At 57.0% G+C, this 57351-nt stretch carries 56 protein-coding genes (1 of these 56 only partly in view); 18 read left to right on the plus strand and 38 right to left on the minus strand.

Going from position 1 to position 57351, the window contains the following annotated elements:
- Window positions 1-199: 199 nt before the first annotated feature.
- Together EXR70_05365 and plsY are read left to right on the plus strand one after the other, a co-directional pair.
- Entirely contained in the window at window positions 200-820 is a 621-nt protein-coding gene (locus tag EXR70_05365) for an SH3 domain-containing protein (GenBank protein ID MSP37900.1), read from the plus strand.
- A gap of 9 nt (window positions 821-829) precedes the next feature.
- Window positions 830-1426, plus strand: a complete 597-nt coding sequence (gene plsY / locus EXR70_05370; protein MSP37901.1) for a glycerol-3-phosphate 1-O-acyltransferase — start codon at window positions 830-832, stop codon at window positions 1424-1426.
- Here plsY and EXR70_05375 read toward each other — a convergent pair.
- Window positions 1423-2130, minus strand: coding sequence for an OmpA family protein (locus EXR70_05375; GenBank protein MSP37902.1), 708 nt, complete (start codon window positions 2128-2130; stop codon window positions 1423-1425). The genes plsY and EXR70_05375 overlap by 4 nt on opposite strands.
- Before the next feature lie 129 nt (window positions 2131-2259).
- Window positions 2260-2598: a hypothetical protein gene (locus EXR70_05380; GenBank protein MSP37903.1), complete on the minus strand. Its 339-nt coding sequence runs from the start codon at window positions 2596-2598 to the stop codon at window positions 2260-2262.
- Between the two features lie 219 nt (window positions 2599-2817).
- Between EXR70_05380 and EXR70_05385 the strand changes: the two genes are divergently transcribed.
- From EXR70_05385 to amrB, 3 genes are read left to right on the plus strand one after another with little or no spacing between them, the layout of a single operon-like run.
- Window positions 2818-3918: an iron-sulfur cluster carrier protein ApbC gene (locus EXR70_05385; GenBank protein ID MSP37904.1), complete on the plus strand. Its 1101-nt coding sequence runs from the start codon at window positions 2818-2820 to the stop codon at window positions 3916-3918.
- A gap of 33 nt (window positions 3919-3951) precedes the next feature.
- The gene (locus tag EXR70_05390) at window positions 3952-4251 is read left to right on the plus strand and encodes a DUF59 domain-containing protein (protein MSP37905.1); all 300 of its coding nucleotides are present in this window, start codon (window positions 3952-3954) and stop codon (window positions 4249-4251) included.
- Complete coding sequence (gene amrB, locus EXR70_05395; protein ID MSP37906.1) at window positions 4238-5524, plus strand: AmmeMemoRadiSam system protein B; 1287 nt, start codon at window positions 4238-4240, stop codon at window positions 5522-5524. The genes EXR70_05390 and amrB overlap by 14 nt, the downstream gene beginning before the upstream one ends.
- 181 nt (window positions 5525-5705) lie before the next feature.
- Here amrB and EXR70_05400 read toward each other — a convergent pair whose 3' ends face one another.
- The 9 genes from EXR70_05400 to EXR70_05440 all read right to left on the minus strand — a co-directional run bounded on the left by EXR70_05400 (window position 5706) and on the right by EXR70_05440 (window position 19590).
- Entirely contained in the window at window positions 5706-6467 is a 762-nt protein-coding gene (locus EXR70_05400) for a glucose 1-dehydrogenase (GenBank protein MSP37907.1), read from the minus strand.
- Between the two features lie 130 nt (window positions 6468-6597).
- A complete protein-coding gene (locus tag EXR70_05405) occupies window positions 6598-7638 on the minus strand; it encodes an amidohydrolase (GenBank protein ID MSP37908.1) in 1041 nt (346 codons plus the stop codon).
- A gap of 113 nt (window positions 7639-7751) precedes the next feature.
- Window positions 7752-8534: an SDR family oxidoreductase gene (locus EXR70_05410; protein MSP37909.1), complete on the minus strand. Its 783-nt coding sequence runs from the start codon at window positions 8532-8534 to the stop codon at window positions 7752-7754.
- Window positions 8535-8634: 100 nt separating this feature from the next.
- On the minus strand, window positions 8635-9729 hold the full coding sequence (locus tag EXR70_05415) for an alcohol dehydrogenase (GenBank protein MSP37910.1): 1095 nt from the start codon (window positions 9727-9729) through the stop codon (window positions 8635-8637).
- Window positions 9730-9825: 96 nt separating this feature from the next.
- Window positions 9826-10812, minus strand: a complete 987-nt coding sequence (locus EXR70_05420; GenBank protein ID MSP37911.1) for a hypothetical protein — start codon at window positions 10810-10812, stop codon at window positions 9826-9828.
- A gap of 574 nt (window positions 10813-11386) precedes the next feature.
- Window positions 11387-12232, minus strand: coding sequence for a hypothetical protein (locus tag EXR70_05425; GenBank protein ID MSP37912.1), 846 nt, complete (start codon window positions 12230-12232; stop codon window positions 11387-11389).
- A gap of 89 nt (window positions 12233-12321) precedes the next feature.
- Entirely contained in the window at window positions 12322-12912 is a 591-nt protein-coding gene (locus EXR70_05430) for a hypothetical protein (protein ID MSP37913.1), read from the minus strand.
- A gap of 28 nt (window positions 12913-12940) precedes the next feature.
- The gene (locus tag EXR70_05435; GenBank protein ID MSP37914.1) at window positions 12941-16426 is read right to left on the minus strand and encodes a hypothetical protein; all 3486 of its coding nucleotides are present in this window, start codon (window positions 16424-16426) and stop codon (window positions 12941-12943) included.
- Entirely contained in the window at window positions 16354-19590 is a 3237-nt protein-coding gene (locus EXR70_05440; protein ID MSP37915.1) for a hypothetical protein, read from the minus strand. The genes EXR70_05435 and EXR70_05440 overlap by 73 nt, the downstream gene beginning before the upstream one ends.
- 147 nt (window positions 19591-19737) lie before the next feature.
- On the opposite strand from EXR70_05440, the gene ggt reads away from it, so the two are divergent.
- Window positions 19738-21417 (plus strand): gamma-glutamyltransferase, encoded by a 1680-nt coding sequence (gene ggt, locus EXR70_05445; protein MSP37916.1) that lies wholly within the window; start codon window positions 19738-19740, stop codon window positions 21415-21417.
- Window positions 21418-21477: 60 nt separating this feature from the next.
- Here ggt and EXR70_05450 read toward each other — a convergent pair whose 3' ends face one another.
- From EXR70_05450 to EXR70_05460, 3 genes are read right to left on the minus strand one after another with little or no spacing between them, the layout of a single operon-like run.
- Window positions 21478-21777 (minus strand): hypothetical protein, encoded by a 300-nt coding sequence (locus EXR70_05450; protein ID MSP37917.1) that lies wholly within the window; start codon window positions 21775-21777, stop codon window positions 21478-21480.
- On the minus strand, window positions 21770-22180 hold the full coding sequence (locus EXR70_05455) for a phage holin family protein (protein ID MSP37918.1): 411 nt from the start codon (window positions 22178-22180) through the stop codon (window positions 21770-21772). Before EXR70_05455 ends, EXR70_05450 begins: the two co-directional genes overlap by 8 nt.
- Window positions 22181-22189: 9 nt before the next feature.
- Window positions 22190-22498: a DUF883 domain-containing protein gene (locus EXR70_05460; protein MSP37919.1), complete on the minus strand. Its 309-nt coding sequence runs from the start codon at window positions 22496-22498 to the stop codon at window positions 22190-22192.
- 174 nt (window positions 22499-22672) lie between these two features.
- Between EXR70_05460 and EXR70_05465 the strand changes: the two genes are divergently transcribed.
- Both EXR70_05465 and EXR70_05470 read left to right on the plus strand, forming a co-directional pair.
- A complete protein-coding gene (locus EXR70_05465) occupies window positions 22673-23446 on the plus strand; it encodes an extracellular solute-binding protein (protein ID MSP37920.1) in 774 nt (257 codons plus the stop codon).
- Between the two features lie 12 nt (window positions 23447-23458).
- Window positions 23459-23662 carry a hypothetical protein gene (locus EXR70_05470; protein ID MSP37921.1) on the plus strand — a complete coding sequence of 68 codons (204 nt, stop codon included), beginning with the start codon at window positions 23459-23461 and terminating at the stop codon, window positions 23660-23662.
- 146 nt (window positions 23663-23808) lie between these two features.
- Here EXR70_05470 and EXR70_05475 read toward each other — a convergent pair whose 3' ends face one another.
- From EXR70_05475 to EXR70_05485, 3 genes are all read right to left on the minus strand, one after another.
- The gene (locus tag EXR70_05475) at window positions 23809-25104 is read right to left on the minus strand and encodes an adenylosuccinate synthase (protein MSP37922.1); all 1296 of its coding nucleotides are present in this window, start codon (window positions 25102-25104) and stop codon (window positions 23809-23811) included.
- Between the two features lie 91 nt (window positions 25105-25195).
- A complete protein-coding gene (locus tag EXR70_05480) occupies window positions 25196-26779 on the minus strand; it encodes a phosphoglycerate dehydrogenase (GenBank protein ID MSP37923.1) in 1584 nt (527 codons plus the stop codon).
- A 2-nt stretch (window positions 26780-26781) separates the two neighbouring features.
- Window positions 26782-27924: an alanine--glyoxylate aminotransferase family protein gene (locus EXR70_05485; protein ID MSP37924.1), complete on the minus strand. Its 1143-nt coding sequence runs from the start codon at window positions 27922-27924 to the stop codon at window positions 26782-26784.
- A 378-nt stretch (window positions 27925-28302) separates the two neighbouring features.
- Here EXR70_05485 and EXR70_05490 point away from each other — a divergent pair, with 378 nt between their 5' ends.
- The 5 genes from EXR70_05490 (at window position 28303) to EXR70_05510 (ending at window position 33464) form a co-directional block, all read left to right on the plus strand.
- The gene (locus tag EXR70_05490; GenBank protein MSP37925.1) at window positions 28303-28995 is read left to right on the plus strand and encodes an HAD family hydrolase; all 693 of its coding nucleotides are present in this window, start codon (window positions 28303-28305) and stop codon (window positions 28993-28995) included.
- Between the two features lie 158 nt (window positions 28996-29153).
- Window positions 29154-30146 (plus strand): aldo/keto reductase, encoded by a 993-nt coding sequence (locus EXR70_05495; GenBank protein MSP37926.1) that lies wholly within the window; start codon window positions 29154-29156, stop codon window positions 30144-30146.
- A 27-nt stretch (window positions 30147-30173) separates the two neighbouring features.
- Window positions 30174-31289 carry an ornithine cyclodeaminase family protein gene (locus EXR70_05500; GenBank protein ID MSP37927.1) on the plus strand — a complete coding sequence of 372 codons (1116 nt, stop codon included), beginning with the start codon at window positions 30174-30176 and terminating at the stop codon, window positions 31287-31289.
- Window positions 31290-31340: 51 nt separating this feature from the next.
- Window positions 31341-32390 carry a hypothetical protein gene (locus EXR70_05505; GenBank protein MSP37928.1) on the plus strand — a complete coding sequence of 350 codons (1050 nt, stop codon included), beginning with the start codon at window positions 31341-31343 and terminating at the stop codon, window positions 32388-32390.
- Between the two features lie 24 nt (window positions 32391-32414).
- The gene (locus tag EXR70_05510) at window positions 32415-33464 is read left to right on the plus strand and encodes a hypothetical protein (protein ID MSP37929.1); all 1050 of its coding nucleotides are present in this window, start codon (window positions 32415-32417) and stop codon (window positions 33462-33464) included.
- Between the two features lie 17 nt (window positions 33465-33481).
- Here the strand turns inward: EXR70_05510 and EXR70_05515 are convergent, their stop codons facing one another.
- Window positions 33482-34543, minus strand: a complete 1062-nt coding sequence (locus EXR70_05515) for an ornithine cyclodeaminase family protein (protein MSP37930.1) — start codon at window positions 34541-34543, stop codon at window positions 33482-33484.
- Window positions 34544-34881: 338 nt separating this feature from the next.
- On the opposite strand from EXR70_05515, the gene EXR70_05520 reads away from it, so the two are divergent.
- The 4 genes from EXR70_05520 (at window position 34882) to EXR70_05535 (ending at window position 38199) form a co-directional block, all read left to right on the plus strand.
- Window positions 34882-35355: a CBS domain-containing protein gene (locus EXR70_05520; GenBank protein ID MSP37931.1), complete on the plus strand. Its 474-nt coding sequence runs from the start codon at window positions 34882-34884 to the stop codon at window positions 35353-35355.
- Window positions 35356-35415: 60 nt separating this feature from the next.
- Entirely contained in the window at window positions 35416-35640 is a 225-nt protein-coding gene (locus EXR70_05525) for a DUF167 domain-containing protein (protein MSP37932.1), read from the plus strand.
- A 263-nt stretch (window positions 35641-35903) separates the two neighbouring features.
- Window positions 35904-37103, plus strand: coding sequence for an MFS transporter (locus EXR70_05530; protein MSP37933.1), 1200 nt, complete (start codon window positions 35904-35906; stop codon window positions 37101-37103).
- Between the two features lie 10 nt (window positions 37104-37113).
- Entirely contained in the window at window positions 37114-38199 is a 1086-nt protein-coding gene (locus tag EXR70_05535; GenBank protein MSP37934.1) for an ornithine cyclodeaminase family protein, read from the plus strand.
- A gap of 80 nt (window positions 38200-38279) precedes the next feature.
- Here EXR70_05535 and EXR70_05540 read toward each other — a convergent pair whose 3' ends face one another.
- The 8 genes from EXR70_05540 to moaC form a co-directional block, all read right to left on the minus strand.
- The gene (locus EXR70_05540; GenBank protein ID MSP37935.1) at window positions 38280-38900 is read right to left on the minus strand and encodes a hypothetical protein; all 621 of its coding nucleotides are present in this window, start codon (window positions 38898-38900) and stop codon (window positions 38280-38282) included.
- Between the two features lie 108 nt (window positions 38901-39008).
- Window positions 39009-39998 carry a quinone oxidoreductase gene (locus EXR70_05545; protein ID MSP37936.1) on the minus strand — a complete coding sequence of 330 codons (990 nt, stop codon included), beginning with the start codon at window positions 39996-39998 and terminating at the stop codon, window positions 39009-39011.
- 123 nt (window positions 39999-40121) lie between these two features.
- Window positions 40122-40826 (minus strand): cyclase family protein, encoded by a 705-nt coding sequence (locus EXR70_05550; GenBank protein ID MSP37937.1) that lies wholly within the window; start codon window positions 40824-40826, stop codon window positions 40122-40124.
- A gap of 55 nt (window positions 40827-40881) precedes the next feature.
- Window positions 40882-42291, minus strand: a complete 1410-nt coding sequence (locus tag EXR70_05555; GenBank protein ID MSP37938.1) for an MmgE/PrpD family protein — start codon at window positions 42289-42291, stop codon at window positions 40882-40884.
- Between the two features lie 46 nt (window positions 42292-42337).
- On the minus strand, window positions 42338-43762 hold the full coding sequence (locus tag EXR70_05560; protein MSP37939.1) for a M23 family metallopeptidase: 1425 nt from the start codon (window positions 43760-43762) through the stop codon (window positions 42338-42340).
- A 120-nt stretch (window positions 43763-43882) separates the two neighbouring features.
- A complete protein-coding gene (locus EXR70_05565; protein MSP37940.1) occupies window positions 43883-44575 on the minus strand; it encodes a JAB domain-containing protein in 693 nt (230 codons plus the stop codon).
- A gap of 70 nt (window positions 44576-44645) precedes the next feature.
- Window positions 44646-45821, minus strand: coding sequence for a class I SAM-dependent rRNA methyltransferase (locus EXR70_05570; GenBank protein MSP37941.1), 1176 nt, complete (start codon window positions 45819-45821; stop codon window positions 44646-44648).
- Between the two features lie 93 nt (window positions 45822-45914).
- Window positions 45915-46394, minus strand: a complete 480-nt coding sequence (moaC, locus tag EXR70_05575; protein MSP37942.1) for a cyclic pyranopterin monophosphate synthase MoaC — start codon at window positions 46392-46394, stop codon at window positions 45915-45917.
- 43 nt (window positions 46395-46437) lie between these two features.
- Between moaC and trxB the strand changes: the two genes are divergently transcribed.
- Window positions 46438-47379: a thioredoxin-disulfide reductase gene (gene trxB / locus EXR70_05580; protein MSP37943.1), complete on the plus strand. Its 942-nt coding sequence runs from the start codon at window positions 46438-46440 to the stop codon at window positions 47377-47379.
- 342 nt (window positions 47380-47721) lie between these two features.
- Here trxB and EXR70_05585 read toward each other — a convergent pair whose 3' ends face one another.
- From EXR70_05585 to EXR70_05640, 12 genes are all read right to left on the minus strand, one after another.
- Complete coding sequence (locus tag EXR70_05585) at window positions 47722-48039, minus strand: DUF2442 domain-containing protein (protein ID MSP37944.1); 318 nt, start codon at window positions 48037-48039, stop codon at window positions 47722-47724.
- A gap of 77 nt (window positions 48040-48116) precedes the next feature.
- Window positions 48117-48416 carry a hypothetical protein gene (locus tag EXR70_05590; protein ID MSP37945.1) on the minus strand — a complete coding sequence of 100 codons (300 nt, stop codon included), beginning with the start codon at window positions 48414-48416 and terminating at the stop codon, window positions 48117-48119.
- Window positions 48413-48664 carry a hypothetical protein gene (locus EXR70_05595; protein MSP37946.1) on the minus strand — a complete coding sequence of 84 codons (252 nt, stop codon included), beginning with the start codon at window positions 48662-48664 and terminating at the stop codon, window positions 48413-48415. The genes EXR70_05590 and EXR70_05595 overlap by 4 nt, the downstream gene beginning before the upstream one ends.
- A 123-nt stretch (window positions 48665-48787) precedes the next feature.
- On the minus strand, window positions 48788-49339 hold the full coding sequence (locus EXR70_05600) for a hypothetical protein (protein ID MSP37947.1): 552 nt from the start codon (window positions 49337-49339) through the stop codon (window positions 48788-48790).
- Between the two features lie 111 nt (window positions 49340-49450).
- Window positions 49451-50008: a hypothetical protein gene (locus tag EXR70_05605; GenBank protein ID MSP37948.1), complete on the minus strand. Its 558-nt coding sequence runs from the start codon at window positions 50006-50008 to the stop codon at window positions 49451-49453.
- 53 nt (window positions 50009-50061) lie between these two features.
- Window positions 50062-50697, minus strand: coding sequence for a cysteine hydrolase (locus EXR70_05610; protein MSP37949.1), 636 nt, complete (start codon window positions 50695-50697; stop codon window positions 50062-50064).
- Window positions 50698-50721: 24 nt separating this feature from the next.
- Complete coding sequence (locus EXR70_05615; GenBank protein MSP37950.1) at window positions 50722-51621, minus strand: VOC family protein; 900 nt, start codon at window positions 51619-51621, stop codon at window positions 50722-50724.
- 15 nt (window positions 51622-51636) lie between these two features.
- Window positions 51637-52638 (minus strand): ABC transporter substrate-binding protein, encoded by a 1002-nt coding sequence (locus EXR70_05620; protein ID MSP37951.1) that lies wholly within the window; start codon window positions 52636-52638, stop codon window positions 51637-51639.
- Between the two features lie 16 nt (window positions 52639-52654).
- Entirely contained in the window at window positions 52655-53602 is a 948-nt protein-coding gene (locus EXR70_05625; GenBank protein ID MSP37952.1) for an FAA hydrolase family protein, read from the minus strand.
- Window positions 53599-54582, minus strand: a complete 984-nt coding sequence (locus EXR70_05630; protein MSP37953.1) for a fumarylacetoacetate hydrolase family protein — start codon at window positions 54580-54582, stop codon at window positions 53599-53601. Before EXR70_05630 ends, EXR70_05625 begins: the two co-directional genes overlap by 4 nt.
- Window positions 54583-54660: 78 nt before the next feature.
- Window positions 54661-56493, minus strand: a complete 1833-nt coding sequence (locus tag EXR70_05635) for an NAD(P)/FAD-dependent oxidoreductase (GenBank protein MSP37954.1) — start codon at window positions 56491-56493, stop codon at window positions 54661-54663.
- Window positions 56259-57351, minus strand: the 3' portion of a protein-coding gene (locus EXR70_05640) for an NAD(P)/FAD-dependent oxidoreductase (protein MSP37955.1). It continues 500 nt past the right edge of the window; the window shows 1093 of its 1593 coding nt (coding positions 501-1593); the start codon falls outside the window, past its right edge — the gene reads right to left on this strand; its stop codon occupies window positions 56259-56261. The genes EXR70_05635 and EXR70_05640 overlap by 235 nt, the downstream gene beginning before the upstream one ends.

The following is a 57351-nucleotide window of genomic DNA, read 5'->3' on the forward strand; positions in this document are numbered from 1 at the left end:
GCGGCCTCAACCACGGTGATCTCGCTGCGATATACTCGTTGAATTACGTCTAGTCGTTTCTCGTCTTTCATTGTCAGGGTTGTCATCCTTCCACCCTGACATAATTACGTTGCCGTTAACCCCTGACATAATCACTTTGCTACAACACGGCGGCGAATTTTAATTGAGAGTTTGCGCCGCCTTGTGCTAGATTGAGCCGATGTTGAGCGCGTCGCGGAAGTGCACACCGTTTGTCTGTCTATTATTCTTATTAAATATTTCCGGCTCTGCTGACGCCGCGCCACAAAAGGCCGCCGTCTTTGGCACTCCGACTGCGAATTTGCGCGCCGGTGCCGGGGTTGAACATGCGCTTAAAACCACTCTGAAAGAGGGCGATCCAGTGATCGTCGAAAAGTTGGAAGGCGATTGGTATCTGGTGAACGCGGCGGATGGGCAGAAGGGTTACGTTCACAAAAATCTCTTGAAGCTGGTCGCTGAGACCGCTGTGCCACCGGTTCCTGCCTCAGTTCCAACGCCAACGGTGGTGACGAAATCCGAGCCACCGCCAGCCAGGGAGCCGTTAGCGGTTAAGAACGAAGCGCCCAGTGCGCCTGCGCCCGCACCGGTTCCGGTAGCTCTCGCGGCGCAGAAAACTCCAGCGCCACCAGCGAAGTCTGCCGAAGCTAAGTCGCAGTCGATCCTGCAAATGCTCGAAGGCCACGAAGCGGAAGTGAAGATCGGTCTATTTATCGCCGGCGTTGCCTTTGTCCTCGGCTGGTTTTGCGGCGGCAGCTATTACCAACGGCGTGAGCGCAAGTCGCGCTACAAGCTGCGCTTCTAAAGCTGCCTCATATCGCAGATAATGGCGATCCTGATATTAATCGTTTTCGCTTATGTGATCGGGTCGGTGCCGAGCGGTTACTTACTGGGCAAGCTTGCCGGCGTGGATGTCCGAAGCGTCGGCAGCGGCAACATCGGCGCCACCAACGTCGCCCGCGCCCTCGGCAAAGGGCGCGGCGTTGTGACCCTTCTAGCCGACGCCGCCAAAGGATATCTTCCAGTTTTTCTTGCGCTGCGCTTGGAATTCAGTGCCACAGCGATCGCGCTGATCGCTATCGCCGCGTTTCTCGGTCATCTCTATCCGCTGTTCTTAAATTTTCACGGCGGCAAAGGCGTCGCCACGGCGCTGGGCGGGTTGTTGGCTTTGGCGCCGACGGCGACTTTGGTTTTGATTGCGGTTTTTGCTGTGGCGGTGCTAGCGAGCCGAATCGTTTCGCTGGGCGCCATCGCCGCCGCGTTGGCGGCGCCGGTGGTGCTTTGGTTCTTTTCTCAGTCGGCGGTGATTGTCGCCATGGGGGTTTTTCTCGGCGCCATGGTCATCCTGCGTCATCGCGGCAACATTCAGCGCTTACTGGCCGGCACCGAGCCGCGCCTTGGCGCGCACTAATTTTCGATAATCACTTCGACCCGGCGATTTTGCTGGCGGCCGCTTTCGTTATCGTTGCTCGCCACCGGCGCGCGGGTGCCGAGTCCCGCCGACGAGATGTTTCGACCGTTCACACCATCACGTTGCAGCGCATCGGCGACGGTGCTCGCGCGCCGTTCCGAGAGGCGCTGGTTGTAGGCTTCCGCGGCGGCGCTTTCGCGGCTAGCATGGCCTTCGACGACGATGCGCCGGTTGGGCGCGTCGCGTTTGATGATGTTGGCGATCTGATCGACTTTGCTCCGGCCATCCGGTGTCAGGTCGGCGCTGTCGAATTGGAAGTTTACGTTGGGCAGATTGACCATGACGCCGCGGCTGGTTTCGCGGGCGTCGATGTTTCTCTTCTTGAGCTCGTCGATCAAAGCGCGATTCTTGTCGATTTCGGCGCGCTGTTGGTCGATTGATTTTTGCTGTTCGTTTTGACGATTCTGCTGGCCTTGGAGCTGATCGCCGATCAACGCGCCAGTGCCGAGTCCCAAAGCACCGCCGATCGCCGCGCCCACTCCGGGACGGCCCACCGCCGCGCCGATCAAGCCGCCGGCGGCCGCGCCACCCAAAGCGCCAATGCCGGCGCCCTTTTCACGGGTGGTGATGTCGCCGCCGGCGCAACCGGCGATGAGCAACATAATCAATAGGGACCGCGCTGAAAATTGTTTAGCCAAGTTCATACATCCTCCTGCCCTGTAGAGCCCGAACGAACTGTCGGGTTCGTCACTTGGTTAGACGTTCGATAACCCAATGTGTTCTAACGCGCGGAGAAATTTTTCTCGGCGACCCAATCAGTGTGAAATTCGCGATCAATATTCCTTCTGTTTCTTCAGGCGCTCGAGTTCGCGCTTTTGGCGGTCCAGCTCGGCTTGGTTGGCATCGATCTGTTTTTGCTGGTCGGCTTGGCGATTCTGTTGGCCCTGGAGTTGATCGCCGATCAAAGCGCCGGTGCCGAGGCCCAAGGCTCCGCCGATGGCGGCGCCCGCTCCTGGATGGCCGACCGCCGCGCCGATGATGCCGCCGATGGCGGCGCCGCCCAAGGCGCCGATGCCCGCGCCCTTTTCTCGCGTCGACAAGTCGCCGCCGGCGCAACCCATTAAGCCGCTGAGCATGAGGATGACCGCGAGCGTCGCAAACAAATGTTTCATAACTACCTCCTGATGGGACGAATTCGGACCGTTTCGCAGATGAGCGATTTTAGCAAAACGGCGCTATCCCGGCAAGGAGGATTGCGCGATCAAGTGCACCACGAGCGCGGCGGCTCAGTGGAGTTAGACTTCAGTGTGCCGCGAATGTTAGCAGAAGCACCTCTGTTGACATGATAGACCTTATAAGTCTAATGTTTTTCTGCCGATTGAAAGGAAAAAATGGACACAGTTTCTCAGGAAAATATTCTCGCCGCGTTGAGCAAAGTTGAGGATCCCGAGCTGCACCGCGATATCGTCAGCTTGGGCATGGTCAAGAATCTCGGCGTCAAGGACGGCAAGGTGAGCTTCACCGTCGAGCTGACGACCCCGGCTTGTCCGTTACGCGAAACCATTGAAACCGATTGCAAAAAAGCGTTGGCGGCGGTGGCCGGCATCACCAGTTTAGAAATCAACTTCGGCGCCCAGGTGCGCGGTAGCAAAGCCGGCGCTGGCCAGACTGATCTTTTACCGTCGGTCAAGAATGTTGTATTGGTAGCGGCCGGCAAAGGTGGCGTCGGTAAATCGACGGTGGCCGCGAATTTAGCCGTGGCGCTGAAAATGCTCGGCGCCAAGACCGGCCTGCTCGACGCTGACATCTACGGCCCGTCGGTGCCGATCCTCATGGGCGTCAAAGGCGAGCCGACCAAGATCGATGTCGAAGGCGGACAAAAAATCGCGCCGACGATAGCCCACGGCATCCCGGTGATGTCCATCGGGTTTTTTCTCGATCCCGACCAAGCGGTGATTTGGCGCGGCCCGATGTTGGGCAAGGCGCTGCATCAACTGATGGCCGATGTGCATTGGGGCGAACTCGACTATCTCGTCGTCGACATGCCGCCAGGCACCGGTGACGTGCAGATTACGTTTTCACAGCAGTTGAAAGTCAGCGGCGCATTGTTAGTGGCTACCCCGCAACTGGTCGCGCTTGCCGATGTGGTGCGGGCGAAATCAATGTTCGACAAAGTGATGATTCCAATCGTCGGTTTGGTCGAGAACATGAGCTACTTCATCTGCGATGGTTGCAACAAAGAGCATGATATTTTTTCCCGCGGCGGCGCGAAAAAAGCGGCGGAGCGCTTTCAGATTCCTTTTCTCGGCGAGATTCCGATCACGCCGGCGCTGCGTCAAGGCGGCGACGAAGGAGTGCCCATATTGATTCAAGATCCCAATTCGCCGGTGAGCAAAAGTTTTCTCGAAATCGCCGGCAAGCTGGCGGGGCAATTGTCGATCGCCTCGGAGCGCGCGCAAAAGGCCCAGGGGATCAAGATCGTGACGACTTAGCTCGTTCAATTCAGTCGAAAGCAGGAGCAAAAAATGGTTACCAGAGAACAAGTCTACGAAGCGTTGCACGAATGTTACGATCCGGAGATTCCGGTCAACATCGTCGATCTCGGATTGGTTTACGGCGTCGAAGTGACCGACGATAAAGTCGCGGTGATCATGACGTTGACCGCGCCGGGTTGCGGCATGGGCGGCATGATCGCCGCCGACGCCAAGGCGAAAATCATGGCTCTCGAAGGCGTCATCGACGCCACAGTGGATCTGGTCTGGGAACCGGCGTGGAATCCGAGCATGATCGCCGAAGAGGCGAAGCAGCGGCTTGGCATCGTCTGATTCGTCGCTGGCGATTTTTTCCATGGCCGACAAACCGAGAGTTCGCGGCATCGAAGCTTTTCCCGTTCAGCAGGACGGGAAGACGATTATCTATCTTAAAGACCCGCTCAATTTCGCCACGCCGCTGGGCATTTCGCCGGTCGGTTATTTTCTTTTGGTCCATTTCGACGGGCGCCACGCTTACAACGATCTGCGCGAAGTGTTCGAACAACGGTTTCGCTCGCCGCTGGCGCGCGCCGAGTTCGATCAATTCGTCGCCATGCTCGATCAACATTATTATTTAAAGAGCGAGCGCTTCGAGAAGTACCAGCAAGTGGTGATCGACGAGTTTCGCGCGCGTCCGAGCCGCGCGCCGGCCCATGTCGGCGGCGGTTACAAGAATGATCCGGTGGAGTTGACGGCGCAGCTCGATAGTTATTTCGTCGAGGCCAAAGGTCCGGGACTTCCCGCCGCGACTAATAACACCGCCACGCCGAAGGCGATCGTCGCGCCGCACATCGATTTTCACCGCGGCGGTCCGGCCTACGCTTGGGCATACAAACCGTTGGCGGAAAGCGCCGGCGCCGATCTTTATATTATTCTCGGCACATCCCACTGCGGCGGCCAGACGCCGTACATTCTCACCCGCAAGAATTTCGAAACGCCGCTGGGCTTGGTCGAAACCGACAGCGAGTTCGTCGAGCAGTTACAAGCGCAGAGTAGCGAGGACTGTTTTGTCGACGAGTATCTCCATCGCGGCGAACACTCCATCGAGTTTCAGGTATTGTTCTTGAAATACATCGCGCAGAAACGCGCCGCGCTCAACGGCGAACCGGAAAGGCCGTTTAAAATCGTTCCGATCTTGGTGTCGTCATTCCATTCAATGATGGTCAGTCAGACCTTGCCGGAAGCAACCGCGCCGGTGGGCAATTTCTTACGAACGCTGCGCCAGTTGGCGCAACAAGACACGCGGCGGATTTGTTTCGTCGCCGGCGTCGATCTCGCCCATGTCGGCAAACAGTTTGGCGACGAAGAACCTGTTGACGAGCAGTTTCTCAAATGGGTCGAAGCGGAAGATCGTCAGTTGGTTGATCGCTTAGTCGATTTGGACGCGCCGGGCTTTTTCAACGAGATTTCCAAGGACGAAGACAAGCGCAAGATCTGCGGCTTCGCGCCGCTCTATTCACTGATTCATCTTCTCGACGGCGCGCGCGGTAATCATCTCCATTACGGTCAAGCGTTCACGCCGGAGACCGGCTCGGCGGTGACGTTTACCAGTTTGGTATTCGACTAGCTTTCGAATTCGAAATTTAGGCGGGCCGGTTTTCTAACCGGCCAATAGTCAATCGCGGACAGGAATGTCCGCGCTCTCTTATTCGGATTGATTAGGTGGTGTAGGGGCGCAATTTATTGCGCCCTTTCCAACCGCAGCGCGAAGAGGACGCGATGAATCGCGCCCCTACGGGTTTCCCTCCTCAGTGCATATGCTGGCCGCCGTCGACGCCGATGGCTTGGCCGGTCATGAAGTCGCTGTCGTCCGAGGCCAGAAAGATGACAGTGCCCACCAAGTCCGCTGGATATTGATCGCGCTGCAGAGCGCGGCTCTTTCTTCTATCGGCCAATTGCTCGGCGCTGACGACGCCTTCTTGGTTGGGGCTGGAGATAGTCAGGCCCGGCATGATCGAGTTGACGCAGATATTATCGCTGCCAACTTCCCTCGCCAGCGCGCGGGTGAAGCCGAGGACGCCGGCTTTCGACGATACGTAGTGCAGAAAAAACGGCGTGCCGCCCTGGGTCGTGCCCGATGAGATGTTGATGATCTTGCCTTTGTGCTGCTGCTTCATCGTCGGGTAGACCGCTTTCACGCAAAGAAAAAGACCTTTGACGTTCACCGCCATGACCCGGTCCCACTCGTCGGTGTCGATTTCCATGAAGGCTTTTTTCTTCAGCGCCGAGTAAAGTCCGGCGTTGTTTACCAGGATGTCGATGCGGCCGTAGGCTTTTAGGGCTGCCGCCGCCATCGCTTGAGTTTTTTCCGGCGAGGTTACATCGACCGCCACGGCGATGGCTTCACCGCCGGCTGCTTTGATGTCGGCGGCAACCTTTTGCGCCTCGACATCTTGAATGTCGGCGACGACAACTTTCGCGCCTTCTTTCGCCAACCCATGGGCGTAAGCTTTGCCGATCCCCACGCCGCCGCCGGTGACGATGGCTACTTTGTCTTTCAATCGCATGATCTGCCTCCTTTATTAAGTCTTGAAGTCAGTAAGAAAATTTTCTCGCAAAGGCGCAAAGACGCCAAGTTCGGAATTTAATTCTTCTTACCTTTGCGTCTTTGCGCCTTTGCGAGAGAAAATCTTCCGGTCTTCATGTCTTTAGTCGATAAAAATTTACCGGGTTGTCGTGTAGTATCGCTTTCTTGTGCTCATCGCTGATGTCGTCGCGTTCGAGAAATTCCGGGATGTCGCGCTTGAACATGTCGGGTAAGCGCTCGTGCGGATAGTCGGACGGCCACATCAGACATTTTGGATTGAATTGCTTCAAGACGAACGGCAGTGCTTTCTCTTCGACTTCGCAAGTGGTCCAGATTTGGCCGTTGCGAATCAGTTCGCTTGGTTTTTGCTTCAAGAGCGGCGCTTGGACGCGGTAGGGCTTTTCCATTTCTTCATCCATGCGGTCCATCATGTAGGGCAGCCAGCCGCAGCCGGCTTCGAGAAACGCCACGCGCAGTTTGGGGAAGCGCACGAACACGCCTTCGAAAACCATGTGGGTGAACTGGATCAAGATCGCGAAGGGATGTTCCAAGGTGTGGACGTGGAGAAACTTGTTGAAAAAGTCGAAGCCCATGCCGCGGCTCGGCGCGCCGTGGATCGTCAGCGGCATGTCGAGTCTTTCGGCGGCTTCATAGATCGGATCGAAGTCGCTGTGGCCGTAACCTTTGTTCAACCAAGTCACCGCCGGCAGGAGGCCGGCGACGTGGCCCAAAGATTTCGCCCGCTCCAATTCTTTCGCCGCTTCGAGCGGTTCATGCACCGGGAGGAGCGCCACACCTTTGAGCCGCGGGCTTTGTTTGACGAAGCGATCGGCGAGCCAAGAATTATAGGCGCGGGCGAGCACGCAAGCCCATTCGGGATTCTGCACGAGGCCCAAGCCGAGGCCGCCGGTTGGATAGAGGACGGTCGTGTGCACGCCCAACTCGTCGAGAAATTGCAGCCAGCGCGGCGCCGGCGTCTCTGGATCTTTGCCCGGCACGCCGGTGCCGCGGTTCCAACCGTCGAGCGAGGGAAAGTAGCCGTAGGTTTCGAAGCGCGGCGCGCTGGTGTAACGGCCGCCAAGATAGTCGTGCAGCTCGCGGTCTTTTTCTAGCACGTGGCCGTCGGCGTCGATGATCGGGTAGGAAAGGTTCATAGAGAAGCTCCTCTTAAACAAATTGGAGTAATGGAGTGGTGGAGTAATGGAGTAATGGGTTCGGATGTTTTTCCGGTTCTCTTTTCAACACTCCAGTACTCCATCACTCCAGTTCATACGAACGAAATTCCGCCATCGACGTTTACCGTCTGCCCGGTCATAAAATCGCTCAGCGGCGAGGCGAGGAACAACATCGCGCCGACAACGTCCTGGGGCACTTGGACGCGCTTCAAGGCGCGCAGGCCGGCGGAGGACTCGCGCAGGCGAATGGTTTCTTCAGTGGGATTTTCTTCCGACAGCGTGTTGCCCGGCGCCAGGCAGTTGACGTTGATGTTGTCGCCGCCGACTTCACGGGCCAGCGTGCGGGTGAAGCCGATGGTGGCGGCTTTTGACGTGACGTAGTGAATTCGTCCTGGGCTGCCGGCGAAGACCGTGCCCGAAGCGATGTTGATGATCTTGCCGGACTGCTGGGCGCGCATGGTCGGCAGCACGGCGCGGCAGCAAAAAAATAACCCGCGTAGATTGACCGCCATCAATTTATCCCATTCTTCGGGATCGATGGTTTCGATGCGGCCGCGGTTCATGGGCACGACGGAAAATATCGCCGCGTTGTTGATGAGAACATCGATGCGGCCGAAGCGCTCGATGGTTTGCGCGGCCATTTTCTTAGTCGCGTCTTCGTTGGACACATCGACGTGAAGCGGTAGAAGGGACGAAAAATCTTTCGCCCCTACCTCGGCAGCAATTTCCGCGGACGCCGCTTCGGCCCCCGGTTTGTCGATGTCGGAGATGACCACACGCGCCCCGGCACGGGCGAATCCTTTGCAGTACGCCTTGCCTATGCCATGGGCGCCGCCGGTGACGATGACGACCTTGTCTTTGAGTCCATCGATCATGGACGCGAATCATTGGAGTGGTGGAGTAATGGAGTGTTGGAGGATTGGGTCTCCCCGCCCATCATCCCATTACTCCAGTATTCCATCACTCCAATTCCCCTCACCCGATCGCCGGATTGATCAACGCCTTGGTCGGGAAGGTGCCCGGCACTTCGCCGCCAATGGAGCGAATACAGTGCTCGATGTCCTTCAAGGGAAAAATGTGACTGACCATCTGTTCCACCGGAAATTTCGTCTCTTCGATAATCCGCAGCGCGGCTTCGGTGGCGTCGTTGTCGGCGGTGAAACAGCCTTGCAGTTTGATTTCGTTCCAGACCAATTTATCCATCAACATCGGCGTCACCGTGGTGTCGCCGGTGAGTCCGCCGAGTACCATGGTCGATTGGCGATGCAGGCAGTCCACCGATTTCAAGATCGCATTGGGATTGCCCGAGACATCGATGACGACATCGCAGAGTTCGCCATTGGTTTCCTTGCGAACAACTTCGACGACATCTTCCTGTTCGACGTTGATGATGCGCGTGGCACCAAACTTTTTAGCCAATTCCAATCTCGGCATATCACGGCCGATGCCGCTGACGAAGATTTTCGCCGCGCCGGCGTGTTTCGACGCAAAGGTGCAAGACAACCCTTGCTGGCCTGGACCTTGGATGAGCACATAGTCGCCCATCTTGACGCCGCCGCGGCGGATCGCCCATTGAAAACCGTTGGCCATCACCGAACCGACAAGCGCCGCGGCTTCGGCGGACAATGATTCGCTCACTTTGGTGCACAAAACGTCGGGCGCCAAGTATAAATAGTCGGCAAAGCCACCGAACAGATGGGGCGGCAGATCGCATTTCGTTCGTCCGCCGTAGTTGGTGCGCTGGCGACAGAAGCGTTGGTTGTTGCGCCGGCAGTCGGCGCAGCGGCCGCAGCCCAGCGCGCCTTTGAGAATGACTCGGTCGCCCTCTTTGACATGATGAATCGCCGCCGCGTTCTTGCCGAGCTTTTCGATCCGGCCGAGAATCTCATGGCCGAGAATGATCGGATAGTCGACCTTGAGTTTGCCGTGCAGATATTTCACATCGGTGCCGCACACTCCGCCCATTTCGACTTTGATCAATCCGCCGTCGGCGGGAATATCGGGAATCGGATATTCGCGCAGTTCCAGTTTGTCGGGGCCGAGCAGTGTCGCACCTCTTGAGCTTGCCATGGTTTGTCCTCCTTAGATTTTTTGAGCCCGTTTAAGTTGAGATCCTTCGCTGTTCGCTCGGGATGACACGGCCCCTGATTTTTATCACAGGTCGGGTCACTTCACTCGGTATTCCTGGGAAATCTTGTCGATGAAGCCGCTGCCTTCAAGTTCCTTGACCAGTGACAGGTCGGTATAGCGGTCTGGGTTTTCTTTCAGGACTTTGGGATCTTTTTTGCCGACTTCCTGAATCGGCAGCTCGAAATACTCCCGTGATGGATAGGGCTTCAGCGGAAAGTCATATTCTTTGAAATTTTCTTCCAGCACTTCGCGATCCTGGACTTTCATGTATTTGGACAAAACTTTCATGGCGAATTCTTTATTCGACTTATAGAGCGCCACGCCTTCGATCATCGCCTTGTTGAAGTTGACCAGCTCCGCCCGGGCCTTTGCCAGGTAGGAGCGGCGCGCTACGAAGAAAAGACTGGAGTAGGGAATGTTCAGCTTCGACGCGTCGAGCAGCAGCGTCATCCCGAGTTTGCGCGCTTGCAGCGTCATCGGCGGCGTCAGCATGGCGGCATCCGCATTGTTCGTCTCGACGGCGGCGATGCGGTTGGCTTGATTGCCGACTTGCAAGAGCGCCACGTCGATGTCAGGCCGCAAACCTTCGCGCTGTAGCAGATAGCGGGCAGCGAAGTCGGCGTTGCTGCCGAAGCGGCTGATGGCGACGCGTTTTACTTCCTTGATGCTCTTGATGCCTTTGCGCGCGTAAACGCGGTTGTCCATGGTATTGCCCAAGCGGCCGAACATGACGAGGTCGAGTTGAGGCGTTGAAATCACCACTTGCGGCGAAAACATGCCGACATGTGCGTCACCGGAACTGAGCGCGGCAGCGGCGGAGGATGCGCCCTGGATAAATATCAGCTGGACGCTGTTGCCGTACTTCTCGAAGAGCTTGGCTTCCTTGGTCACCCACAGCGGCGCGAATTGGCCGACCTCGCTGGTCCACACGACATTGATGTTGGCGGCGAATGCCGGCGCGAGTTGCAATGCGACTGAGGCGAGTAAGAGCGGCAATGCCGCTCTGCGCAGGAATTTTTTCATTCAAGACTCCTTAAATTGAACCTAGCACTGTCGTCGTCGACCACGCGGCTCGCCTACCCATATAGTACCGAACAGTTGGCGAATCAAGTTTGGGAAGTTACGTCAGCCGGCTATTCATGTCGATGGCTACCTTGAATATCCCGCATCGACTGCGGGATATTCAAGGTAGTTGCAAAAGGTATGATCGATGAAAAAACCGAAGTTCGGCTAGTTCCTGACGATAGATTACGGTGCGGAGATCGATCTCGAAATCCTCAAAACGGCCGCCGCATCGGCGTAGAGCGCAAACGCGCCGACGCCCCAACGATCACCAAGTCCATGCACATCGCATTGGATAATTTCAAACTCGATGAATTGATAATCGTCTATCCAGGCGAAAAACGTTACAAGCTGGCCAAGGGAGTCGAGGCTGTGCCGCTGGGGGAAATGGTGAATGCGAAGTTAGTGTCAGCAGGTATGTCGCAATTACGTGGCGAAGGGGCACGTCTCAAATCACGCGAATATGTGATCAAGATCTGGCGTCGTTCCTCCCGCGCGGAGGATGCTCAAAATGCGTGGCTTCTCGGGCGGCTGGTTAACTTACCGGTTTGCGGTTGTATATTACCTCTTCGACGAGATCTGGTCCGAAATGCCACTGTTCGGCGACCCGTTTCGCGTCTGGGCATGATGCGAGTACTATACCGGCAGAGCTGAAGGAATCGGCGTAGCTGAACGCGAAGTGAGCCATGATGACAACTCCGATACTTAAGATGAATTTGGTGAGCCTCTGTTGGTCTTGGAGGGCCTCCGCTTGGCCAACTTGCAAAGCGCTCGCGTAGCTGGAATGTGAATAGCCGCAGAGATAACCATAGATTTCCTTGAAATACTGCTTGTGAAACCCCGCCTTTACGCCGAGATCAGACCAACCGTTACCAATTCGCCAATCTCCTTCGAGTAGTTTGTCGCGTTGCTTCGGTGTGTACTCCTGAAACTGAGGCGCTGCCTCAATCTCAGACTTAAGCGCATCGATCTGCTGTTTTTCACGGGCCAAGACTTGGCGGTGTTCATCTGTTGATACATGAAACTGCTGGCGGTCAATCAGGCCACCAAGGCGCCAGGTCTTGTGCCGGAACTCAGAAATATCTCTGCGGTCCGCGGTCCCGTAAAGGTAGTAGAACACGAGGTAGGTTTCTAAGGCGGCTCGCGCGACAACCTTGACTGATGCGTGATCGATAAAAAATATGGATGAGGGGTTGTTATGTTTGACAGTGGTACCGGTGGCGAGCGTCTGCATCGATACGAGATGACGGAACAGCTTTATAGAGAGTGTCTGAGCATCATTCAGCCACTCCTCGCCAGTTTCGATCTTCTTTCCTGCCTGCGATTGAACAAGCCGGATGAAGAGGTCAAGAAGTACCGCATAGTCGGTGCTATGGGACATCGTTTTCTGAATCCTCTGTGATCTCTTTGGTGACGCGACGTTTTCTTTCGGATGGGCGAGCGCCGCTCGCCCCTACACCGGATCCGTGGCTACTTCGTAAACGTCAACCGCTTATAAACCGCGCGCACCGAATCGACGTCGCGTTTGCAGTATTCGACGATCTCGGGGAGCTTGCCGGCGCGGTAGTAGGGGTAGACTTTGGAGCCGTCGAGGTTTTCTTTGGGCGAGGGGATGCCGAGGGCTTTCGTTAGATTGTCTAGACTGACATGTTCGCGGCCCCATTTGCTCCATTCTTGCATGGTGTCGTAGATCGGTGCGTTGCGAAATCTTGTGAACGGGATGTCGCGCAGGGGTTTGATCTGGTGGATGACCGAGCGTTGGTAGAGGAAGCGCAAGTCGAAGTCGAGAATATTGTGGCCGACGAACAAATTGCAATCGACGGCGAGCTTCCAGAAATTCTTGATGATCTCGGTTTCCTCGCCCTCCAACACTTGAATCGGCGCATCGCCTGGGGGATCGATGGCGTAGCACAGGCAGATGATTTTCGCCGTGGCCGCCGACAGGCTGAGCTTCTTGATTAGTTCGGGTTCGTCGAGTTTGATCTGCGCGTCGAGCAGGCCATTGTCTTGCAGCGATTTGTCGGTGGGCACGGTTTCGATGTCGAAGTAAAAGATTTTCATATTTTGTCCTGTGGTTCGCTGCCGATCGTTAGAACAGCGCCAATTCAACGTTCGACTCAGTGCCGACTTCAACGGATTCGCCGAGGCGGAGAAAGATCAATTTAAACCCAGCCACTTGGCGGCCCAGACTCTTTCTCGCCGCCTCGATGTAAATTTCCGCCTGCTGGCGATAGCGTTCGGCGCCGGCGCGTAATTCGTTTGGTTCGATCCTATCTGTCTTATAGTCGGCCAGGTAAAGCAAGCCGTTTTTCTCGTAGATCAAATCGATGACGCCTTCCATGATCTGATCCTGCCACGGCATGATCAGCGGCACTTCGCGGCCGAGAATCTTTGCCCCGGCGAGTTCATCGTAGGCTTTGGAGTGGAAGTAGTTATCTAAAATTTCGTGCAGCTCGTTTTCGACTTCCGTGCGGTGCGAAGCGAATTCCGTCGGCAAAGCGCCGTCGATGAAACTGCGCAGTTGCGCAGGGAGTTTCGCGGTCTCGCTACCGAACTGCCAAGTCTGCAAAAATCGGTGCGTCAGATCGCCGACCAGCAGCGCTGGAGTTTTGCGCGGCGGTTGCGTGCTGATTCTATCTCCGGCTTCGCTGTTCTCTTCTTCCTGGCGCTTGAGCAATGTCGGCGTCAGGAATGGCGTGATCTGCTGCGCCCTGTCAAAAACTTCCGTGCGCCGTGCCCACTTTTCTATATAAGGCTTCCAGTCGGGCTTCTTCTTCGAGCGTTTAGCTTTGGCCGGCGCGTGGCTCGGCGCACTGAGGTTCTGATGCACCACTTCGATCTCGACTACGCCTTTGCCGAGAGTGACGCGACTGGAAGAATCGGCGCCGGCGATAGAGTCGCTGAGCGTCGTGTCGAGCATAGCTTGAAAGCTGCCGCCGGAGCGCCGATTGCTCGGGGCGCAGGAGATGACGAGATGTTCTCGCGCGCGGGTCATGGCGACATAGAGCAACCGCTTTTGTTCCTCGGTGTTTCTCGCACGGTTTTTCTCGCCGATGTAGAGGCCGGCGAGGTCGGCGATTTGGCCGATGCGCGTGCCGGTGAGTCCGGTGGACCAGTCGAAGCTCGACTCGGCTTCGGCGCTATGGCGTCCTTCGGTGCCGGTCTGGCAGCCGGCGAGAATCACTATTGGAAACTCCAAGCCCTTGGCTTTGTGGATGCTCATGATGCGCACGGCGTCGAGATTTTCTTCGGCGAGGACGCTTTCGCCTTCGTCTTTGACGTCGAGGACGCGCTGTTCGAGTTGGCGGATGGCGGTTTTGAGCGTGGTCAATCCCTCGTGGCCTAACTGTTCGGCTTGCTGGCGCAGCTTGGCCAAGTTCGCCACCGCCTGCTCGCCATGGAAGTGACAAGCGGCGAGTAATTCTACCGGTAATGTGGAAAATACCCGATCGACGGCGGCGCCGACGGGCACGCTTCTCGTTTCAATATTGAGCTCGGTCAGCGCTTGATAAAGCTGCAAAAGCGTTGCGGGAAACTCCTTGTCGTCGAGCTTGGCGCTGTCGCGATAATCCAAGAGGTTATGCCTGTGCAGCTGGTAAATCTGCAAGTCGGTGAGGCCGCCCAAGGGCGAACGCAGCACGCCGACCAAGGCCAAGCGGTCATAGGGATTCTCCACCGCGCGCAGCAAATTCACCGCGTCGATAATTTCTTTTGCCGCGTAGAAATGGCGCTCACCTTCGACAACGTAGCGAATGGACTGGCGGCGAAACGGTTCCAAATAATCGTGGATGTCGGTGAGTTTGCGCATCAGGATGGCGACATCTTTGGGTTGAGCAATAACGGTCTCGCCGCGCGGGTTCAAGATTTGCGCTTTGCCCAACACCGACTCTTTCAACCAGAGCGCCAAGCTTTCGCCTTCGATGCGCCGGGCGGTTTCGGCGTCAGTCTCATCGTCTGGCGCGATGATTTTTCGCACTGAAAATTTTGTCAGCGTTGTTTGATTACTGACACGGCCGGGCGCGGGCTCGATGGCGATGTAGGGCGGTTGCAAGCCCGGTTGCGCTTGGATCAGTGTTGTAAACGCGCCGTTGACGACGTCGAGTATCGCGCCATCGCTGCGGAAGTTGGTGATCAGCCGGCACTCGATGCCGTCTTGCGCCAGGACGATGTTCTCGACCACTTCTAAATAGGCCTCGATGTCGGCACGGCGAAAGGCGTAGATCGATTGTTTCGGGTCGCCGACTACGAACAGTTTGCCGGGTTCTAGTTTAACCTTGCGCCAGTCCGATGCGCTCTGATTGGGCTGCTCGGCAAGGTAGAGAAGAATTTCATACTGGATTGGATCGGTATCCTGGAACTCGTCGATTAAAATACTTCCGTAGCGTCGCTTCAATTCGGCGCGCACGCGCTGGTGGTCGCGCACCAGGTTGCGCGCGCGCACCAGAAGGCCGTCGAAGGAGATATGGCCGTCGCGCAGGAAGCGTTCGCGAAAGGATTCGGCATAGGGCGCGAGTAGACGCCAGATGAGTGCGGTGAACTCGCCGTCGACGCCGGCCAAACCTTTGGCCGCGCGTACCAGCTCTTGGGCCGCCGCGATATCCTCCGCAGACCAGCCTTTGAGGCTGCGGCTGACGAACTTTTCCGCCAAGAGCGCGTAGCATTCAGCCAATTCTTCCGAGCGCCGGCCGGAATTTTGAAACTCATAGATCACTGCGTGGGCAGCGCGCACGAGTTTTTCATTCATGCGGTCTTCGGGATGGCGCGTGTCCAAGGCCGCCGCTTGAGCGGCTAATTTGCCGAGCCAGTCACGCAACGGCGCGGCGATTTCATTCGTTGGTTCTTGCGTGAGATCGACGGTTTCGGCGGCGAGCGATCGCGCCAGCGCTTTGATCAGATCGAGTTGGCAGCGGGCGAGAATCTTGCGCCACTCGTCGGCACGTGGACTGCTGAGCGCGAGCTCCTGATCGAGCCAGCTGTCCCACTGCTCGTCGAACAGCCGGTCGAACTCCGTGCCGTCGTCTTCGCGAAACTGCGGGTCGACGCCGGCTTCGATGGGATAGAGCCTGAGCAAATTAGCCGCGAAGCTATGGATTGTGCCGAAGTCGCTGCGTTCAAGATTGCGCAGGGCGTCGCGGATGCGCTGGTCTATTTCATCTTTGGAAAGTTGATAGAGCGCGATCAACTCTTCGACGGCGTGATAATTTTTCTTGTCGGTTTCGCTGGTCGGCTCGCGGTCGAGCTCGACGGCTAAATACGCCTGCAAGTGTTCGCGCAGGCGCAGCTTCATTTCATCGGCGGCTTTGTTGGTGAAAGTCAGAGCGACGATCTCAGTGATCTTGAGCGGATCGGGATTGCGCAAGATCAGATGCGCCAGCCGGTCGACCAGCAAAGTCGTCTTGCCGGTGCCGGCGCCGGCGGTGACGACCAGATTGCGATCGAAGGTGCTGACGGCGATCTGACGGTCGCGGGCGTCGGGCAACGATGTTTTCGCCGGACTTTCACTCATAACTTCTTCGGATCTTTGCCGCGCAAGGCGTAATGCGCTTCGGTCCGCGGATCGTTCTCGGCGCGCCATAAACTCGGCGGATGATTCTTGCGGCAAATGGTAGCGACCTCGCAGTGGCCGCAATACTCGCCACGGTGAATAAAGAAACTGCCTTGGCGCACGCCATCGGCGAGATAGGCGATGGTTTCCTGGGTGGCGGCGCCGAGAGTGCCGATCAAGCCTTCACGATCGTAGGGTGCTGTGACCAGCGGACCGTCGGCCCAGCGTTGGGCGATGTAATAAAAATCCGCTTCGATGGTGGACGCGGCTTTTCCACCTTGGCGTTCGGACCACGCTTGCGCGAGCAAATAATAAAAAGGCGGCTGCAATCTTTCGCCGCGCAGCGCCGCGCGCAAAAGATTTTTGTCCTCGGTTTTTGGCGCGCCGCCGAACTTGAACTTGTAATCGATCACACGCAGCGCATCACCATTTCGCAAGTTGCGATCGATACGATCCATGCGGCCGCGGATGGTCAGCCCTTTTAAACTATCCGGCCAGTCCTCGGGCAAGCTGCGCGCCACGTCGGTCTCCAAACTCACCGGCGCGAAGCCCGAGCTGGTAAGTTCTTTCAAATCGTTGCTGGTCACCTGTTGGAGTAATTGAATCAGCCCGAGTTTTAGCGTTTCCCACGCCAGCGGGTAGCCCACCGGATTGTTGGTTTCGTATTCGGCGAATGCGCGGGTAGCGACGGCTAGGAGAACGTTCTCGGTATTCATGTTTGCGGCCTTGCCGGTGAAATATCCGCCGTCTATCAGCGCTGCGTAAAAGCCGTTGAGAATCGTATGGCCCAGCTCGCCGAACTCGGCGGCGTTGGGGCCGAGCGCTTCTTCGGGACGGTCCATCGGCTGCAAGCCCAACACTTGGCGGGCGAAAAATTGAAACGGGCAGCGCGCGTAGGTTTCCAGCGCCGTCGGCGACAAGCCGCGCTCGGAAAAATGTTTCCAATAGCCGGCGAGTTCGCCGACCACGCCGTCGTAGGCGAGCAAGCGATCGGTGGATTGGTCGAGGGTGGCGACGATCTTACGTCCTTGCTGATAGAGCGCTGGAAGATTGCCGGTGGCTTCGATCAGCGAAGTGGGATCTTGATTCGCCAACGTCAGCCGAATCGCTAGTTCGCTGGGCAGCAGCAAGTCTTGGCGATCGAAGGGCTCCACCGTGGCTTTTTCAATCAAACTGCGCGGGATGGTGACGGTTTCGCAGATGCGACCCTGGCCGCTGAATGCTTGCTTCAATTCTTCGACATACCATGACGGCGCCAGGGCGCGACCGTTGTCATCGGCGCGTTGGTAGGAGCAGTAAAGCCGCTCGCGAGCCGCACCGACCAGGAGCGTGAACAAAAGTTTTTCTTCGTCGTAGCCGGTGAGTTTCTGATTGACCTTGTAGCCCAAGTCGGTTTCGAAAATTTCCCGGTCGCGGTCGCGCAGAAAAGCGTCTTCGCGGATGGTGCGCGGAAAGACGCCTTCGTTCATGCCGAGGACGAACAAGACGCGGAACGACAGGCCGCGCGCCGCCGTTGCCCCGAGCACCATGACGCCGTCGCGGTTGCGCCGGTCGTCGGTGACCGTGGTGCGTTCGAGCCAGTGCTCGAAGGTGTGGCTAAAATCGCCGAGGCTGACATTGTCTTCAATCTTGTCGAGCCCAGCGAGCTGATCCAGGACTTCGAGGATCGCATTGTTCGGCACGGCTTGCTCCGTTTGAGTCTCGGTCGCGATGCCAAGATATTTTTCCAACAAGATTTTCCATCGGCTCGTGTAATCTTGCCACGTCGCGTGGCTGGGCAGACTAGCGAGATCGGCGACCAGTGCGTCAACGACATCGGCGAGGGCGGTCAACTGCGGCGCGGCGATTTTGATGACGCGCGTTTCGTCGTCTTCGGAGATTTGCCGCAAAAGTAAATCGCGCTGGGTGAAACGGCGCAGCCGGCGCCATTCGCCGACCCCTTTGCAGATCGCCAGCTCGCGGGTCGCCAAGTCCCACAGCTCGGGACGCGCCTCGGATCCGGCGCTGAAGGTTTGCAGTTGGAAATAGGGCGACGAGAGCAGATCGATGACTTGGCTGCGGAGATAATCTTTGGCCGGCAGATTGAGCAGTAGGATGACCGCCTTGGTCAGCGGAAAATGCACCAGCGGTTCTTCGAGGCGGCCGGCGAGCGGGATGCGATGTTGGGCAAAGCTTTCTCGGATGACCGCGCCGTAGGATTCCAAACCGCGCGCCACCACGCCGATCTCGTGGAAAGCGAACTTGCCGTCGTCGGTCAGGCGCAGGATCTCTTTGGCGACGGTAGCGACTTCGTCATGGATGCCGAAGGTATTGACAATCTGGCAGTGCCATTTCTTGGCGGGTTTTGCGTAGCTTCTGCTTTTATCGCTGTCGAACATGCGGGCGTTGGCTGGTAGCGCGCCGGTGGATTCCGAGTTGCCACTCGACTCGCTGGTATGTCCTTGGATGTAACGCTCGTAGAAGCGCGCGGCGAAGCTCCACGCGTCGTGACTCGGCTTGGCGGCTAACAACGGAAAGAACAGCGTGGTGGGAAAGTGGCGCACCGCAAGGAAAAAGTCCAGTTGAATCTGCGTCAAGTCGTAAAAGCCGTAGTAAAAAATCTCGCTGAACTGTTGGAGGAAGGAGGACGCTTGCGCCTGCTCGGTGGCGCGGCGGTCGAGATCGGAGAGGTCGTTGATATTTTGCGCGTCGCAGAAATGTTGCAAGGTTTGCAGCAGGTCAAGTAATTCCCCTGTGCGCTCGCTGGTGCGCTGATTGAAATGGCCCTCGCTGAGCGCCGCCAGCGCCAATACCGGATCGACTAAGCCATCGCGCAGATCGCGCAGCGTTTGCCACAGCGCGGCGCAGCCGCCGGCGCGATCTTCGATGCCAGTAAAGGGCGCGGCGCCGGGCTGGCGCGTTCGGATGATCTGACGCAGCGCTTCTTCGAGAAAAAGATCGCTGTGCAGTTGGGTTGGCGTGCCGCCGCATTCGCCGTTCAGCCGTAACGATAGCTGGTGAAAGGTCAGTAGCTGCACATTGAGCAGCGCCAAGCCGCGCTCGCGGGTCAAGAGAATTTTCAAGCGCCGGCGGATGAGATCGGACGGCACCAGGATCAACAGCGGGCAGAGCAGGTCGGTGTCTTTATGTTTGGCAATCGCTTCGACGAGCGCGTTTTCGAGATCGGGATGAAAGGGAGCGACGATGGTTTGCATGATTCGAACTTAATGTTGCGACGGGTGTCGTGCCTCAATATGAAATAGGCCAGCTGGATTGGCAAGGCAATTTCACGTCGATGACAAAATAGATTGGCGCGGATTTCTATTTGCAAATGCGCCGGCAAAGCATTAAACCCCAAGACTATGCGAGCTTTGCTTAAAATTCGTTTCATCGTCTGTTTGGTCTTCGTCCTCAACGTTTTCACTGTTGGCGTCGGCGCGCAGTCGGCCGGGTCTGGACTGGTGGTCGCCGACAGCGAACTGGCGAGCCGCGGCGGCATGGAAATCTTGCAGCGCGGCGGCAACGCCGTCGACGCGGCGATCGCTACCGCATTGGCGTTGTCAGTGGTCGACCAAGCGGCGTCGGGATTGGGCGGCGGCGGCTTCATGGTGATCTACCGGGCCAAGGACCAGAAATCTTTCGCGCTGGATTTTCGCGAGACCGCGCCGGCGGCGTCGCGCCGCGAGCTTTACACCAAAGATGGCAAGGCGGTGCCGTCGTTGAGTTTGAGCGGCGCCTTGGCCGTCGGAGTGCCGGGCGAAGTGGCGGGACTGGTCGAAGCGCACAAAAAATTTGGCACGCTGCCGTTGACCGTATTAGCCGCGCCGGCGATCAAGCTCGCCAGCGAAGGCTTTCCCATCGATCCGGCCATGCGCGTGGCCGTCGATCGCATGCAGAAAAACATGCTGCAGTATCCCGATCTCGGCCGCATCTACATGCCCAAGGGCGAGGTGCCGAAGGATGGCGACCTGATTCGCCAGAGCGAGTTGGCGGAAACGCTCAAAGCGATCGCCCAACAAGGCGCGGCGGTTTTTTATCAAGGCTGGGTCGGTCAGGCGATCGTCGAGACGCTCAAAAACGCCGGCGGTGTGATGACGCTGGACGATTTGAAAAATTACAAAGCGGTGTGGCGCGAGCCGCTGATCGGTTCATACCGCGGCAAAACCGTGATCACCATGCCGCCGCCGAGCTCGGGCGGCGTGGCGCTGTTGGAAATGCTCAACGTGTTAGAAGGCTTTAAACTTGCCGAGCTCAAGCACAACTCGTCCGACTATTTGCACCTGCTGAGCGAAACCATGAAACACGCTTTCGCCGACCGCGCGGCACACTTGGGCGATCCCGATTTTGTCCATGTGCCGATGCGCAAGCTGACGGCGAAAGAATATGCCGCGTGGATTCGCGGCCGGATCGCGATGGACAAAACTCGTCCGACGAATTTTTACGGCTACTACAATTATGACGCCGAGAAAGGCGGCACGACCCATTTCAGCGTGGTCGATCGTTTCGGCAACGCGGTGGCGACCACCCAGTCGGTGAACACACGCTTTGGATCCAAATTGCTCGCGCCGCGCACCGGCATCGTGCTCAACAACGAGATGGACGATTTCGCGATTCATGCCGACACCGGCAACGTTTACGGTTTGATCGGCAACCGGGCCAATTCGTTGGAGCCCAACAAGCGGCCGCTGAGCAGCATGTCGCCGACGATTATTCTAAACGGCAACCGCGCCGAATTAATTGTCGGCGCCGCCGGCGGGCCGCGCATCATCAACGCGACGCTGCAAACGATTGTCAACGTGCTCGATTTCAAATTGCCGGTGAAACAAGCGGTGGAAGCCGAGCGTATTCATCATCAATGGCTGCCCGAACGTTTGGGCGTCGAGGGAAAGCTCGGTGCCGAGCAGAAAAAGGCGCTGGAAGCGCGCGGCCACGTCGTGCGCGAGCAAAGCGCGCTGGGCGTGGTGCAGGCGATCACGATCAACGCCAGCGGCGTCAACGGCGCCGTCGATCCGAGAAAAGTTGAGCGGGCGAGGACGGAGTAGCAGTAAGGAGTAAGGAGTGAAAAGTAAGGAGTTGCGGATCTCCTTACTGCTTACTCCTCACTATTTACTTCTTCGCTTCCGCCACCAGTCCCAGATCGGTTTAGACAACTTCCACAAGCGCAAAACTTCGCCGGTGGATTTCAGCAACTTGCCGGCGTAGCCGCTGACGAGAAAACTGGAAATTCCGGCGGCGATGATCGGGTGGGTTTTGAGTGTGCGACCGAGGCCTAGGACGGTTGCGCCGATGTCGATGGGGGAGCGGATCTTATTAAGCGCCGCGGCCAGTTCCGTCCGTTCGCGGTCGGCGCGGTCGGTTAGCGCTTGCTTGCGCTGGGCGATATCTGCGAGCCGGTTACTCACGCGAGGTGGTCCTTAAATGATCGCGGTCTTTGCCCAGCTCTCCCAACGTGGCGGGAAACAATCCGGGGCGGGTGAGAAAGGCGCTGCGCAGTTTTAATCCAGCCATGGCGCCGACGCCGAGATAAACGGCGCTCAATATGCCGATGGCGGCGATCCAGCCTTTGTCCCAGAACAGCGCGACGATAAAGATCGTCAGCAGAATAAAGCCGAAGCTCAGACCGAAAAAAAGCAGCAGCGTGAGAATCAGCGTTTGCTTGAGCCGCTCGCGCTCTTCTTCGAGTTCGGTGGCGAACAGCTCAAGACGCGTGTGCAGGATCGCGCTCAGCGCCGCCAAGGCGGCTTTGAGCGCATGCAACACTCCCGGCCCGCTGGCGTTGCCGGCGGCGTTAAATTTCTCGAACATCGCGGAAAACTATTTGCCGCGAATCAAAAGTCCGAGCACCAGGCCGATGCCGCCGGCGATGCCCACCGCGCTCCAGGGATTCTCGCGCACGTAGTCGTCGGCGATCTCGGCGCACTCTTTGGATTTCGCGACCAAGGTTTTTTCCGCGTCGGCCAAAGCTTTTTTGCCTTCGATCAAACTCTGCTCGATCTTCTGGCGCGCTTCGGTGACTTTTTCACCCGCCTGGCTGGCGGTGGCTTTGAGTAGTCCCTCGGCGTCGGCGACCAGGTTTTTTAGATCGCCGACGAGTTTGTCTTTACTAGTGGTTTCGCCGTCCATAATGACCTCCCGTAGATCGGTTTCTGATGCTCGCCATGATAGACAGGCGCGCGTGGGGATTCAAGGTCGTTTCGGCCAAGGCGGCAAATATTATTTCTCCATGCCGCGCAAGTTGAAATCCATCTGCCAGATGCTATCCATGTTGTTCCCGACTCGGGCGTGGAGGAAGTTCCCATGGTTTTTGCGAAATGGCGGCGGTGGTTGGTTTCATGGCCGGTTTTGGCATTGCTTGTGTCTGCCTCGGCGTGGGCCCAGAGCAGCGTCAATCCCAAACTGATCGAAGCCGCCAAGAAAGAGGGCGAAGTCGTTTACTACACCACCATGACGCTCGAGCAGAGCAAGAGTGTGGCCGACCCCTTCGAAAAAAAATTCGCTGTCCGATTCAATCTGTTTCGCACCGGCGGCGGGCCGCTGCTGAATAAAATTTTTACCGCGGCCAGGGGCGGGCGCTACGATTGGGACCTGGTCTGCGGCCGGGGCGAAATGGTCTTGCCGATGCTGCAGCGCAAGTTGGTGGCTTCCTATCATTCGCCAGAGAGCAAGATGATCGACGAGCAATTGGTCGACAAGGAAGGTTACTGGACGGCGTACTACGTTAACAGTTTCGTGCTCGGTTGGAATACCAAACTGGTCAAAAAAGCGGACGTGCCGAAAACTTACGAGGAACTTCTCAACCCAAAATGGAAGGGGGGCCAGATTTCCCTCGATACCGAGGCCAACGGCATGCTCGAAGGATTGAAGCGGGTGTGGGGCAAGGACAAGGCGGTCAGCTATTTCAAACGGCTGGCAACGCTCGATCCTGTGCTCAAGCGCGGTAACACTGAGCGCGTCCAACTTACAGTCGCCGGCGAATATCCGCTGATCCTCGCTTACAATCAAGCTATTCAAAGACTCGCATCGCGCGGCGCGCCCATCGACTGGCTGGCGCTCGAACCGGCGGTGACCTAAGTCAATCCGATAATGCTCGCCGCCAAAGCGCCTCATCCCAACGCGGCGCGGCTGTTTTACGACTTCCTGCTGTCCAAGGAAGGCCAGGAAATGCTCCGCGGCTTTCAGCGCATCTCGTGCGCAAAGACGTCGATCCCGACCCGCCAAGACTTTTCCGCGGCTTTAAGATCCTCGTCGAAGATCCCGAGGACTACCAAGACTTCGACGCCACGGTGAAGCAGTATCTGGAGATTTTTAAGCTGCGGTAAATCGAAATTCGCATTGGCCGCACCCTTCGACAAAGCTCAGGGCGATCGGGAGCGCAAAAGGCGCAAAAAAGGAATCCGAATTGTAGGGGCGCGATAAATCGCGCCCTCTTGGCTCTAACTGTCGAAGGGATTCTTCAAGAGAATCGTCTGCTCGCGGCCGGGTCCGACGGAGACTAGGATTATTTCAGTGCCGATCATGGCTTCGATACGCTTCACATACTTCTGCGCGGTGGCGGGCAGGTCGGAAAAGTTTCTGATGTTATCGAGGGGTTCGTTCCAACCTTCTAACTCTTCATAGATCGGCTCGGCGCCTTGCATGATCTTGGTGCTGGCGGGGAATTCGTCGATCACTCTATTTTGATAACGATAGGCGGTGCAGATGGGGATTTTTTTAAATCCGGTCAGCACGTCGAGTTTAGTCAACGCGATACCGGTCATGCCGTTCATTCTGACCGCGTGGCGCACGCCGACGGTGTCGAACCAGCCGCAGCGCCGCGAGCGTCCGGTGGTCGCGCCGAATTCCGCGCCTTCCCGGCGCAACGTTTCGCCTTCCGGACCGTCGAGCTCGGTGGTGAACGGACCGCTGCCGACGCGCGTCGTGTAGGCTTTGGAAATGCCAATGACCTGTTGAATATGTTGCGGCCCGACTCCTGAGCCGGAACAGGCGCCGCCGGTGACGGTGCTCGACGAGGTGACATAAGGATAGGTGCCGTGGTCGACGTCGAGCAAGGTGCCCTGGGCGCCTTCGAACAGAGCGCGTTTGCCGGCGCGGATCATTTGGTCGAGGAGCAGGCCGGTGTTGGTGACGTAGCCTTTGAGTTTGTCGCGATAGCGGCCGTAGCTGTCGTGAATCTCGTTGAAGTCCAGCGCCTTCTCTTTGAGAATCGCTTTTAAATAAAAATTCTTCTCTTCGATATTGCGTTCGAGCTTTTCGCGAAAGGTGTCTTCTTCCAACAGATCGACGAAGCGGATGCCGACCCGCGCGACTTTGTCTTCATAGGCCGGGCCGATGCCGCGGCCAGTGGTGCCGATCTTGCCCTTGCCGCGCAGCCGCTCGCGGGCCAGATCGATGGCCTTGTGATAGGGCATGATGACGTGGGCCTGCTCGCTGATGCGCAGTTGCGCATCGCTGTGCAGATGGCCCTGGGCTTTCAACGCGTTTATTTCTTCGATCAAGATTTCCGGATCGACGACCACGCCGTTGCCGATGACGCAGAGTTTGTCGGCATGCAGCGCGCCGGACGGCACCAGATGCAAAATCGTTTTCTTGCCGTTGACGACCAGGGTGTGGCCGGCGTTGTTGCCGCCTTGAAAACGGACGATGATGTCGGCGTCCTGAGTAAACAGGTCGACGATCTTACCTTTGCCTTCGTCGCCCCATTGGGCGCCGATGATTGCGACGTTTGACATATTCGTTAGGCAATAGGCAATAGGCAACAGGCAATAGTCAAGAGGAATTTATCTTCCTGATGCCTGATGCCTAATGCCTGTTGCCGTCTTCTCACAGTTTGACCAACTCGGCCGAGACGATCTGCGGATGTGCCCGCAGTTCCTCTAAAACATTTTTCGGCAACCTCTCGTCGACATGGGTGAACGAGATCGCCTTGCCGCCCTTTTCACTGCGGCCAAGCTCCAAGCCGGCGATGTTGATGCCATGCTTGCCCAGGGTCGTGCCGATCAGGCCGACGACGCCGGGCACGTCATTATTTTGCAAGATCAGAATATAACCTTCGGGCGCCGCTTCGAGATAAAAATCGTTGACCCGGACGATGCGCGGATGTTTGGCGCCGAAGATCGCGCCTTCGATTTCGAGATTTTCTTTGCCGTTTTTTGCCCGCACGACGATCGAGCTGGCGAAATCGCCGACCCCTTCGCCCTTGGACTCGACGATCTTGATGCCGCGCTCTTTAGCCACCAACGGCGCGTTGACATAATTAACCGCCGACTCCATCACCGGCGTGAGCAAGCCTTTGAGCACGGCGACGGTCAGCGGCGCGATGTTGTATTGGGTCACGTCGCCGCGGTATTCGACCTGAACTTCCTTGGGCAGCGCGCCGGCCATCTGCGCGTGCAGGCTGCCGAGCTTTTCCGCCAGCGTGAGATAGGGGCGCAGCACTTGCAAAAGTTCGGGACTCACCGACGGCACGTTGACGGCGTAGCGCACTACGCCTTGGGCGAGGAATTCGACCATTTGTTCGGCCACCGCGATGGCGACGTTCAACTGGGCTTCGTCGGTGGAGGCGCCCAAGTGGGGCGTGGTGATAACTTGTTCGAGCTTGACCAGCGGATGATCGGCTGCTGGTGGTTCGTCGACATAAACGTCGAGGGCGGCGCCAGCGACTTTGCCGGATTTTATCGCGTCGGCCAAGTCCTGCTCGTCGACGATGCCGCCGCGGGCGCAATTGATTATCCGCACGCCGGTTTTCATTTTGGCGAAGGCCGCCTTGTTGATCAAACTTTGGGTGTCGGGCGTGAGCGGCACATGCACGGTGATAAAATCGGCTTTGGTTAATATTTCGTCCAGCGTGCCCGGCTCGACGCCCATGCGGGCGATGTTATCTGGCGCGATGAACGGATCGAAGCCCAACACTTTCATCTTCAAGCCGGCGGCGCGCTCGGCGACGATGCGGCCGACGTTGCCCAAGCCGATGACGCCGATGGTCTTGTTGCACAGTTCCACGCCGACAAATTTATTGCGTTCCCACTTGCCGCCCTTGAGCGAAGCCACGGCCTGGGGAATGTGGCGCGCCATGGCCATCATCAACGCCACCGTGTGCTCGCCGGTGGTGACGTTGTTGCCGCCCGGCGTGTTCATCACCACGATGCCGCGCTTGGTGGCGGCGTCGGCGTCGATGTTTTCATAGCCGACGCCGGCGCGGCCGATGACTTTTAAGTTTTTCGCTGCCTCGATCAATTCCGCGGTAATTTTCGTGCCGCTACGGATCACCCAGCCGTCGTAGATTTCGCAGATCTTTTTCAGTTCGTCCGGTTTGAGGCCGATCTTGACATCGACTTCGAAACCTTCGGCGTTTTGGAAAACCGCCAAGCCTTCGGGCGCTAGAGAATCGGTGACAAGAATTTTCATGGTTAAGCCAGAGCCTCCATCAAAACTTCCTGCGCCGCGGCGACGCCTCGGCCGAAAGGAATTTCCACGCCGAATTTTCTCAGCGCCATTTCCAAGGCGGCGACGGCGATGATGACATCGAAGGCGCCCATGTAGCCGATGTGGGCGATGCGGATCGCTTTGCCTTTGAGTTGGTCTTGGCCTTCGGCGAGGGTGACGTTCATTTTGTCGCGCAAGTATTCGAGCACGGCATCGGCGTCGATACCGGCGGGAAGATAAATTCCCGTGGCCGCCGGACTCGGGCTATCGGGCGCGAGCAATTTCAGACCCAACGCCGTGGCCGCGGCGCGGGTGGCGCGGCACAAACGATCATGGCGCGCGTAGACATTGGCCAGACCTTCGCGCTCCATCATTTGCAGGGAGGCGCGCACGCCGAAAATCAACGACACCGCCGGCGTGAATGCGCCGGAACCTTTTTGCTGGTTTTTGCGCTCGAGATTGAGATCGAAATAAAAGCGCGGCAGTTTGGCTTGTTTGGTTTTTTCCCAGGCGCGATCGCTCAGCGCGATGAAACCCAAGCCGGGCGGCAGCATCAAGGCTTTCTGCGAGCCGGTAACCAGCACGTCGATGCCCCATTCATCCAACGGCAAGTTTACCACGCCCACGGCGGTGACGCCGTCGACCAAAAACAGCGGGCCGTTTTGGGTCAGCTTGGCGATCTCTTTGATCGGATGGAGCACGGTGGTGGAAGTTTCGCTCGCTTGGATCATCACCGCTTGAATGCCGGGATTGGCCTTCAACTGTTTTTCGACGTCGGCGACTTTGACCGCTTGGCCCCATTCGACTTTCATTTCAATTGGATTCAAACCGAAGGCGTTGGCGATGTTCAACCAACGTTCGCCGAATTTACCGCCGTTGACGACCAGCACTTTATCGCCGGCGGAAAATAGATTGGCCACCGAGGCTTCCATGGCGCCGGTGCCGGAGGAGGCGAGCATCAGGACGTCATTTTTGGTGCCGAAAAGTTTTTTCAGCCCCTCGCGCGCTTCGATGAAAATTTGGTTAAATTGCGGCGTGCGGTGGTGGATCATGGTTTCCGACATCGCCAACGCCACTTCGTTGGGAATCGGTGTGGGTCCCGGTGACAGCAAATATTGCTTGATCATGGTCGATCTTCCTCTTCAGCCGCTAGCATGAGTCGATGATGTGTCGATGAGGCAGGTCAGAAGCGGACAACACGCGCCGGCATTAGCTCGACGGCATGCTCTCCACAAAAAAAACCTGGACCTCTATATTTAAGAGACCCAGGCGTTCGGCCGTCTTAGTGCTTTGCGCTTCCTCGTGGTCAATTCCACGTCCGCCAGTCGCGCAAAACTTACGAAAAACTTCTATCTCGTTAGACTATGCTTGTCAATGTGGCGGGAGGGAAGACAGAGAATTGAGACAGAGACAAAGATGCCAGATAGAGATAGAGACAGTGATTGAAAATTGCGATAAGTAGGGAGGGCGGGGCGGACTCTGTCTCAATTCTCTGTCTCTTACCCATGGAACGGCTGATTCTCTTCGATATCGACGGTACGCTGACGCGTACGGAGAACGGTTATTTGCCGTTCAACGAAGCGATTCTTCAAACCTTCGGCATCGAGGGCGACATTCGCACGGTGGTTCCCGACGGCAACACCGATCCGGCGATCGTGCGCGATATTTTTGCCGCGGCCAAGGTTCAGATCGACATCGATGACGCGCGCTGGCGGCAATTCTCCGCCAACCTCTGCGCCAGCTACGGCCAACATGTCGCCCGCGGTGAGACCACGGTGCGGGCGCTGCCTGGGGCGCTGCAATTGTTGCAAGCGCTTTCGCTGCGCGACGATTTGAGCGCCAGCGTGGTGACGGGAAATTTTGAAGCGAGCGCTATGGTGAAGCTGGCCGCGGCCGGGCTCGACGACTATGTCACCCGCGGCGCTTACGCCAGCGACTCCGATCATCGGCCAGATTTGCCGGCGCTGGCGAAACGGCGTTGGGAAGAATGGACCGAGCGGGAGATTCCCGCCGAGCGCTGCGTGATCGTCGGCGACACGCCGAAGGATTTGGAGTGCGCGCGTGCCAACGGCATGAAGTGTCTACTTGTCGGCACCGGCCGTTATCCGGTAGAAGAGCTTGAGTATTCGCGCCCGGACGCGTGCTTGGCCGATTTGGCCGATACGGCGGCGGTGCTGACAACGCTGGCGAATTTGTGATCAATGATTTGAACGCTCAGAACTTCCCCCTTTGAAAAGGGGGACTGAGGGGGATTTGAGTTTTGCGCGCATAAGAAAATCCCCCCTTCCCCCCTTTTTCAAAGGGGGGATCGGACGCAACAGGTGACGATTGGGTTAATTTCATCAGGAGGTAACTCATGCGCTATCGAACCATCGGCAATACCGGCGTGAAAATTTCCGAGATCGGTTTCGGCTGTGGCAACAACGCGGTGTTGATGGTGAAAGCGCCGTACGACGAACAGGTTAAAGTTGTCAGGCGGGCATTGGATTGCGGTATCACGTTTTTCGACACCGCGTTCGCCTACGGCTTGGGTAAATCCGAAGAAAATTTAGGCCGGATACTCAAAGATCTCGGTGTCGATCCCGTTATTTCTACCAAGATTCGACTCGAAGCCGATTGCGTCAGCGACGTGAAGGCAGCGACGATTCGCGCGGTTGAAGCCGGACTTGAAAGGCTCGGCCGCGAGCGCGTCGACTTCGTGCAATTGCACACGCGCGTGACCGTGGAGCGCGGCATGGATAAGCGCTTCAGCTTGACGCCGCAAGACGTGCTCGGCCCTGGCGGCGTGATCGATGGCTTTAAAGCGATGCGCGCCCGCGGCAAGGCCGGCTTCTTCGGCTTCAGCGGTCTCGGCGAAACGCCGGCATTGCACGAGTTGGTCGATAGCGGCGAGTTTCACGGTTTCCAGTGTTACTACAATTTACTCAATCCCAGCGCCGGCCAGCCGGTGCCGAATAATTTCAGCGCGCAAGATTACGGCTTGATCCTTGAGCGCGCCGCGGCCAAAGGCATGGGCGCATTCATCATCCGCATTCTCGCCGCCGGCGCACTCACAGCCGATCCCAGCGCCGGCGGTGGCGGCAGCGGCAACACGCTATCGCCCGGTTCCGATTATCCCATCGATCTGCAACGCACGGAGAAAGTTAAAGAGGCCCTCGGCGTCGACGGCAAAGATTTGACACAAGCGGCGATTCGTTTCGGCTTGATGCATCGAACCACGGCAGCGGTGCTGGTGGGATTTTCCAATGCCACGCATGTCGATGAGGCGGTGGGTTGTTCTGACATGCCGTCACTGTCGGAGCCGCAGATGAGCAGGGTAAGAGATCTGTGGCAGAGCGACTTCTGCTAATACTCAGGCTAACCGAATGGAGGTTCCATGGCACTTTTCTTTCACTCCGACGATGTCGATCAAATGATTCCGATTAAGGAAGCGGTCGAGATCACCGAAAACTCGTTACGCGATATGATTTCGCCCAACGGGGTTTGCGCGCCGCGCAAGCGGTTGAATCTGCATCGCAACGTCGGCGAAGGGACGTTCGACACGGTGCTCAATATTTACGCCGGCGGTTCGGCGAACTACGGCGCGGTTGGCGCGCAGGTAGCGCTGCACCGCAAGGCGATCGCCGGAGCGACCCAGCAGCGGCCGCCGTTTAATCCGGATCAGACCGAGTTGGCGTTGATTTACGATTCCGACACGGGTTCGCTGCTTGGCGTGATGGCGCATCGGCCGCGGGATTTTACCGGTGTGGCTGACTTGCGTACGCCGGCGACGAGCTTGGCCGGTTTAGATTTGTTCGCGCGCAAGGACGCGCGTCGGGTGGGGATTTATGGCTCGGGCATGCAGGCTTGGGCGACCTTCGCCGGTTTGTGCGAGATGCGTAAGATCGACAGCGCGAAAGTTTTTAGCCCGACGCCATCGCATCGCGAAGGCTTTGCGAAAAAAATTAGCGCCAAGACCGGCGTGAAGGTGACGCCGGTCGACAAGCCGGAGTTGGCGGCGAAAGATGTCGACATCATTCTCTGCATGACCAACACCAACGTGCCGGTGCTCGACGGCGCCTGGTTAGAGGCGGGCCAATACATTATTTCCGTCGTCGGCAGCAACATCGAGTTGGTCAAGAGCGGCAATCTTGCCGCGCCACGCCGGGAGATCGACGACGCAACGCTCAAGCGTTGCGACTTCATTGTCGCGCTATCGAAAGCCCAGGCGATCGATTCGCAGCAAGGCGATATCTATTGGCCGGTGCAGGATGGCGTGATTACCTGGGACAAAGTCGTCGAGATTTCCGACGTGCTTGCCGGCAAAGTCAAAGGTCGGACCAACGACAAGCAGATCATTCTCTACAAAAACCAAGGCGGTCAGGGGATCGTCGACATCGCGTTGGCGAAAAAGTGTTACGATTTGGCCAAGGCTCATGGTAAAGGCTACGAGATGAAAATCGAGCCACGCTTGAATTGGTGGGTGCAGGGTGGACGGGCGGAGACTTGGTGACATTGAAGGTTTCGAGTTTCGGGTTTTCAGTTTCGAGTTTAAGGAGAATTTGTGCAGACATATTGGAAGAATAATTTTTCTGTGGCCTTGTCTTTGGTTATCATGGTGAGTGCGAGCGAGATTCACGCGCAGGCTGAGCCTTTTTACAAAGGCAAGCAGGTTCGCATCATCGTCGGCGCGTCGGCGGGCGGGTTTTACGACCGTTGGGCGCGGTTGTTGGCGCGCTTCATTCCAAAATATTTGCCGGGCAATCCGTCGATGATCGTCCAGACGATGCCGGGCGCCGGCTCGCTGGTGGCGACCAATTACGTCTATGGCGTTGCCAAACCCGACGGCGTGACGCTGCTGATGCCCAACAGCAATACCTATCTCGAACAGCTTTCCGGCCACAAAGAAGTTCGTTTCGACCTGCGCAAGATGTCAATCATTGGCTCCCAAGAAAAAAACTTCATGCTGCTCTACATGCGCGCCGACGCGCCGTTCAAAACCGTCAGTGACCTGATCAACGCCAAAGATCCGCCCAAGTGCGGCAGCTCCGGGGTGTCGAGCGCGGGCTATATTCTCGATCGGGTTCTCGAAGTCACGCTCAACGCCAAGATCAGCACGGTGATGGGTTATCCCGGCGGCAACGAGATCGATCTGGCGGTGGAGAAGGGCGAGATCCAATGCCGTGGCAACACCATCAATCCGCACTACGGCCGAGAGCCTTTCGATACCTGGCATAAAAAAGGTTTCGATCGTCATCTGGTGCAATCGGGCCGCAAGCGCGATCCTCAGGTGCCGGAAGCGCCGACGGTTTACGAGCTGATGGATCAATACAAAACCAGCGAAATCAATCGTCGAGTCGCTCGCGTGCTGCTCGACGGCGCCGAGTTCGGCCGCTGGATGCTGGTCACGCCGGGCACGCCGGCGGATCGCATTAAAAATTTGCGCGCGGCCTACGCCCAGTCGATGAAGGATCCGGAACTATTGGCCGAGGCGAAAAAGGCGCGCATGGATGTCGAGCCATCGGCGGGCGAGGATTTGCAGGCGTTGCTGAACGATATTCTCAGCCAGCCCCGCGATGTGGTCGAGCGGGTCAAAAAGATTCTCCAAGAATAGTGCGATCGTCGGTTCGCGAATCCCATGGAGGGCAAAACCATGACGCGGAAGATTTATTTCGTGCTGATGAGCTTAAGTGTATTGCTCGGCCGCAACGCCAACGCGCAGACGCCCAACTTCCAGGGCAAGACCGTGACCATCATCGTCGGCACCGTGGCCGGCGATCTCTACGATCTTTACGCCCGGGCGATCGCGCTCTACATGGGAAAATATTTGCCCGGCAATCCCAACATGATCGTGCAAGACATGCCGGGCGCGGGCCATATGATCGCGGCCAATCATGTCTACAACATCGCCAAGCCTGATGGCTTGACTATGGGCGCGATCAACGCCGGGCTTTATTTCGAGCAGCTGATCGGCCGCGCCGAGGTGAAATTCGATTGGACCAAGTTCAACTGGATCGGCAACGCGACCAAATCGCCGCAGGTGCTCTACATGCGCGCCGATACGCCGTTCAAAACCATCGAAGATGTGCGCACGGCTAAGGAGCCGCCCAAGTGCGGAACCACCGGACTCAGCAACATGGGCTACTTCGTGCCGAAGCTTTTGGAAGAAACGGTGGGGGCGAAGTTCAACGTCATCGCCGGCTATCAGGGCGGCAACGAGATCGATCTCGGCGTCGAGCGCGGCGAGATCGTCTGTCGCTCGCTTAGCACCGAGGCGTATTTTTCGCGCGAGCCATTTCTCACTTGGCGCAAGAACGGCTTTACCCGTGAGCTAGTGCAGGGCGGCAAAGCGCGGCTAGAGAAACTCGCCAACGTGCCGACGATCTACGAGCTGATGGATAGATATAAATCGCCTGAATTGGCGCGGCGCTTGGCGACCGCCTTGCTCGCCTCGGGCGAATTTCACCGCCCCTTCATGGCGCCGCCAAAAATGCGCCCGGAAGTGGTAAAGACGCTGCGCGAAGCGTTCAGCCGAACCATGAAAGACGCCGACTTCATCGCCGAGGCGAAAAGAAAAAAATTGGATTTGGACCCAACCACCGGCGAGGAAGTTCAGCTCTTAGCCACGGACGCGATGGCGCAACCCAAGGACGTGATCGCGCGTTTGAAAAAGTTGATGGGGCAATAGCTAGCGCCGCTAATTCTTCACGGTTTGATATCCTGCATAAACCACTCGCTGGGAATTTCCTGGCCCATGCCTTTTTCTTTGGCGGCTTTGTAGGCGCAGTAGCCCATGGCGGCGAACTGGACGCCGGTGCCGACGTTGTTCAAGAAAAAAGTGATTTGCTTGTCGTTGGCGCGGCTCGGCGCTTTGCCGGCGATGAGATCGCAGATCTCGGGATACTTGGACCAGTCGCGGGGCTTTTCGCGGCGCACGCCGGGCATGTCGTCTATTACTCCCGGCGGTTGGAAGTGTAGGATGCCGCCGAAATTCGTGTGGATGCCGATCGGATCGCAGCGGTTTAACACTTCGAGATCGGTCTCGAACTCACGGATCGAGTTGTAGTGCATGCCGGGTTCCAACCATTCGAGTTTAACTACTGGGCGCGACGAATTGGTCGCGCTGCAGATCACGTCGCAGCCGCGCGCGGCTTCCTCGGCGCTCGCCACCGGCTCGCCGGCGACGCCGGTTTCTTTTTCCATCTCGGCGACGAAAGCTTTTCGATGCTCGGCGTTGGGACTATAGACTTTGACTTTCTTGATCGGCATGACCGCGGTCATGTAGCGATAGTGCGCTTTGGCTTGGCCACCGGAGCCGATGAGGCCGAGCACTTGGGAGTTTCGCCGCGCCATCACTTTCATTCCCAAGGCGCTGGTGACACCGACGCGGGTTTGCTGGATGAAGCCGTCCGGCATGATCGCCAGCAATTCGCCGGTCTCAGCGCTGAAAAGTTGCACCAGGCCAACGAACATCCCTTTGCCGGCAAGGGGCAACTTTTCCAGCCGCACCGAGCCGTGTACTTCTTGTTCCTGGACAACGTCGGAAGTGACGCGCAGCGCGAGCACGCCATATTTACCGATGCCGCCGTCGACGGATTTAAAACTATAGGTAGAGTTCGGCAGGGCGTGGGGCAAGTAAGAATGGCAAGTGGGTCGGTTGACGGCCCGGCTGGCCGCTTGCTCGCGGTAGGATTCTTCCATCACCGCCAGGCATTCCTTGACGTTGAGCGCTTGCTGCACATGATCGTTGTTGAGTATCAGAGTCATCGAAGCTCCTCTTAGTTTCCGGTTTCTTTAATATCACAGGGCCCACGCTACGTACACAAAGGGTACAATCGACCAATCGTCGGCCGTTTAGTGGGTCGTTTCTGCCGCGGTTGCCGCAGTGATGAGCGGAGTTTGAACGGTGTCCTAGGAAAATAATGCTGGTGTCATTTTGCGGTCTGGCGGACAGCTTGTCTCATATGTTCGCAATCGCGCCATTTCGAGCATTTTAAGACGGAGCACGTCGGCCCGAGGATCAAACGGAAGTGATTGGTGTGAGAATTGCTTTGTCATTACAATTTGGAGCACCCAGTAAGGCAGGCAACGCAAGGAGGCCAGACATGATTCAAGGAATTCACCGCAGGAGCAATGAAAAACCAGCAAACACGGAACCTGGAATGATCGTCGGTCCGACCGAAGTTGCCGACGTGATGACTTCGAAAGTTGTCACTCTCAGTCCGCATCACAGCTTTAGCGAAGCCGCGAACTTAATGAATGACCGGTTTTTTCGCCACTGCGTGGTGGTCGATAGCCACGGTCAGCTGGTCGGCGTGATTTCCGATCGCGATATTTTGCGCGCCCTAGCGCGTAACCCTAATTCGCGGACCAAGACGTTGGATCAAATCATGACCCAGAACCCGGTGACGGTTCGACGAAATACGCATATCGTCGACGCTGTCGGTAAAATTATTTCTAAACGGATCAATTGTCTGCCGGTGGTGGAAGAAGACGGCAGCGTGTGCGGTATTGTCACTTCCACCGATCTCCTGCGCTCCTATCAGCAGTTGCTCGACATGATGCACAAAGCGCGCTAACGACGGTTTCCCTCTGGCGCGCAACACTTGAACCGCGCGTCCGGCGCGTTATTTTTGGTCATGGCGCGGAAAATTTGGATCACGGTCAAACCCCAGGCGAAAAAAGAAATCGTCACCGAGATCTCACCGAGCGAATTCAAAGTGGCGGTGCGTGAACCGGCGCGCGATGGGCTCGCCAACGGTCGCGTGATCGAACTGCTCGCCGAATATTTTCACATTGCCAAATCCCACGTCAGCATTCTGCGCGGCCAAAGCGCCAGAAGAAAACTCGTCGAAATCGATTGAGTCGGTTGGTTCAAGACTAAATTTTCGCTTTCCCATGATTTGAGTCTAATATTCCCCGCTGCTTGCGGCGGGCACAACTAAATGGGGCTTCCAAAGGGGGCGAGCATCCCCTTTGGTCGCGAGCGGGGTTCATACCCCGATCGCAAAATGCCGGGTTGATTTCGGCTTTACCCGCTCGCGTGTCGAACCGCGCGCCTTGCTGGCTTGCCGAGATTGGTGTAGGTCAATCGGCAAGTACTCGACCTTTTTTTTAGGACTATGTCTTGTCGAAAACTGAAACCGCGTCGAATCTAAGCGCGCCGCTTGCCAGTTGGGGTCGGTTGGCCGCCAACTCGACGGCGCATATGACTGAGCATTTGTTCAACGCCGTCATCGCGGTGATTTTGCCGATCATCACCGGGGCGCTGGGACTGAGTCTGGCGCAAGCGGGAGGGTTGGCTTCGGCGCGCACATTGCTGGCCGGCGTGGCGAGTTTTCCCTCGGGTTTTCTGGCCGATCTGGCGCGCCAGCGTAATCTCTGGTTGGGCGCGTGCATCGCCTTGATTGGATTAGCTTCGTGGGGCTTGAGCGCGTCGGCGAGTTTTCCGGCGTTGATGTTCTTCATGGCGCTCGCCGGTTTTGGCGGCGGTTGGTTTCATCCCCAATCGCTGGCGATCTTATCGGCGAAATATTCCCAGCAAAAAGCTTTTGCCCTCGGCGTTCATGACAGCAGCGCCAACTTGGGCGAAGTCATCGGTCCGTTGGCGCTGGGGTTTCTGCTGACCTTTTTCGACTGGCGCATGGCACTGTTGCTCTGGGGCATTCCCGGTATCGTGATTGGCGTCGCCTATGCGCTGTTCGGCTCGGAAACCGCTCTCGCCGTGCCGCGCGGACGCGATTATCGCCGGGCGGTTTGGGACGATGTCGTCAAAAATAAATTGGTCTGCGCTCTGGTCGCGATCTCGACGCTGCGCGCCATGGGGCAGACGGCGTTGGCTTCCTTCTTGCCGCTCTACTTGTCGTTGCATCTAAAACTTCCCAGCGCTGTGGCTGGCGCCTATATGTCGATACTGTTTCTCTTTGCCGGCGTGGCGCCGGCTGTGGTCGGTTGGATCTCCGACCGCATTGGCCATCGCCGATTGATTATGGTGTTTTCGTTTTTCAGCACCATCGTCGTGCTGGCGATTCCTTATCTCGGTTCGGGCGCGATTCTCGCCATCGGTCTTGGTGCACTGGGTGCGTTGTTGTGGGCGCTCCGACCGGTGATCGTTTCGGCGGCGATGTCATCAGCGCCGCAACAGCTCTCCGGCAGCATCGTCGCGTTTATTTACGGCGCCAACATGAGTCTGTCGTTTCTGGCGCCGATCGTCGCGGGACTGATCGCCGATGCTTATGGATTACCGACCGCGCTGAGCGCGATTGCGCTTTTTCCGCTCAGCGCGTCACTGCTAACTTTTACATTGCTCAAACCAGTGAAATCGTAATAGGCTAATCATGACGCTCATCCTTACCAATCAAGAGATCGAAAGCATTTTTACCCTAGACGAATGTTTTGCCGTCTTGGAGCCGGCTTTGATGGCGCTCGGCAACGGCCGGGCGGTGAACATGCCGCGCCAGGATCTGCTCGTGCCGGGAGCGCTGGCCGATAGTTATCATGGGCTCAAAACTTCTTGCGCGTCGTTGCCGGATGCCGGCGTCACTACCCTGCGCGTCACTTCGGACGTGCTCACTTGGCCGGTGGTCGGTGGCCGGCAACGGCGTGTCAAAGTGCCGCTGGCGCAAGGGGATAAATATGTCGGCCTGGTTTTAGTTTTCAGCATCGCCAGCGGCGAACTGCTCGGGATCTTTCCCGACGGTTTTATGCAAGCGATTCGCGTCGGCGTCACCAACGCCTTGTCGGCGAAATATTTGGCGCGGAAAAATTCTCGTATCATGGCGCTCTACGGCTCGGGCTGGCAGGCGCGGCCGGCTTTGCTGGCGATGTGTAAAACATTGCCCATCGAAGAAGTGCGAGTTTATAGCCCGACGAAAGCGAATCGCGAAAGTTTCGTCGGCGAGATGCGCAGGCAGACAACCGCAAAGTTGATCGCCGTTGGATCGCCCGAGCAAGCTGCGGAAAACGCCGATGTCGTTTCGCTGACGACCAATGCTCTCGATCCGTTTTTTCCGGCGGCGTGGATGGAAGCCGGCATGCATATCACCACCATCAGGCCGAGCGAGATGATGCTCGATGCCTTGGTGCGCTGCGATTTGATCGCGGTGTCGACGCGCGAGGCGGCCAAACTTTTTACCCTGCCCGGCGAGGAGCAAAAGGTTCCCGAGTTCGGTAAGGGCGACTACGGCCGCGCCGAATTGGAAAATACCGCCGCGGATTGGCGCAACAAGCCGGAGTTGTCAGAAATCATGGCGAGTAAAATTGCCGGCAGGAAGAGCGCCGCCGATATCACTTGTATGCTCAATCATCTCGGGCTGGGGTTACAGTTCTCCGCCTGCGCGGCGCGCATTCTCATCTTGGCGCGGGAACGAAAATTAGGACGACAGTTGCCGGCGGAGTGGTTCTGCCAGGAAGAACATTCGTAGCTCTGCATTCGAAAAGAAATTTTCCCGCAAAGCCTGCCCTGAGCAACGTCGAAGGGGCGCTAAGGGAAGATTCGGACGGGTCAATGATCTCGTAGCAGTCGGCCTAGATTGGGCAGCTGTTCGTTGACGCCCACCATTCGTAGAGCTTGCCAGAGTCCTGCTTGATTGCTTGTCACCACCGGTAACCCAGTATCTTTTTCTAGCGGCTCGATGGCTTCGAAGCTGCGCAGATTGCCGCATGAAATTAAAATGCCGTCGGCGTCTGGCGCCGAGCGCACAGCTTGCTTGGCCAATTCATAGGTCGCGTCCGGCAATACTTTGCCCATGTCGATGCTGCGCTTGAGCCCCATGCCGCGGATCGCGGCGACTTTAAATCCCGATTGCTCCAGTACATCGACCAAGCGCGCGTCGATGTCGGCGAGATACGAAGTCGCAATCGCCGGCCGCTCGATGCCGAGCGTCCGCAGCGCCGCGACCACGGCGGTGAGCGAAGTGGTGGCTTTGATGCCGGTGCTCGTGGTGATGCGTTGGCTTAATTCGCGGTCGTGACCGAAGCCGCGAAAAAATGCGATCGCCGTGCCGGCTTGCAAAATGACATCGACTTCGGCCGAAGCCAGTTCCAACGCGGCCCGTTCGACTTGCTTGACAGTTTCCGCCAGTCCTTCGACGGTCACGTCGTGCAGCAGTGTGCGGGTTTCCACCAGGCAGACGCCGTCGGGCAGAGCGCGGCGCCACTCTTCGCAACCGACGGTTTCGGGGGAAGGGGATATGCGTCCGATTTTAGCGCGCCAGCCGTACATTTCTCACGATTAGGGAATGAGCAGGATCTTGCCGACCGAGCGGCGCGATTCGATTTCGCGATGAGCTTCCGCAGCATTCGCCAGAGCAAAAGTTTTGCCGATGTTGATTTTTAGTTTACCGCTGTCGATCCATTTGCATAAGTCGCCGGCGCGCCGCTCGACATCGGCGTGGCTTGCGACGTTGTGGGTCAGGCTTGGACGCGCGAGTGACAGAGATCCTTTGGCATTTAGCACCGCGGTGTCGAAGGGCGGCACGGGACCGCTGGCTTGTCCGAAGATGACCAGCGCGCCGAGCGGCGCCAGGGAGTCGAGGCTTTTTTCGTAAGTGTCTTTGCCGACGGAATCGTAGACCACGTTGACACCTTTACCGTCAGTCAGTTTTTTCACTTCAGCGGCGAAATCTTTTTCCGTGTAGTTGATCGTCTCGTCTGCGCCGGCGTCGCGCGCGAGCCGCGCTTTGTCTTCCGCCGACACCGTGCCGATCACCCATGCGCCGAGCATTTTCGCGATTTGCACGAGCAACAAGCCGGTGCCGCCGGCGGCGGCGTGGATTAGCACGCTGTCGTTCGGTTTCACCGGATAGGTGCTGTGCGTCAGGTAATGCGCGGTCATGCCCTGGAGCATGACCGCGGCGGCGGTTTGGCTGTCGATCGACCTTGGCAATTTGAAAAGATGCCAACTCGGCGCAGCAAAGAATTCGGCGTAGGAGCCGTAGCCGTTCGATATGCCATAAGCGACGCGGTCGCCGATTTTGATGCCCTGCACATCGGCGCCGAGTTCGACGACGGTGCCGGCCGCTTCGGCGCCGGGAATGTACGGCAGCGGGCGGCGGTGATGGCCGCCCCAATGAAAGCCCGAGCGATAATAAATGTCGAGAAAGTTGACGCCGGCGGCTTCGATCTTGACTAGGACTTCATCAGCCTTGGGTCGCGGCTTCGCCGTCTCTTCGTAGCGCAGCACTTCAGGGCCGCCGAGTTCATGGACGCGGACTGCTTTCATGTAACGTGGCTAAGGTAAAAAAATTTCTTCACCACGACGCACGCGCGGTTTTGAGTTGCGGTAGGGGCGAATGATTTTTCGCCCTTACAAGTAGTCCTGTGTGTTTGTCGTGGTAAAGACACTTCAATTATCGAGAATCGCGATCACCCGCGCCGGCGCGGATTCGGTCTTCCATTTGACCGGCAGGGCGACGATTTGCGCGGTGGAGCCGATTTGATCGAGATTGATTAGATTTTCGATTTGAAAAACTACCCGCGGTAAAATCGTTCGGTGCACGCGCATGGCGCTGTTCAAAATTTGATCGGCCTGCTGATAGTCCGCGCCTTTTTCTTCCTGGGCGAAGTCGAAACCGACCACCGCCGGCTTTTTGCCGACCAGCCACTGGGCCGCTTCCTTGGTTAGGTAGGGCGAATCGTTCCACCATTTGGGATCGGTGGTGTCGTGGCCTTTGGGCCAGTCGGTGCGCAAAAACAGCATGCCGCCCTCCGGGATCGTCACGCCTTGGCGGGTAAGTTTTTGCTCGGCCTCGACCATGTCTTCGGTAGTGATTTTCGCATGCGCTACGCCGCGCGCCGTGAGATCCATGATCACCGCCTGACCCATCATCGGTTCCAACGGCAGCTGTTCGATGGACGGCATGTCGCGGAAAAAATGGTGCGGCGAATCGATATGGGTGCCGACGTGCACGGTCATCTGCACCGTGTTCGAGACAAAGCCTTTGTCTTCCCATTTGATGATCGGCTTCAACTTGAAATACTTTTCATCAGGCGCAAACGGCGCGGAGTCACATTCTTCCACGGTCATGCTGAGATCGACGATACGAGACATCGGGTTTCCTCCGAGTGCAAACAGGGTTTATATATCCTGCTCGCGGCCGGCAATGTCAACGGCGGGCCGGATGGAGCGGGGCGAGCCAGGCGGCAACCGACGAAGACTGTTGCAGGCTGTCGAAACTTTTTAAGAATTTTTCGATCGCGTGCGGCGGCAACACGCCGTCGGCGCACTGGCGAAATTTCTCTTCGATGTCGGCGCGCGCGGCGGGCCGGGCCGGATGACCGCGGGCGATGCGATCGCGCGCGCCATAAATCGCGCCTGACTTGCTGGCGATTTCCACCTGGGTGTCGATGCCAGCTTTTTTGCTGCGTTTGGCCGCAGGCCGGCGAATCAGTTGTACGCGTTTCATTAGCGTGCGAATTTTCGCGTCGCCGACCCGCTCGGGTGAAAATTGTTTTAGCCCCGCCGCGCCATCGGCGATGGCGACCGCGGCGGCGAATTCAACGCTGAACTTCGCTTGCAGTGCATCTTTCGGCTTTGGGTACACTAGCGGCAAGGCCGCGTCGGCATCGAGGGTGATGGAAATCTTTTCAATGCGCTCGGGAATGAGCCGGTAGCGCCGGCGTAGCAACAACAGCAAATCGATGGCGGGATGGAGCACGCCGACGCAAGGATAAAGTTTGATGCCGACGCCGGGTTTGGCGAAGAATAATGGCGCGCCAAAGCGCAAGAGCTGACGATCCAATTTGTTCTTGCAGGCGGCGGAAAAAAATCCCATGGGATCGTCAAAAATATTTTCCGACGCGGTAAATCCCTTGACGGCGAGTTGAGCGGCGAGCAAGCCGTTCTCGGCGGCGCGCCCGGCATTCAGTCCTTTGGCCATGGCGCCGCGATTGGCGCGCAGGCCGGAGCTGAGCGTGCCGGCGATGCCCAAGGCGTGGCGGATGGCGACGGGCTTGAGCCTGAGCAAATGCGCGCAGGCGGCGGCAGCGCCGAAGACGCCGAGAGTACCGGTGGGATGAAATCCGTCCAAGTAATGACTTGGGTCGACGGCGTCGCCCAACCGGCAGGCGACTTCGACGCCGACAATGTAAGAGGTGAGCAGCGCCGCGCCGTTGGCGCGCGTGCTTTCCGCCAACCCCAGCACCGCCGCTAGTACGGGCGAGGTCGGATGGGTTTGCTGACCCATGGGGCGCGACGCCAGTGTGGTCATTTGCGCGTCGTCATAGTCGAGGACGTGAGCCGCGACGCCGTTGAGCAACGCGGCGTGTTGCGCCGAAATTTTCGACCGGCTGCCAATCACCGAGGCTTCGGATTGGCGATCTATTTCTAAATAATGGCGCCGGAGTAACTGCGCGGACGGTTGATTGACACCGCTCAGCATGGTCGCTAAGCCGTCGAGCAGATGGAGTTTCGCCGTCTCCAACACTTCGGCGGAAATATTTTTTGCCGTGGTGCCGGCGATGAAGTCGCCGATGCGTTGCGAAACCGTTGGCTCTGGTGAACTGCGGCGAGTCATAAGCGTTGCGCGTGACCGCCGCTAAAGAATTCCTGGCGGTTAATACTTAACCTTTGCGTTTGCGCGCGGCTTTGCGTGCGGACTTATGTTCTTCTTGGACCGCTTCGCTGGATTTGCCGAGCAGTTTGGGTTCGACGTTATCTCTGATCCATTTTTGGTCCCACCATTCCACCGGTAGAATCGCTAGGCCGTGCAAATAGACTCCGAAATGGAGATGATCGCCTGCGGCAAGACCGGTCTCGCCAGTTTTGCCGATCGCCTGCTGTTGTTTGACCGCGTCGCCGACTTTGACGTCGATGGAGCTGAGGTGAGAGTACAGCGTGAATAGGCCGAGGCCGTGGTCGAGGATCACCGTGTTGCCATAAATCCCCAGATCGCCGGTGAACGCGACCACGCCGCTGTTGGCTGCCTCGGCGGGATAATGTTTGGTGACCGACAGATCGTAGCCCAGGTGATAGGCGTTATCGATCGTTTCTTCTTTGTAGATATAAGTCCTGGCGTCGGCGAAATTGGCTTCGACTTTGGAATTGCTCAACTGGGTAAAGGCGCCGGACCAGAGCATTTTGACAGTCGATTTTTCCGTGATCGCTTTGATCTTGTCTTCGTTTTCTTTGCGCAGTACTTTGTTGACGCGGATAAAAATTTCTTTTGGGCTGCCCTGGCGCGCCGCCACGTCGTTGACCAGCGGCGTCACTTTGTTTTGAATGAAATCGTCGGAGATCGGAATCGTACTTTTTTTGTATTTAACGTTTTTGAGCTCGTAGACCAGCTTCATTTCCCTTGTGTTGCCGGCCTTGTCGGTGGCGACCAAGGTGGCGCGCTCCTCCGGCCCGACATTGTATGGATGGGCGAAAAAGGCCAAGTAAGATTCCGGCTGCTCTTTGATCTGGCCTTTGTAGCCGGAAAAAAAATAGCTGCCGATCTTGATGCCAGAAGTGACCGTGTCGGCGGAGGGTTTGTAGACGATTAGGCCGACGCCGCCAAAATTCACATAGCGGTCGTCGGCGATCAATTCCAAGGTCGGCGGCGTGATGTCGATGGTAATGTTTTTCTGCAAGACGGTTTCGTTGCCGCGGAAAAAATTCCACAGCGAGCGGTCTTTGGCGCTGATGCTTAAAGTCGCCGGGCCTTCTTTGAGACCGGTGAGTTTGTTCGACAACGCGATGGTGAATTTTTTCTGCATCACCGGCTGGTCATATTGCTCGTTGGCGAGCGGATAGTCGGTGCCGGCGGCGGTGAGGATTATGCTGAAAGATCTTAGGCCGGTGCCTTGTTCGTTGACTTCCACTTCCATGGGCGCGAGACCGATGGCATCGACGTCTGGGCTGAGTTTGATCTCGGGTTTGTGCCATTCGAAGCGCGGCACGAGAAAGTAAATGCCGGCGCCGGCGCCGATTAAAAGAATCGCCACGACGAAACCGATGCCGGGGATAAATCTCCGTCTAGGTCTGCCGAATTCAAGAGCGCTCATGTGTTGATGTTAGTTGAGAATGAGTTGTGAGACGATTTAGCGATAGAATAATCGCCGCTGCCAATGAAGTCAATCGAAGTTCGAGCCGCGCGTAAATTTCTTGGCCGATGTCGATAGGATTTACAGAAGGCCGCGTTCGTTAAAACTAAAATAGCGGTCGTGGCCGATCACCACGTGATCGAGCACGCGCACGCCCATCACATCGCCGACTTCTTTCAACCGTTTGGTGATGTCGATGTCTTCCGGGCTCGGCGCCGGATCGCCGCTCGGATGATTGTGCACGAAGATCACGCCGGCGGCGGATTCGCGAATCACCGGATTGTAAACTTCACGCGGGTGGACGAGCGAGGCGGTGAGCGAGCCTTCGGAGATTTTTACTTCCCCCATTTTGCGATTTTTGTTGTTAAGCAGTACGACGTAGAAAAGTTCGCGCTTTTCCCGGCCGAGATTTTCGCGAAAGTGTTGATAAACATCTTCAGCGGAGTGAAGCGGCTGGCCGGTCTCCCATTTTTGGCTGCCGATTCTCTTGCCGATCTCCAAGCACGCTTTGATCTCGGCGACTTTGGCCGGGCCGATGCCTTTGACGGCGGAGATTTCGCTCGCCGACGCATCGTCGATGCCTTTGAGTCGGCCGAATTGATTTAACAGCAAGCGCGCCTGATCGATGGCGCTCTCGCCGGTGCTGGCGTTGCCGTTTCTAAGAATGATCGCGAGCAATTCGGTTTCCGTTAATGCGTGAGAGCCCTTGGCGAGAAGTTTTTCCCGCGGGCGATCTTCCTCGGGCCAATCTTTGATGGTCTGGTAAGAAGCCATGGACACCTCGCTTTCCGTGGTTGCGCGCTAGTTCCCGGTTGCGAGAACCGCCTACCACAGTGCGAGCGTGTTAGTCCAATGCTCTGAGCGCGAGGCCTTTTAAATATTCACCTTCGGGATGATGCAGGCTGACCGGATGGTCGAGGGCGTGGCCGAGTCGTTTGACGATTGTCGCCGTGCGGCCGGCGTCGACCGCGGCGCCGAAGACGACTTTTTGAAAAAGATCGGCGGACAAATGCTGTGAGCAGGAAAATGTCAGCAGCAGACCGTCAGGGCTCAAATGCTTGAGCGCATGCAGGTTCAAAAATTTGTAGCCGCCGGTGGCGGCATCGATGTCGCCGCGCCGGTGCGCTAGCGAGGGCGGGTCTAAAATAATCAAATCGAACTTTTGCTCAAGCTCTTTTAAGTACGCAAAGGCGTCGCCCTTGATCAGCTCGCCTGGCCGTTCGGCAAAACCGTTGAGCGCAAGATTTTTTTCCGCCAGCTCCAACGCCGGATGGGAAGAATCGAAGGTGACAACTTCTTTGGCGCCGCCGGTAAAGGCGTAGACTGAAAAACCGCCGGTGTAAGAAAAGCAATTCAACACCCTTCGACCCTTGGCGAGCGTCGCGAGAAAAGCGCGGTTTTCGCGCTGGTCTAAAAAGAAGCCGGTTTTTTGACCGTGGGCCACGTCGACCAAAAACTTTTGGCCGTGCTCTTCGATCTGAATCAACTCGGGCGGCGTCTGGCCGGCAAGCACGCCGGTCGACGCCGCAAGCCCTTCTTCCTCGCGCACGCGCCCTTCGCTGCGTTCGAAGATGCCCGCTGCGGCGGTTAGTTCCGAAAGCGCGGTGACGATCTCGGCTTTGTGCTGCTCCATCCCCGCGGTGAAAAACTGGCAAACGTAAAAATCGCCGTAGCGGTCGACGATCAAGCCCGGCAAAAGATCGCCTTCGGCGTTGCACAGACGATAAGCGTTGTTCGATCCGTTTAATTGTTGGGTGCGAAACGTGAGCGCCTGTGACAAGCGTCGTGTGAAAAAAGTTTTGTCGATCTCTTCTTTTTGCCACGTCAGCAAGCGCACTCGGAGCTGCGATTTGGGATTGTAAAAACCGCGCGCCAGCCAGTTTTTTTTGCTGTCGAAGACATCGGCGACGCCGACTTGTTGGTCGTCGCCGACAATGCGCTCGATAGCGCCGGAAAAAATCCACGGGTGGCCGTTTACGACCGGCCGTTCGCGGGTGGGTTTGAGAAAGATTTGTTGCAAAGTTTAAGAAGGCAATAGGCAGCGGGCAATAGGCAATAGTATTCGGATCGGAATCTTACTATTGCCTGTTGCCTATTGGCTATTGCCTATTGCCTATTCCTTCCTAATAAACGTTCCGCTCTTGCCGCCGCTTTTTTCGACCAGGCGGATTTCGCCGAGGATCATTTCGCGGTCGACGGCTTTGCACATGTCGTAGATCGTCAGTCCCGCGACCGCGACCGCGGTCAGCGCTTCCATTTCGACGCCGGTCTTGCCGCTGACGCGCACCGAGGCTTCGATGTCGACGCGGGCGGGTTTTTGCTTTGGCGTGAGTTCGATTGTGACTGACGTGATGTTGAGCGGATGGCACATGGGAATTAATTCCGAAGTTTTTTTCGCCGCCATGATGCCGGCCACGCGGGCAACCGAAAACACATCGCCCTTTTCGATTTTCTCGCCGAGAATTAAAGCCAGCGTTTTCGGCTGCATGCGGATTGTGCCGCGGGCCAGCGCGATGCGGCTGGTGATTTCTTTTTCGCTCACGTCGACCATGCGGGCGCGGCCTTGTTCGTCCAAGTGACTGAGTTGTGCCATCGGCTTTCTTTCTCCCTCGAAAAAATTATGTTACAGAACTCGGATGGATAAGAAAAGTCATTACCGCGTAATCATTCTCGGCTCCGGCGCCGCCGGTCTCACGGCGGCGATCTACGTTGCTCGCGCCAACCTCCAACCGCTGGTGATCGAAGGCTCCCAGCCCGGCGGACAGCTGACCATCACCACCGACGTGGAAAATTTTCCCGGTTTTCCCAAAGGCATCATGGGACCGGAGCTGATGGAGGAGTTTAAAAAACAGGCGGAACGTTTCGGCACCGAGACTCTGTTCGGCGAAGTCACCGCCGTCGATTTGAAACAGCGCCCATTCAAACTGTCGGTCAGCAAAGAAAGCTATACTTGCGACACGCTGATCGTCGCTACCGGCGCAACGGCGAAACTGCTCGGCCTCGAATCCGAAATGAAACTCATGGGCCACGGCGTGTCGGCGTGCGCGACCTGCGACGGATTTTTCTTCAAAGATAAAGAGCTGGTGGTGGTCGGCGGCGGCGATACGGCGATGGAAGAGGCGACGTTTCTCACCAAGTTCGCCAGTAAAGTGACGGTCGTTCATCGGCGCGACAAACTGCGCGCCTCAAAGATCATGCAAGAGCGCGCGGAAAAGAATTCTAAGATTTCTTTCGTCTGGGACACGGCTGTCGAAGACGTTTACGGCGATGCCAAAGCCGGCGGCGTGACCGGCGTCAAATTCAAAAATCTAAAAACCGGCAAGACCGAAAATTTCAAATGCGACGGTCTATTCATCGCCATCGGCCATGAGCCGAATTCGAAATTGTTCGTCGGCCAGCTAGATCTCGATCCGACGGGTTATATCCTCACCCACGATGGCAGCAAGACCAAAATCCCCGGCGTCTTCGCCTGCGGCGACGTGCAGGATCATGTTTATCGCCAAGCAATCACGGCGGCGGGAACGGGTTGCATGGCGGCGATCGATGCGGAGAGGTTTTTGGAGAATCAGGAAGGGTAGAACGCGTCTCGGATTGCAGGGCCGTATCCGGTGCGCGAATTGCGCGTGGGTCTGATACAGCGGGATAGTTCTAATTTCAGAATGTTTGCGTTTCTGTCTCCGAAAATGATGACTAACTGACGAATCCCTTAGGAGGACAGGGGGCTTTCCAGCCGGACTCGTTGCAGTACGGCATCACAATAAAGGCCCAGACCAGGATAAATGTAAGTGCCAACAAAATGAGAGCGATAGCCAATAGCACATCGAACCGTAACAGTTTAGTGCGAATGAAGTGTTTTAGTGACTGTGATTCCGATCTCTCGTTCTCGCCTTCCATAAGCACTCCCGGCTGTTTTTGCTGAATCACTTCGGCCCGTGTTCGGTGTTTTCGCGCGCTTCCATCCACTTCTTCAAGGATTGAGGGCTTTCACCTGACGGAAGACCGGCTAAAAGGCCCGCGACAGTCAAGTCTTCGTCCAATTCGGGCCAGTGAATGTACGTGCCATCGGCAAAGATCTCCAGATAATTGCGCTCCGCAGGCGTCCCGTGCCACAGACGAGGATACCAAACCAGCGGCACAATGATGGTGCGCCCATCCATCAGATCGACCGTCAATGAGTCTTCATTGACGACAACGCTTCGAGCCCGCGGCTCTCTCTTCTCAACGGCCAAAGAACTCATACAGTGCTTCGAGTAATGTCTGCCGATGCCTTGAACGGGTCTGTGGTAGTATTTAGCTTCGAGCGGCCCAGGGACCGTTAGGCGCCGTTTCTTAGCGACATCGCGCGCTTTGCTTCGCTGAAAGCAACCTCTTCCAATTCCACTCGCTCTTCGATAATCCGCGCTAACCAATTGCCGACATTTTTTTCTCTGTGTAGCCGCGCGAGGAATGCCGCGCGAGCGGCTAACTTCGCAGGAAGGGCTAACGCCGATGGCTTTGCTCTGCGAATGTTTTTGGGTTGTCCCCAAGCCGAATCGTCGCCGGCTTGCGCTTCGACGATTTTATCGCTCTCATTATCGGAATGTTGCTTTCTCGTGGTTTTCTTTTTTAGCTTCATAACGGCCATCCTGTAATTATTCGCACAACATTATTTGCTTTGAGTTGAAAGATTATCTTGAGTCTGCGCCCTGCGAGCGTCGTACCAATCATTTGGTAACGGTCGATGTATGTTTTGTTTCTTCGCACTTGGGAGTCGGAAAAGAAACATTCGACCGCTTCTTCGAACGTGATTCGATGTGCATACAGTTTGTCACTCTCAAAATCATATTCAAAGTCAGCGGGTGAAAAATGGTTCCAGTTGACCACGGTTCATAATACATCGTTCGGGCAATCTTTTGAAAGGCGTGGTGCAAGCGATTCGGATTCGCCGGACACCATTCAACCGAGCCCGGCAATTTTACTACCGCCATCTGACACGTTCGATCATCGTTATTGCTCGGTCAAAAGGCAGCTCGACCACAGACCGACCGTTTGGATTCTCGCCTGGCGCTCCAACTCGCGAAATTCTCTGAGGTAGCGAAACGGGAACTGAGTATAAGCGTGGGCGTAGCCTTGGCGGATCAGTTCGCGGTTTAGCATCGTGCCGTCTTCGAGGTAGGCGTAGGCAAGGGTGCGGCCGTAGCGGTCTTTGTGGCGGCGTTTGGTATTGACGTTGTCGAGGACTAATCTGATTGTTTTTCCTTCGACGGCGTCACGGGTGAATTGTTTGGCTTGTTGGCCGAAACACTCCACGGCCTTTTTCGGGTGGACCGTTTCCGGTGTGTCGACGCCGATGAGCCGCACTTTTTCGTTCGGGCTGACGACGATTGTGTCGCCGTCGACGACCCGGACGACTTTTCTCAGTTCGCCGATCTGGGCGGTGGCTTCTTCAGATTGCGCGGAAGTGCCGACGATGGCTGAGTGGCTTGCCGCTAAGCAGTGGCTCGCCAGCGCGCTGAGTAATAAAGCTAGTAGTAAAAATTGTTTAGGATTCACAATCATTCGCAGGAGCAAGAGCTATGCCCCTGCGGATGATTGGGGGGACCGTGTTAGGTCTGGGTGAGGGCGACCGGCCGGTCGCCCCTACGGGTCAAAGGCATTCGAAAAAAAATTCTATGGAGCGACTTTGCTTGGTGAGGTGGCGGCGGACTCGGATTCTAATTTCTTAAGTTCGGCGAGCAGGAATTCGCTGCTTTTGATTTCTTTGCCGTCTTTGAAACGAATGAGGTAAGGCTTGCCGGAGGTTCCCGACATGCTTGCAACCTTGTCGATGAAGTCGTGGGCGGATTTGACGTCGTCGGAGTTGGCGCTCCATTTGCCGCGCAAAAAGCGCACCGCGGTTTTTGACTCGTAGGCGGAGCCGTTGCGGACGAACTTGCCGTCCTTCAAGTCGCCCACTCGCTTGATCAGCGTTTCGATCTTTTGCTTTTCGATCGCTGGCAGATTCTGGGCGTGGAGAAACGACGCCGTGGCTAGAATCAAAATGAGTGCAATTGCGAGCGTGAAGCAGCGCGCTAGCTGCTTCCCCCTTTGGAAAAGGGGGATTGAGGGGGACTTGCGTGAGTGGTGTGGCGGGGAAAATCCCCCCTGGCCCCCCTTTTTCAAAGGGGGGAATGAAAAAAGAGACGGCATCGTCTGATTTTGTTGTGCGCCAAATTGGAAGGTGTTCATGGCATAACTTAGACGTGCGCCGACGGAAATCCTTTTTCGTCTCCAGCGCTCGACTATTCGCCGCCTTGGCGGATCATTTCGAGTACTTGGTTGGTCGTTCGGACCCGCGCCAGGCGCGGAAAGACGGTGTCCATGAGCGCTTTCATGGAATCGTCGTGGGAGTTGCTGCACGCGTCGCGCGCGACGATGAGGTTGTAGTCGTGGTCGCGGGCGGAGTAGACGGTTGACGCGACGCCGACGTCGACGGCGCCGCCGGAGATGATGATCGTGTCGACGCCGCGCGAGCGCAGCGCGAGATCGAAGTAGGTTTGGTGAAACGTGCTCCAACGATATTTCGGAATTACATAATCTTCGGGCCGGGGCGCGATCTCATCGAGAACTTTTTGCTCGCGCGAACCTTCGGTGGCGCCGTGAACCGTTGGATTGCAGTCGTCGTTGGGCCAAGGGCGCAGCCGCATATCAGTGTCGGTGATCGCCATGTAACGGCTGTGGCCGTCGGGCCGATGATTGGCCATGGCGTAGAAAATCAGAATGCCATGCTGGCGCGCCGCGTTCATCAAGCGCACGGCGTTGTCGACCACCGGCTTCAAGGCTTTTTGTTTTTCTTCGGGGATGCCGTGGAAGTAGACGTTGAGCATGTCGAAGAACAGCAACGCGGTTTTTTTATTGTCGATTTGGTGGATGTTCATAAGAGTTCCTCCAGTGAAATTAGATTAGCCTAAAATTCCGCTGTCGCGGGAATGACGATCGAGCGCGGCGATCTCCCACCAGTTGTGATCGAGATCGCTTAGCAAAAACGAGTCGCCTTCGGTTGTCGACTCAATTTCCTCGATCATTGTCAGTCCGAACTCCTTGCGCCGTTCGTTAAAATCCCGATGGGCATCGGCAAGCGCGGCCGGCGATTCGACGGCGACCGTGTAGCGTTGCAGCGGCGTCAAAAAATGTTTGTTCTTCGCCGGCACTTCCAAGCTCACAACATACCATGGCGTCGACGGATGCTTCACGTCGTGGGGCTCGATGGTCGGCACGTGGGTGATGACATCGAGGCCTAACCCTTCTCGGTAGAATTTTTTCGAGGCTGCGAGATCGGTGCATTCCATGGTGCCATGAGTCATCGCTTGGGGCACGTAACCGCAGTCCGGCAATCGTTCTTCGGTGAGCACGGTTTTCCAGGGAAACGCGATCTCGTAGGGTAGGCCGGCTTTGTGGCGGTTTTCGTAGGATTCGATTTCCCAATAGTTGCCGCCGGGCTCGACGAAAAACATCGAGTAGGAACCGGCGCGCTCTTTGCGCTTAACCACTTTGGTCAATTTCAGTTCTTCCTTATGCGCTAGCAAATACTGATAAGCGTGGTCGACTTCTTGGTTATTTGCCACGCGCACGCCGTAATGGTTGCGCTCAGGTTTGTCTTTCACTTCCGCGCCGCCTTCGTGGACGATCAATTCCCAGCCGGTGTTGGGATGTTTCAGCACCGCTTCACGGTCGCGCCGTTCGAGCAAATCCAGTCCAAGGACTTTGGTAAGCACGGGAATCGTGTCGTCGAGGAAGCGCACTTCGGTGTGGCCGTGGACGAGGCCGTTGGGTTTTAGTACGGCATTGGTTTCGGTGGTCATGAAAAAACTCCTTCGCTATTTCTTACCGATGGCCAAGCGCTCGACGGCTTTTTGTACGAAGGTCGGATCGAGATAAGGCCGTGCGTCGCGATTTTTTACGATGGCGGGCGTGAAGCGCGCGTGAAAGCCGTTGATCATGCTTTCGATGCCTTCCTGCCAGGGAAACGGCTGGCCTTGGATCGCGTCGTACTGGGCCAAATTATTCTTGTGGGTTTTCTCGAGCAAGTTAGGATCGTTTTGCCGAGTGATTTTAACAATCGCGCGGTAGGCCGCCTCGCGGTTGGTGCGATACACTTGGATCGCTTCGACGATGGCGGTCATAAAATCGGTCAGCACGCGGGGATTTTTATCGCGAAAGTCGCGGGTCACGGTGTAGGGAATCCCCGCGTAGCCCATGCGCAGGTCGAAAAAGTTTACCAGCTCGCGAAAGCCGAGTTTTTCCAATTCGATCTCGTTGGGCGGCGACACGGTCATGGCGTCGTACAGCCCTTGCTTCATCTGCGCCGCCCGCGCCAAGGTGCCGCCGGCGGTGTAAAAAACCGCGACATCTTTGTTGGGCACGAGATTGTACTTTTCCAAAAGATAGAGCGTGGCGTATTCGTCCAGGCCGGCGCGGCTGACGCCGATCCTTTTGCCTTTCAAGTCGGCTATCGTTTTGATCGACGGCGCGACCATCAAGCGCTGCGGTACGTAGCGGGTCTCGGTGCCGATGACAATGATCGGCGCATCGGCGGCCGCGATGGTGCGCGACACTGCTGTCCCTCCCCCGTAGAGCACTTGAATGTTGTTGCTCAAAAGCGCTGGCAGGTAAGTCGACGGTCCCTGCATCAAGATCAGCTCGACGTCGAGATTGTACTTGCGAAAAATATTTTCCAGCTTGGCCAGCCAGGCGATGGAGAAGTTGGTGGTGGTGGAGGCGTAAGCGACGTTGAGTTTGGTAAGCTGAGCGCGGGCTTGGACTGGGAACAGGACGAATAGGACTGATAGGACGGATAGTTTAAGAGAGCAGCGATTCATAGTCGTGTTATTGGGATTATTCCGCGACGATGCGGTTTCTGAGTTGGCCGAGGCCTTCGACTTCGGCTTCGACTAGGTCGCCGGGTTTTAGCCACCAGGGCACCTGGTCCGGTTTTCTCCCGGCGGCGACGCCGCGCGGTGTTCCGGTGGTTAGCACGTCGCCGGGATTGAGTCCCAGTTGCGACCAGTAGGCGATCATGTCGCGGATTTTGAAAATCATGTAGCCCAAGTTCGAGTCCTGGCGGATTTCGCCGTTGACGCGAAGTGAGAGTTTTAGATTTTGCGGATCGGCGACTTCATCGGCGGTAACCAGATAGGGACCCATGGGCGCGAAGCCGGGAAAACTTTTGCCCATTAAGTGAATGCCGTTTTTGTTCTCGCTGCGAATCACATCGCGGCCACTGATGTCGTTGAACGTCGAGTAGCCTGCGACATAATCGAACGCTTCATCCACGCTGACATCGACGCAAGGCTTGCCGATCACGATGGCGAGCTCGACTTCGTAGTCGAGATGTTTTACTTCCGGCGGATGGGGAATGTCGTCTTCGGGACCGATCACGCTGCCCGGCAGTTTCAAGAACGCCACCGGCGCTACCGGGCCTTTTTTCGACGACATCTCGGAGACGTGGTCGGAAAAATTTTTGCCGGCGGAAATCAATGCGCCAGGGCGAGGCACCGGCGCCATCAAGCGCAGGCGCTGGCGTTCGATGACATTGTCACCGCTGCTGTCAGAGGCTGCGTGCTCGATCGCTGTTCGCGCGGCGTCCATTGCTTTGTCGCCATGTTTCAAGAACTCAACCATGTCGCTGCCCAGGGCGGCGCTGGCTACGCGCAGCGGGGCGGCAGCTTTCTCAACCTTGCTTAGATGGGACGCGTAGGCACTGAGCAGATCGACGACATTGCCGGAGCTGTCGATGGCGCCGATTCTCTCTTGCTCGTCATGGAAAAAAGTCACCAGCTTCATCGGCGTACTCCTCCGGCGGCGATAACTTGATGCGACAGCTCGCCGATGGCCGGCGACGAGCAGCGCATCGTCGAACCGATTTTGAGCGCCACGGGATTCTGCAACCGCTCGCCTTGGCGTGCCATGCTGGCGCCAATGGCGAACCAATCGCCCGGCTTGACGCCGAGGATCGACCAGCGGGCGACGATCTGCTCGACCGTGAAGACGCAATCGCGCAGGGCGAATTTCTGCTTGACGCTGCCGTCGAGGGAGAGTTCGACCTCCAGGGCCGAAAAAGTGTTCTTGTCGTTACCGATGAGAATGGCGGGGGCGACGCAGGTGCTCGACGGAAAGTTCTTGCCGAGCAAATTGTTGGTCGTGAGCCCTTCGCGCTTATTGATGTCGCGGGCGGTGATATCGACGATCAACATGGCGCCGGCGACATGTTCCCAGGCTTTTTCCGGGGGGATGCGCTTGCCGGCTTTGCCGATGACGATGGCGATGCAGCCATCGGCGTCAATTTCATCGGAAAATTTCGGCCAGATGACCGGCGCACCGATGGTGATAAAAGTCTGCGGCAGTTTGTAATAGCCCGTGGGGATTTCCGCCGGCGGCAGGGCTTCGACGCGGGCGCGATCGGAAAAACCGATGACGAAACTTTTTTCCGGATTTTGCAGCGGCGGCAGGACACTTACGTCGATGCTATCGTAAGTGAGCTTTTCGCCGCCGGGGCCGCGCAACTGGTTTAGGCCGGATTTGCTGACGAAGGACAGGATTTGATCGAGTAACGTTAGCCCAGGTTCGCCCCATTCGAGAAAGCCGGCGATGGTGTTTGGGAAATAATAGCTCGCCAGTTCGTAAGCATTCGCCTGTTTACCATCGGCCTGCGTCAAATAGGCGGCGCAGGCGACTTGTAAGTCGACTAACTGGCCGTCCAGCTCGCCGAAGATTCGGCTTTGATGCGGCAGCGAACTTTCCAAAAGTCCGAGATAAAGTTTCATCGAATGAGTCTTTTCGATCGATCGGAAAAAGTAGCTCTCCGTTTATCACGGACGCGGCGCGGTTCCTGCGATGCTGGATTAGGATTTCTTTTGTTTCAAATCCTGCAAAATTTCTTTGGCGGCATAATATCCCGGCAAACCAGTAATGCCGCCGCCGGGATGGCTGCCCGAGCCGCAGAGAAAAAGTTTGTCGATTGGCGTGTGGTAGCGCGCCCAGCCGGGCAGCGGGCGCATGAAAAAAATTTGATCCAACGCTAACTCGGCGTGATAGACGTGGCCTTCGGTCATTCCGTAAATCTGTTCGAGATCGAGGGGCGTTAAAACTTGGCGGTGCAGGATCGAGTTCTTGAAACCCGGTGCATACGCTTCGATCAAGTTTACAACCGTATCGCCAAGCGCGTCGCGCTGTTTGTTCCAGTTTCCTTCACGCAAATGATAGGGCGCCGATTGCATCCAGACCGACATGACATGCTTGCCGGCGGGCGCAAGCGATGGGTCGGCGAGCGATGGAATTGTGATTTCCAAAAACGGCTGCTGGGAATATCTGCCGTATTTGGCGTCATCGGCGGCGCGCTCTAGATATTCGATTGCCGGGCCGATGTGAATGATGCCGCCGAGCTGTGCTGCTTGTGCCGTGGACGATTTGAAATTCGGCAAGGCGTCGAGCGCGAGATTTACTTTCGCCACGGTGCCGCGGGCGCGAATGTTTTTCACTTGCAGTAAAAAATGCGGATCGACGTAGGTCGGTTCGACCAGTTTTAGAAAAGTTTTTTTGACATCGGTGCTGGAAATTATCACATCGGCGGTAAATTCAGTTCCGTTCGCGAGCACGACGCCCGAGGCAGCGCCGTCTTTGGTCGTGACGGTTTTGACCTCGGTGTCGGTGCGAATCTCCGCGCCATTTTGCTGGGCCGCAAGAGACAGCGCGTGGGAGATGCGGCCGATGCCGCCGCGGACAAAACCGTCGCTGCGAAAGGCGCCGGTGGCGGCGCCGATTTGATGATGCAAGAAATTGTAAGCCGTGCCTTGTTGGCGCGGTCCGACGAAGGATGCGAGCATGGAACTCGCCGCGATGGCGGCTTTGAGCGCTTCGCTCTCGAACCATTCGTCGAGAAAGTCGGACATGCTCATGGGCAAGACGCGCAAAAACTCGTACATCTCCTTTTTGCCCAGGCGATGAAATTTCCACGCCGCTTTGATCAGTTCCATCGGGTTGAATTCACCCGGCGTGGCGCGGTCGGGGAGGGGTAAGGAATAAAGCGTCAGAAGAAAGCCGGACAATTTTTTTGTCAGCGCGCAAAACTCGCCGTACTTTTCCGCATCGCACTGGGAATGGCGGCGGATTTCCTCGATGGCTTTCGCTGGATCGCGCGGAATGACGAGCGCGTTGCCGGTGAGACTCGGCGCAAACATTAACGGATCGAGGGGCAGAAACTCCAGGCCGTGCTTTTGCAGATTGAGACCTGCAACAATTGCCGGCGCAAACGAACCGGCGAGATGGGCGCAGGTAGCGTACTTGAACCCAGCAAAGATTTCTTCGCTGGCGGCGCTGCCGCCGATCACCGGACGGCGCTCCAAGACCAAGATTTTTTTCCCAGCCTTGGCCAGATAGGCCGCGGTCACCAGGCTGTTGTGGCCGGCGCCGATGATGATCGCGTCGTATTTTGCCACGGTGGTTAGCGAAAACTCCTTTGGCTGTCTTTGAGAATTTCCAGCGCTGCCAATCTTCCCGACGCCGCCATGACGCCGCCGCCCGGATGGGTGCAGGCGCCGCACATGTAGAGATTTTTTATCGGCGTGCGATATTTCGCCCAGCCGGCTACTGGACGCAAGAAAAATAATTGGTCGAGGGTGAGCTCGCCCTGAAAAATATTTCCTTCGGTCAAGCCGAATTCTTGCTCCAGATCCCACGGCGTGACCACTTGGCGGTGCAAAATAATATCTTTCATATTCGGCGCGTATTCGCTCAAGGTATCGATGACGGCGTCGCCCAGCGCGTCGCGTTTTTCCGGCCAGGTGCCAGATTTTAAATGATACGGCGCGTACTGCACGAAGATCGACATCACATGTTTTCCCGGCGGCGCCATGGATGGATCGAGCATCGACGGCAAAATGATGTCCATGTAGGGCCGGCGCGAAAAATCGCCGTACTTGGCATCGTCGTAGGCGCGCTCGATGTAGTCCAGGCTCGGGCTGATGGAAATCGCGCCGGCGAGATGCGGGCCGTTGCCGGGCATGGCGGTGAAATTGGGCAGCGCGTCGAGGGATAAATTAACTTTTGCCGACGAGCCGCGGATTTTGAAATTTTGCACCTGCTTGGTAAATCCCGCATCGAGGTGCTGGCTGTCGATCATTTTCAAAAACGTCCGCTTGGGATCGACGCTGGAGACGATGACTTTGGCTTGGATTTCCTCGCCCGATTGCAGAACAACGCCGTGGGCTTTGCCCTTCTTGATCAACACTTGATCGACCGCGGCTTCGGTTCTGATCTCCGCGCCGTGGTGGCGCGCCGCCTCGGCGATCACTCGGCTGATCGATCCGGTGCCGCCGCGGGCGAAACCCCACGAGCGAAACGCGCCGTCGAGCTCGCCCATGTAGTGATGCAGCAGCACGTACGCCGTGCCGGGCGAGCGCGGTCCCATGAAGGTGCCGATGATGCCGCTCGCCGACATGGTCGCTTTGAGTACGTCGGTGTCGAACCATTCGTCGAGAAAGTCCGCCGAGCTCATGGTCATGAGTTTGGTGAGATCGTACAACAGTTTTTCACCC

The organism is Deltaproteobacteria bacterium (genome assembly GCA_009692615.1).
Taxonomy (GTDB): Bacteria; Desulfobacterota; Binatia; order UBA9968; family UBA9968; genus DP-20.

Excerpts from the sequence above, each read along its gene's own strand:
- EXR70_05475 (MSP37922.1), bottom strand. The coding sequence starts at position 25,104 with ATGTCAAACGTCGCAATCATCGGCGCCCAATGGGGCGACGAAGGCAAA.
- EXR70_05485 (MSP37924.1), bottom strand. The coding sequence starts at position 27,924 with ATGATCAAGCAATATTTGCTGTCACCGGGACCCACACCGATTCCCAAC.
- EXR70_05610 (MSP37949.1), bottom strand. The coding sequence starts at position 50,697 with ATGAACATCCACCAAATCGACAATAAAAAAACCGCGTTGCTGTTCTTC.
- EXR70_05465 (MSP37920.1), top strand. The coding sequence starts at position 22,673 with ATGGTTTTTGCGAAATGGCGGCGGTGGTTGGTTTCATGGCCGGTTTTG.
- EXR70_05470 (MSP37921.1), top strand. The coding sequence starts at position 23,459 with ATGCTCGCCGCCAAAGCGCCTCATCCCAACGCGGCGCGGCTGTTTTAC.
- EXR70_05510 (MSP37929.1), top strand. The coding sequence starts at position 32,415 with ATGGAGGGCAAAACCATGACGCGGAAGATTTATTTCGTGCTGATGAGC.
- EXR70_05585 (MSP37944.1), bottom strand. The coding sequence starts at position 48,039 with ATGAGTTCTTTGGCCGTTGAGAAGAGAGAGCCGCGGGCTCGAAGCGTT.
- ggt (MSP37916.1), top strand. The coding sequence starts at position 19,738 with ATGCGAGCTTTGCTTAAAATTCGTTTCATCGTCTGTTTGGTCTTCGTC.
- EXR70_05615 (MSP37950.1), bottom strand. The coding sequence starts at position 51,621 with ATGACCACCGAAACCAATGCCGTACTAAAACCCAACGGCCTCGTCCAC.
- EXR70_05590 (MSP37945.1), bottom strand. The coding sequence starts at position 48,416 with ATGAAGCTAAAAAAGAAAACCACGAGAAAGCAACATTCCGATAATGAG.
- EXR70_05630 (MSP37953.1), bottom strand. The coding sequence starts at position 54,582 with ATGAAACTTTATCTCGGACTTTTGGAAAGTTCGCTGCCGCATCAAAGC.
- EXR70_05520 (MSP37931.1), top strand. The coding sequence starts at position 34,882 with ATGATTCAAGGAATTCACCGCAGGAGCAATGAAAAACCAGCAAACACG.
- EXR70_05555 (MSP37938.1), bottom strand. The coding sequence starts at position 42,291 with ATGACTCGCCGCAGTTCACCAGAGCCAACGGTTTCGCAACGCATCGGC.
- EXR70_05440 (MSP37915.1), bottom strand. The coding sequence starts at position 19,590 with ATGCAAACCATCGTCGCTCCCTTTCATCCCGATCTCGAAAACGCGCTC.
- EXR70_05405 (MSP37908.1), bottom strand. The coding sequence starts at position 7,638 with ATGAACCTTTCCTACCCGATCATCGACGCCGACGGCCACGTGCTAGAA.
- EXR70_05410 (MSP37909.1), bottom strand. The coding sequence starts at position 8,534 with ATGATCGATGGACTCAAAGACAAGGTCGTCATCGTCACCGGCGGCGCC.
- trxB (MSP37943.1), top strand. The coding sequence starts at position 46,438 with ATGGATAAGAAAAGTCATTACCGCGTAATCATTCTCGGCTCCGGCGCC.
- EXR70_05425 (MSP37912.1), bottom strand. The coding sequence starts at position 12,232 with ATGTCCCATAGCACCGACTATGCGGTACTTCTTGACCTCTTCATCCGG.
- moaC (MSP37942.1), bottom strand. The coding sequence starts at position 46,394 with ATGGCACAACTCAGTCACTTGGACGAACAAGGCCGCGCCCGCATGGTC.
- EXR70_05490 (MSP37925.1), top strand. The coding sequence starts at position 28,303 with ATGGAACGGCTGATTCTCTTCGATATCGACGGTACGCTGACGCGTACG.
- EXR70_05495 (MSP37926.1), top strand. The coding sequence starts at position 29,154 with ATGCGCTATCGAACCATCGGCAATACCGGCGTGAAAATTTCCGAGATC.
- EXR70_05430 (MSP37913.1), bottom strand. The coding sequence starts at position 12,912 with ATGAAAATCTTTTACTTCGACATCGAAACCGTGCCCACCGACAAATCG.
- EXR70_05480 (MSP37923.1), bottom strand. The coding sequence starts at position 26,779 with ATGAAAATTCTTGTCACCGATTCTCTAGCGCCCGAAGGCTTGGCGGTT.
- EXR70_05565 (MSP37940.1), bottom strand. The coding sequence starts at position 44,575 with ATGGCTTCTTACCAGACCATCAAAGATTGGCCCGAGGAAGATCGCCCG.
- EXR70_05525 (MSP37932.1), top strand. The coding sequence starts at position 35,416 with ATGGCGCGGAAAATTTGGATCACGGTCAAACCCCAGGCGAAAAAAGAA.
- EXR70_05380 (MSP37903.1), bottom strand. The coding sequence starts at position 2,598 with ATGAAACATTTGTTTGCGACGCTCGCGGTCATCCTCATGCTCAGCGGC.
- EXR70_05620 (MSP37951.1), bottom strand. The coding sequence starts at position 52,638 with ATGAATCGCTGCTCTCTTAAACTATCCGTCCTATCAGTCCTATTCGTC.
- EXR70_05560 (MSP37939.1), bottom strand. The coding sequence starts at position 43,762 with ATGAGCGCTCTTGAATTCGGCAGACCTAGACGGAGATTTATCCCCGGC.
- EXR70_05375 (MSP37902.1), bottom strand. The coding sequence starts at position 2,130 with ATGAACTTGGCTAAACAATTTTCAGCGCGGTCCCTATTGATTATGTTG.
- EXR70_05455 (MSP37918.1), bottom strand. The coding sequence starts at position 22,180 with ATGTTCGAGAAATTTAACGCCGCCGGCAACGCCAGCGGGCCGGGAGTG.
- EXR70_05535 (MSP37934.1), top strand. The coding sequence starts at position 37,114 with ATGACGCTCATCCTTACCAATCAAGAGATCGAAAGCATTTTTACCCTA.
- EXR70_05385 (MSP37904.1), top strand. The coding sequence starts at position 2,818 with ATGGACACAGTTTCTCAGGAAAATATTCTCGCCGCGTTGAGCAAAGTT.
- EXR70_05600 (MSP37947.1), bottom strand. The coding sequence starts at position 49,339 with ATGATTGTGAATCCTAAACAATTTTTACTACTAGCTTTATTACTCAGC.
- EXR70_05460 (MSP37919.1), bottom strand. The coding sequence starts at position 22,498 with ATGGACGGCGAAACCACTAGTAAAGACAAACTCGTCGGCGATCTAAAA.
- EXR70_05605 (MSP37948.1), bottom strand. The coding sequence starts at position 50,008 with ATGAACACCTTCCAATTTGGCGCACAACAAAATCAGACGATGCCGTCT.
- EXR70_05500 (MSP37927.1), top strand. The coding sequence starts at position 30,174 with ATGGCACTTTTCTTTCACTCCGACGATGTCGATCAAATGATTCCGATT.
- EXR70_05545 (MSP37936.1), bottom strand. The coding sequence starts at position 39,998 with ATGAAAGCAGTCCGCGTCCATGAACTCGGCGGCCCTGAAGTGCTGCGC.
- EXR70_05515 (MSP37930.1), bottom strand. The coding sequence starts at position 34,543 with ATGACTCTGATACTCAACAACGATCATGTGCAGCAAGCGCTCAACGTC.
- EXR70_05435 (MSP37914.1), bottom strand. The coding sequence starts at position 16,426 with ATGGCGCGCCGAGAACGATCCGCGGACCGAAGCGCATTACGCCTTGCG.
- EXR70_05550 (MSP37937.1), bottom strand. The coding sequence starts at position 40,826 with ATGTCTCGTATCGTCGATCTCAGCATGACCGTGGAAGAATGTGACTCC.
- EXR70_05420 (MSP37911.1), bottom strand. The coding sequence starts at position 10,812 with ATGAAAAAATTCCTGCGCAGAGCGGCATTGCCGCTCTTACTCGCCTCA.
- EXR70_05415 (MSP37910.1), bottom strand. The coding sequence starts at position 9,729 with ATGGCAAGCTCAAGAGGTGCGACACTGCTCGGCCCCGACAAACTGGAA.
- EXR70_05390 (MSP37905.1), top strand. The coding sequence starts at position 3,952 with ATGGTTACCAGAGAACAAGTCTACGAAGCGTTGCACGAATGTTACGAT.
- EXR70_05625 (MSP37952.1), bottom strand. The coding sequence starts at position 53,602 with ATGAAGCTGGTGACTTTTTTCCATGACGAGCAAGAGAGAATCGGCGCC.
- EXR70_05365 (MSP37900.1), top strand. The coding sequence starts at position 200 with ATGTTGAGCGCGTCGCGGAAGTGCACACCGTTTGTCTGTCTATTATTC.